This window comes from Nocardioides sp., assembly GCF_044226305.1.
Taxonomy (GTDB): domain Bacteria; phylum Actinomycetota; class Actinomycetes; order Propionibacteriales; family Nocardioidaceae; genus Nocardioides.
Window position 1 is genome coordinate 1 of sequence record NZ_JBGAHF010000007.1, and the last position, 41,616, is coordinate 41,616.

At 71.8% G+C, this 41,616-nt stretch carries 38 protein-coding genes and 1 tRNA gene; 32 read left to right on the forward strand and 7 right to left on the reverse strand.

From position 1 onward, the window contains the following. The coding region (locus ACILQ5_RS08920) for an alpha/beta fold hydrolase (protein ID WP_395657638.1) at positions 1 to 300 on the reverse strand (300 nt) is incomplete at its 3' end. 205 nt (positions 301 to 505) lie between these two features. On the opposite strand from ACILQ5_RS08920, the gene ACILQ5_RS08925 reads away from it, so the two are divergent. Next, positions 506 to 1,087 carry an HAD-IA family hydrolase gene (locus ACILQ5_RS08925; RefSeq protein WP_395657639.1) on the forward strand — a complete coding sequence of 194 codons (582 nt, stop codon included), beginning with the start codon at positions 506 to 508 and terminating at the stop codon, positions 1,085 to 1,087. Between the two features lie 159 nt (positions 1,088 to 1,246). Here ACILQ5_RS08925 and ACILQ5_RS08930 read toward each other — a convergent pair whose 3' ends face one another. Beyond that, a complete protein-coding gene (locus tag ACILQ5_RS08930; RefSeq protein ID WP_395657640.1) occupies positions 1,247 to 1,891 on the reverse strand; it encodes an acetoacetate decarboxylase family protein in 645 nt (214 codons plus the stop codon). A 54-nt stretch (positions 1,892 to 1,945) separates the two neighbouring features. Between ACILQ5_RS08930 and ACILQ5_RS08935 the strand changes: the two genes are divergently transcribed. Both ACILQ5_RS08935 and ACILQ5_RS08940 read left to right on the forward strand, forming a co-directional pair. After that, positions 1,946 to 4,225: an arylsulfatase gene (locus ACILQ5_RS08935; protein ID WP_395657641.1), complete on the forward strand. Its 2,280-nt coding sequence runs from the start codon at positions 1,946 to 1,948 to the stop codon at positions 4,223 to 4,225. Next, entirely contained in the window at positions 4,218 to 4,793 is a 576-nt protein-coding gene (locus ACILQ5_RS08940; RefSeq protein ID WP_395657642.1) for a TetR family transcriptional regulator, read from the forward strand. The genes ACILQ5_RS08935 and ACILQ5_RS08940 overlap by 8 nt, the downstream gene beginning before the upstream one ends. A gap of 28 nt (positions 4,794 to 4,821) precedes the next feature. On the opposite strand, the gene ACILQ5_RS08945 is transcribed toward ACILQ5_RS08940, so the two are convergent. Beyond that, complete coding sequence (locus ACILQ5_RS08945; protein WP_284536227.1) at positions 4,822 to 4,998, reverse strand: DUF6104 family protein; 177 nt, start codon at positions 4,996 to 4,998, stop codon at positions 4,822 to 4,824. A gap of 1 nt (position 4,999) precedes the next feature. Further along, positions 5,000 to 8,776: a multifunctional oxoglutarate decarboxylase/oxoglutarate dehydrogenase thiamine pyrophosphate-binding subunit/dihydrolipoyllysine-residue succinyltransferase subunit gene (locus ACILQ5_RS08950; RefSeq protein WP_395657643.1), complete on the reverse strand. Its 3,777-nt coding sequence runs from the start codon at positions 8,774 to 8,776 to the stop codon at positions 5,000 to 5,002. Between the two features lie 175 nt (positions 8,777 to 8,951). Here ACILQ5_RS08950 and ACILQ5_RS08955 point away from each other — a divergent pair, with 175 nt between their 5' ends. Together ACILQ5_RS08955 and ACILQ5_RS08960 are read left to right on the forward strand one after the other, a co-directional pair. Next, a complete protein-coding gene (locus ACILQ5_RS08955; RefSeq protein ID WP_395657644.1) occupies positions 8,952 to 9,539 on the forward strand; it encodes a hypothetical protein in 588 nt (195 codons plus the stop codon). Further along, positions 9,539 to 10,438, forward strand: a complete 900-nt coding sequence (locus tag ACILQ5_RS08960) for an LCP family protein (RefSeq protein ID WP_395657645.1) — start codon at positions 9,539 to 9,541, stop codon at positions 10,436 to 10,438. The genes ACILQ5_RS08955 and ACILQ5_RS08960 overlap by 1 nt, the downstream gene beginning before the upstream one ends. 43 nt (positions 10,439 to 10,481) lie before the next feature. Here ACILQ5_RS08960 and ACILQ5_RS08965 read toward each other — a convergent pair whose 3' ends face one another. Beyond that, on the reverse strand, positions 10,482 to 11,888 hold the full coding sequence (locus tag ACILQ5_RS08965; protein ID WP_395657646.1) for a choice-of-anchor P family protein: 1,407 nt from the start codon (positions 11,886 to 11,888) through the stop codon (positions 10,482 to 10,484). Positions 11,889 to 12,152: 264 nt separating this feature from the next. On the opposite strand from ACILQ5_RS08965, the gene ACILQ5_RS08970 reads away from it, so the two are divergent. Beyond that, entirely contained in the window at positions 12,153 to 13,406 is a 1,254-nt protein-coding gene (locus ACILQ5_RS08970; protein WP_395657647.1) for a hypothetical protein, read from the forward strand. 21 nt (positions 13,407 to 13,427) lie between these two features. On the opposite strand, the gene ACILQ5_RS08975 is transcribed toward ACILQ5_RS08970, so the two are convergent. Continuing rightward, positions 13,428 to 13,500, reverse strand: a tRNA-Arg gene (locus tag ACILQ5_RS08975). 133 nt (positions 13,501 to 13,633) lie between these two features. Between ACILQ5_RS08975 and argS the strand changes: the two genes are divergently transcribed. The 25 genes from argS (at position 13,634) to ACILQ5_RS09100 (ending at position 39,158) form a co-directional block, all read left to right on the forward strand. Continuing rightward, positions 13,634 to 15,298, forward strand: a complete 1,665-nt coding sequence (argS, locus tag ACILQ5_RS08980; protein ID WP_395657648.1) for an arginine--tRNA ligase — start codon at positions 13,634 to 13,636, stop codon at positions 15,296 to 15,298. A gap of 12 nt (positions 15,299 to 15,310) precedes the next feature. Next, positions 15,311 to 16,714 carry a diaminopimelate decarboxylase gene (lysA, locus tag ACILQ5_RS08985; protein ID WP_395657649.1) on the forward strand — a complete coding sequence of 468 codons (1,404 nt, stop codon included), beginning with the start codon at positions 15,311 to 15,313 and terminating at the stop codon, positions 16,712 to 16,714. Next, entirely contained in the window at positions 16,714 to 18,024 is a 1,311-nt protein-coding gene (locus ACILQ5_RS08990) for a homoserine dehydrogenase (protein WP_395657650.1), read from the forward strand. The genes lysA and ACILQ5_RS08990 overlap by 1 nt, the downstream gene beginning before the upstream one ends. Beyond that, complete coding sequence (gene thrC / locus ACILQ5_RS08995) at positions 18,021 to 19,115, forward strand: threonine synthase (RefSeq protein ID WP_395657651.1); 1,095 nt, start codon at positions 18,021 to 18,023, stop codon at positions 19,113 to 19,115. The genes ACILQ5_RS08990 and thrC overlap by 4 nt, the downstream gene beginning before the upstream one ends. Positions 19,116 to 19,119: 4 nt before the next feature. Further along, positions 19,120 to 20,028 (forward strand): homoserine kinase, encoded by a 909-nt coding sequence (gene thrB, locus ACILQ5_RS09000; protein WP_395657652.1) that lies wholly within the window; start codon positions 19,120 to 19,122, stop codon positions 20,026 to 20,028. Between the two features lie 761 nt (positions 20,029 to 20,789). After that, positions 20,790 to 22,103 (forward strand): HNH endonuclease, encoded by a 1,314-nt coding sequence (locus ACILQ5_RS09005; RefSeq protein ID WP_395657653.1) that lies wholly within the window; start codon positions 20,790 to 20,792, stop codon positions 22,101 to 22,103. A gap of 346 nt (positions 22,104 to 22,449) precedes the next feature. Continuing rightward, entirely contained in the window at positions 22,450 to 24,297 is a 1,848-nt protein-coding gene (rho, locus tag ACILQ5_RS09010) for a transcription termination factor Rho (protein ID WP_395657838.1), read from the forward strand. A gap of 114 nt (positions 24,298 to 24,411) precedes the next feature. After that, positions 24,412 to 24,783 carry a response regulator transcription factor gene (locus ACILQ5_RS09015; protein ID WP_395657654.1) on the forward strand — a complete coding sequence of 124 codons (372 nt, stop codon included), beginning with the start codon at positions 24,412 to 24,414 and terminating at the stop codon, positions 24,781 to 24,783. A 70-nt stretch (positions 24,784 to 24,853) separates the two neighbouring features. Further along, the gene (locus tag ACILQ5_RS09020; RefSeq protein WP_395657655.1) at positions 24,854 to 26,485 is read left to right on the forward strand and encodes a sensor histidine kinase; all 1,632 of its coding nucleotides are present in this window, start codon (positions 24,854 to 24,856) and stop codon (positions 26,483 to 26,485) included. A gap of 132 nt (positions 26,486 to 26,617) precedes the next feature. Further along, positions 26,618 to 26,842: a 50S ribosomal protein L31 gene (gene rpmE / locus ACILQ5_RS09025; protein WP_395657656.1), complete on the forward strand. Its 225-nt coding sequence runs from the start codon at positions 26,618 to 26,620 to the stop codon at positions 26,840 to 26,842. Between the two features lie 95 nt (positions 26,843 to 26,937). After that, positions 26,938 to 28,011, forward strand: a complete 1,074-nt coding sequence (prfA, locus tag ACILQ5_RS09030; RefSeq protein WP_395657657.1) for a peptide chain release factor 1 — start codon at positions 26,938 to 26,940, stop codon at positions 28,009 to 28,011. Next, a complete protein-coding gene (gene prmC / locus ACILQ5_RS09035) occupies positions 28,008 to 28,844 on the forward strand; it encodes a peptide chain release factor N(5)-glutamine methyltransferase (RefSeq protein WP_395657658.1) in 837 nt (278 codons plus the stop codon). The genes prfA and prmC overlap by 4 nt, the downstream gene beginning before the upstream one ends. Before the next feature lie 4 nt (positions 28,845 to 28,848). Beyond that, entirely contained in the window at positions 28,849 to 29,508 is a 660-nt protein-coding gene (locus ACILQ5_RS09040) for an L-threonylcarbamoyladenylate synthase (RefSeq protein WP_395657659.1), read from the forward strand. 4 nt (positions 29,509 to 29,512) lie between these two features. Next, the gene (locus ACILQ5_RS09045; protein ID WP_395657660.1) at positions 29,513 to 30,655 is read left to right on the forward strand and encodes a glycosyltransferase family 4 protein; all 1,143 of its coding nucleotides are present in this window, start codon (positions 29,513 to 29,515) and stop codon (positions 30,653 to 30,655) included. A gap of 261 nt (positions 30,656 to 30,916) precedes the next feature. Continuing rightward, positions 30,917 to 31,147 carry an AtpZ/AtpI family protein gene (locus ACILQ5_RS09050; protein WP_395657661.1) on the forward strand — a complete coding sequence of 77 codons (231 nt, stop codon included), beginning with the start codon at positions 30,917 to 30,919 and terminating at the stop codon, positions 31,145 to 31,147. 6 nt (positions 31,148 to 31,153) lie between these two features. Next, positions 31,154 to 31,600: an ATP synthase subunit I gene (locus ACILQ5_RS09055; RefSeq protein ID WP_395657662.1), complete on the forward strand. Its 447-nt coding sequence runs from the start codon at positions 31,154 to 31,156 to the stop codon at positions 31,598 to 31,600. Continuing rightward, positions 31,597 to 32,427 (forward strand): F0F1 ATP synthase subunit A, encoded by an 831-nt coding sequence (atpB, locus tag ACILQ5_RS09060; protein ID WP_395657663.1) that lies wholly within the window; start codon positions 31,597 to 31,599, stop codon positions 32,425 to 32,427. The genes ACILQ5_RS09055 and atpB overlap by 4 nt, the downstream gene beginning before the upstream one ends. 76 nt (positions 32,428 to 32,503) lie before the next feature. Continuing rightward, positions 32,504 to 32,755 carry a F0F1 ATP synthase subunit C gene (locus ACILQ5_RS09065; RefSeq protein ID WP_395657664.1) on the forward strand — a complete coding sequence of 84 codons (252 nt, stop codon included), beginning with the start codon at positions 32,504 to 32,506 and terminating at the stop codon, positions 32,753 to 32,755. A gap of 71 nt (positions 32,756 to 32,826) precedes the next feature. Next, the gene (locus ACILQ5_RS09070; RefSeq protein ID WP_395657665.1) at positions 32,827 to 33,327 is read left to right on the forward strand and encodes a F0F1 ATP synthase subunit B; all 501 of its coding nucleotides are present in this window, start codon (positions 32,827 to 32,829) and stop codon (positions 33,325 to 33,327) included. Then, a complete protein-coding gene (locus tag ACILQ5_RS09075; RefSeq protein ID WP_395657666.1) occupies positions 33,327 to 34,136 on the forward strand; it encodes a F0F1 ATP synthase subunit delta in 810 nt (269 codons plus the stop codon). Before ACILQ5_RS09070 ends, ACILQ5_RS09075 begins: the two co-directional genes overlap by 1 nt. 66 nt (positions 34,137 to 34,202) lie before the next feature. Beyond that, positions 34,203 to 35,846 (forward strand): F0F1 ATP synthase subunit alpha, encoded by a 1,644-nt coding sequence (gene atpA / locus ACILQ5_RS09080; protein ID WP_395657667.1) that lies wholly within the window; start codon positions 34,203 to 34,205, stop codon positions 35,844 to 35,846. 2 nt (positions 35,847 to 35,848) lie between these two features. Then, positions 35,849 to 36,760 carry a F0F1 ATP synthase subunit gamma gene (locus ACILQ5_RS09085; protein WP_395657668.1) on the forward strand — a complete coding sequence of 304 codons (912 nt, stop codon included), beginning with the start codon at positions 35,849 to 35,851 and terminating at the stop codon, positions 36,758 to 36,760. A 3-nt stretch (positions 36,761 to 36,763) separates the two neighbouring features. Further along, positions 36,764 to 38,218 (forward strand): F0F1 ATP synthase subunit beta, encoded by a 1,455-nt coding sequence (gene atpD, locus ACILQ5_RS09090; RefSeq protein WP_395657669.1) that lies wholly within the window; start codon positions 36,764 to 36,766, stop codon positions 38,216 to 38,218. Next, on the forward strand, positions 38,218 to 38,613 hold the full coding sequence (locus ACILQ5_RS09095) for a F0F1 ATP synthase subunit epsilon (RefSeq protein ID WP_395657670.1): 396 nt from the start codon (positions 38,218 to 38,220) through the stop codon (positions 38,611 to 38,613). Before atpD ends, ACILQ5_RS09095 begins: the two co-directional genes overlap by 1 nt. Positions 38,614 to 38,699: 86 nt before the next feature. Beyond that, on the forward strand, positions 38,700 to 39,158 hold the full coding sequence (locus ACILQ5_RS09100) for a DUF2550 domain-containing protein (RefSeq protein ID WP_395657671.1): 459 nt from the start codon (positions 38,700 to 38,702) through the stop codon (positions 39,156 to 39,158). Between the two features lie 11 nt (positions 39,159 to 39,169). On the opposite strand, the gene ACILQ5_RS09105 is transcribed toward ACILQ5_RS09100, so the two are convergent. Continuing rightward, on the reverse strand, positions 39,170 to 40,588 hold the full coding sequence (locus ACILQ5_RS09105) for an FAD-binding oxidoreductase (RefSeq protein WP_395657672.1): 1,419 nt from the start codon (positions 40,586 to 40,588) through the stop codon (positions 39,170 to 39,172). A 133-nt stretch (positions 40,589 to 40,721) separates the two neighbouring features. Between ACILQ5_RS09105 and ACILQ5_RS09110 the strand changes: the two genes are divergently transcribed. Continuing rightward, positions 40,722 to 41,616: BTAD domain-containing putative transcriptional regulator (locus tag ACILQ5_RS09110; RefSeq protein WP_395657673.1), on the forward strand; the 895-nt coding region annotated here is incomplete at its 3' end.

Genomic DNA, 41,616 nt, shown 5'->3' on the forward strand with positions numbered 1-41,616 from the left:
GTGGAAGCGGTCCAGCCCGAGCTCGTCGAGCGCCGCGGCCGCCCACCGGCCGAGCCCGGCGAAGGTGTAGTCGAAGTCCTCGGGCCGCTCGGCCAGCCCGAGGCCCGGCAGGTCGAAGGCCACACCACGCAGACCCTGCGCGGCCAGGTGGTGGATCACCTTGCGGTAGAGGAAGGACGACGACGGCAACCCGTGCATCAGGACGACGGGATCGCCCGGGCCGCCCTCGCGCACGAAGCTCCCGACCCCCGCGGCACGGAACGGTCGGCCACGGCGCACCTCCTCGGCCACGTCGTCCACCACCGCATCGTGACAGCGACACCGACGCCAGGCCTAGGGGCGGCGAACGAGAACAAGCCGTCGCCCCCCGGGCGGCCAGGTTCGGCGAGCCACCGCGGGTTCGCCGGCAACCCGTCCGACTCTGCTGCGGTCGGGTCGGAAGCCCCCGGGTACGAATGTCCTTCAGCGTCCCTAGGATCGGGGCCCACTCGAAGGGGAGGTCCCGATGGCCGTCTGGGATGTTCGCGCGATCCTCTGGGATGCCGACGGGGTGCTGCAGGAGACTCCAGCAGGCACCTGGGACCTTGCCGTCGAGGTCGTGCATCAGTTCGAGGGAGCCCTCACCGGCGCCCACATCGACGAGAGGTCGATCCGCACCGCTGCGGTCGACCTGGGACTCGGTGACCGGGTCGAGGACATCTTGTCGGTGTGGTGGACCTTCGACGTCGTGGCCCCCACCCTCGAGGTGGTTGCGCGAGCTCGGGAGGCTGGTGTCGCCTGCTACCTCGCGACCAACCAGGACTCGTACCGAGCCACGTGCATGCGGGAGAAGGCTCCCTACGCCGAGGCCTTGGACGGGTCCTACTACTCCTGCGACGTCGGACACGCGAAGCCGTCGGCCGGGTTCTTCGAGCACATCCTCGACGACCTGGCGCTGGCGCCCGGACAGGTTCTCTTCATCGACGATCAACCCAAGAACGTCGAGGGAGCGAGGGCGGTCGGCCTCCGGGCCGAGCGCTGGACGCAGAGCGACGGAAGCCCGGCTCTGCGCCGGCTCCTGGCAGCACACGGGCTCCGACTCGACTGACCCACGCTGCGCACGGGTCTCCTCGCTCTCGGATCGCGGGGCCGCCAAGGCGTCCTACGGACCGAGCACCCGTCGGCTCCATCCGGATGACGTCCTGCGCCGGAGCTCGAGCATCCGCACCCATCCGGCCGCGATGCCCGCGAGCAGGGACGCACCCAGTCAGCCGAAGGACATCCGGAAGTCGGCCTGGCGGAACGACGCGAGCTGCCGTGCGCCCCGGAGCCAGCCGAGCGGGCCGTCGGCCGCGAAGTCCCAGCGGCCGCGGCACGGCAGCGCCTTGGACGAGCCGCGCAGCACGGCGGTGCGCTCCTCGCCGTCGGTGTCGTCGATCCCGGGCTGCCAGGTGCTGCCCTTGAACGGCACCCGCAGCATCGCCTTCGAGACGTCGGTGAACGTCGCCGACGCGATCGGCCGGCGACCGAACGACGCCGCCCAGTCGGTGGTCGAGAGCGGGCCGCGGCGCACGCTGTCGAGCTCGAAGTCGCACAGGCCCTTGGGGATCGCCCACAGCTCGCGCCCGCCGGCGACCGAGGCAGGGGAGTCGACCCAGATGTCGGTGATGCTCACCCGCCGTCCGCGTCCGTGCGGGACCGGGACGGGGCGGGCGACCAGCAGCTCGGAGTAGGTGAGGGGCGAGCCGGGCTCGTAGCTGACGAACGCGGCGCCGTACACGCCGGCGGGGCGCAGGTCGTCGACGGGCTCGGCGAGCTTGAACAGGGTCAGCCAGAGCTGGCCCACCATGTGCCAGGGCGCGGGCGGGTAGGCGGTCGCGGAGGTCTGCGGGTCCGTCGTCGGCTCGGTCATGGCGGCATCCTGCCGCACCCGGGACCGGGACAGAAGTGTCAGCCGAGTGACAAGATGACGCGTGTGCAGGCCCAACGCATCACCACCCGCGTCGACACCTCCGAGCCGCGCTTCGTGCCCTACCCGACGCCGGGCCCGGACGCGCCGAACGTCCTCCTGGTCGTCCTGGACGACGTGGGGTTCGCGCAGCTCGGCTGCTTCGGGGCCGGCTTCGCCACGCCGAACATCGACCGGGTCGCAGCCCAGGGCCTGCGCTACAACCGGTTCCACGTCACGGCCGTCTGCTCGGCCACCCGGGCGGCGCTGCTGACCGGCCGCAACCACCACGCCGTCGGCATGGGGGTGACCCAGGAGGCGGCGCTGGGGTTCCCCGGCTACACCGGCCGGATCCCGCGCAGCGCGGCGTCGCTGGCGCGGGTGCTGCGCGACCAGGGCTACAACACGATGGCGGTCGGGAAGTGGCACCTGACCCCGCAGGGGGAGTACTCCGCCGCCGGACCGTTCGAGCGGTGGCCGCTGGGTCTGGGGTTCGAGCGGTACTACGGCTTCCTCGGGGCCGAGACCAACCAGTGGGCACCCGAGCTGGTGCGGGACAACACCCAGGTCGAGCCGCCCCGGAGCCCGGAGGAGGGCTACCACCTCACCGAGGACCTGGTCGACCAGGCGATCCGGATGATCCAGGACCAGCAGCAGGCGGAGGCCCGCAAGCCGTTCTTCTGCTACCTCGCCACCGGAGCCGCCCACGCACCGCACCAGGTGGCGGAGGAGTGGGTCGCGCCGTACCGCGGCCAGTTCGACGACGGCTGGGAGGCCTGGCGGCAGCGGGCCTACGACCGCCAGGTCGCCGAGGGGGTGGTCCCGCCGGACACGGTGCTGACCGAGCGGCCGCCGTGGGTGCCGGCATGGGACGGGCTCTCGGCCGACGAGCGCCGGCTCTACGCGCGCTACATGGAGGTGTTCGCCGGGTTCGTGACGCACACCGACCACCACCTCGGCCGGCTCTTCGACCACCTCGACCAGCAGGGCATCGCCGACGACACGCTGGTGATGGTGCTGTCCGACAACGGCGCCAGCGCCGAGGGCGGTCCGACCGGCACCCTCAACGAGGCCGCCGGCTGGCTCGGGTTCACCGAGGACGTCGCGACCGCGCTCGAGCACATCGACGACATCGGCGGCCCGGACGCCAACAACCACTACCCGTGGGGGTGGGCGTGGGCCGGCAACGCGCCGCTGCGGCTGTGGAAGCGGTACGCCTGGCTCGGCGGGGTCCGGACGCCGCTGGTCGTCCGCTGGGGCGACCGGCTCGCCGGGGCCGGCGGCGTCCGACCCCAGTTCTGCCACGCCGTGGACGTCTACGCCACGATCCTGGACGCGGCCGGCATCGACCTCCCCGAGAGCGTCGACGGCGTCACCCAGCAGCCGGTCGACGGCACGTCGATGCTCGCGACCTTCGCCGACCCGGCCGCGGCCGAGCACCGCACGCTGCAGTACTTCGAGATGATGGGCTCCCGCGGGATCTACCACGACGGCTGGAAGGCCGTCACCGACCACGTCGCGAACCAGTTCGGCGAGCGGGACCACGTGCTCGGCAGCTACGACTTCGACACCGACCGCTGGTCGCTGTTCCGCCTGGAGGAGGACTTCTCGGAGTCGACCGACGTCGCCGACGAGCACCCCGAGGTGGTCCACCGGCTCGCAGGGCTCTGGTGGGCCGAGGCCGGCCGCAACCAGGTGCTGCCGCTCTTCGAGTTCCCGGGCTCGATGGCGCACATGCACCCCGGCGAGTTCCCGCCGCCCGAGACCGCGACCTACCGGCCCGGAGGTGCGCCCGTCCCGGTGCCGCAGCAGCCGGCGGCGCTGGGCGGGTTCGAGCTGACGGCGTACGTCGACGTGCCCGACGGCGGCGCCGAGGGGATCGTCACCGCGCTCGGTGACCGGCACGGCGGCTGGGCGTTCTACCTGCTCGGCGGCCGTCCGGTGGCGACGTTCGCCCTGCTCGACGGCCCGGTGCGGGTCGCCGCGGACGACCCGGTGCCGCCGGGGGAGCACCGGCTCGGCCTCCGGTACGAGCCGGGCGCCGGTGCCCGGGTGGTGCTGGCGGTCGACGGCCTCGACGTCGCCGAGGCGCCGCTGCCCGGCCTGGTCTTCTTCCCGAACCTCACCACCGCCGGGGCCGGGCTGCTCGTGGGCCGGGACCGCGGGATCGCCGTGAGCCACGACTACCGGCCGCCGTTCGCCTTCTCCGGCCGCCTCGACCGCGTCGAGGTCCGCAGCGGCCGGCCGCGGGCGCGGGACCGGGCGACCGAGGTGCAGGCGGCCGTGGCGAGTGACTGACGTCGCGGCGGCCACGCAGCCCGGGCGACGGGAGCGCCGTCGGGCCGACACCCGGCGGGCGCTGGAGGACGCCGCGCTGGAGCGCTTCGCGCGGGACGGGTACGACGCCACCTCGGTCGAGGCGGTGGCGGCCGACGCCGGTGTCTCGGCCCGCACCTTCTTCCGCTACTTCGCGACCAAGGACGCCGTGCTCGACATGGGCCGGGTCGAGCGGCAGCAGGCGCTGCGCCAGGCGGTCGCGGCCGCGGGCGGCGGCGGGCTGGAGGTCGTCGCGGCCGGGGTCGCCGTGCTGGCCGACGGGTTCTCCGGTGAGCGGGACCGGGTGGCGCTGCGGCAGCACGCGGTCGCGACGTCGCCCCTGCTGCGCGGCCGGCTCTTCGACACCTTCGTCTCGTGGGAGCACACCCTCGCCACCGCCCTGGCCGCCCGGGGCGAGGCGGACGCGGACACCCTGGCCGCTGCGGGCATCGCCGTCTTCCGGGTCGCCGTCACCGCCTGGATCCGCGACGGCGGCGACCTGCGCGAGCGGGTGCGGGCCGGCTTCGAGGTGCTGGGCGTCGTCGGCTGACAGCCCGCCGCGACGGCGGCCGGGTGGGTCAGTCGTCGGGGTCGTCGAGCCGCGCCAGCCAGGTCGCGAACCGCTCGACGGCGGTCTCGAACTCCGGGTGGGTGTCGGTGAACTCCTGCAGCCGTTCGGCCAGCCAGGCCAGGGTGACCTCCTCGTCACCCCGGCGCTTCTCGAGCTCCTCGATGCCGCGGTCGGTGAAGTACATGTCAGGCGAACGCCCGGGCGACCAGGTCCTTCTGCTCCTCGGTGTGGCGCTTGGCGGTGCCGACCGAGGGGGAGGAGGACTGGGCGCGGGAGACGAGCTCGACGTCGGCGTCCACGTCCGGCCACACGTTGAGCGCGTAGTGCGGCCACGGGCCGTTGTTGGCCGGCTCGTCCTGCACCCAGCGCACCGCCTTGAGCTTCGGGAACCGCGCGATCTCCGCGCGGATCTCGGCCTCCGGCCGCGGGTAGAGCTGCTCGACCCGGGCGATGGCGAACCGGCCGGCGTCCTCGCGCTTGGCGCGCTCGACCATCAGGTCCCAGGTGACGCGGCCCGAGCACAGCAGCAGCGTGTCGACCTGCTCCTGGTCGGCCGCGCGGTCGGCGATGAACGGCTCGAAGGTGCCCGAGGTGAAGTCCTCGGGCTTCGAGGCCGCCTCCTTGCGCTTGAGCATCGACTTGGGCGTGAAGACGATCAGCGGCCGGTGCTCCTCGCCCAGCGAGTGCTGGCGCAGCAGGTGGAAGTACGACGCCGGGGTCGACGGCTGCGCGACCGTGAACGCGTCGTCCGCGGCCATCGTCATGAACCGCTCGATCCGCGCCGAGGAGTGGTCCGGGCCCTGGCCCTCGTAGCCGTGCGGCAGCAGCAGCACGACGCCGGACTGCTGGCGCCACTTGGTCTCGCCGGAGGTGATGAACTCGTCGATCACCGTCTGCGCGCCGTTGACGAAGTCGCCGAACTGCGCCTCCCACAGCACCAGGGCCTCGGGCCGCGCCACCGAGTAGCCGTACTCGAACCCGAGCGCGGCGTACTCCGAGAGCAGGGAGTCGTAGACGTAGAACTTCGCCTGGTCCTCGGTGAGGTTGGACAGCGGGGTCCACTCGTCGGCGTTGACCCGGTCGATGATCGTCGCGAACCGGGACACGAACGTGCCGCGCCGCGAGTCCTGGCCGGCCAGCCGCACCGGGCGGCCCTCCATCAGCAGCGAGCCGAAGGCGAGGATCTCGCCGGTGCCCCAGTCGATCGGACCGTCGGCGATCGCCGCGGACCGGCGCTGCAGCTGCGGCATCACCTTGGGGTGGACGGTGAAGCCGTCCGGCGGCGTGACGTAGGCGTCGGCGATCCGCTTGAGCACCTCGAGCGAGACCGCGGTCCGGGTCTCACCGGTCGGCTTGTCGGGGTAGTCGGGCACCGTCGTCCACTCCGAGGGCTGGCTGCTCGCCTCGCGCACCTCGGTGAAGACCCGCTCCAGCTGCTGCTGGTAGTCGCGCAGCACCTGCTCGGCCTCCTCGATCGTGATGTCGCCACGACCGATGAGGGACTCGGTGTAGAGCTTGCGGACCGAGCGCTTCTGCTCGATCAGGTCGTACATGAGCGGCTGGGTGTACGACGGGTCGTCGCCCTCGTTGTGCCCGCGCCGGCGGTAGCAGACCAGGTCGATGACGACGTCCTTGTTGAACGCCTGGCGGTACTCGAACGCCAGCCGGGCGACCCGGATGCAGGCCTCGGGGTCGTCGCCGTTCACGTGGAAGATCGGCGCCTGGACCATCCGCGCGACGTCGGTGCAGTAGAGCGAGGAGCGCGAGGACCCCGGCGAGGTGGTGAAACCGACCTGGTTGTTGACGACCAGGTGGATCGTCCCGCCGGTGCGGTAGCCGCGCAGCTGGGAGAGGTTGAGCGTCTCCGCGACCACGCCCTGGCCGGCGAACGCGGCGTCGCCGTGCACGAGCAGCGGCAGGACCGGGAAGGCCGCGCCGCGGTTGAGCACGTCCTGCTTGGCGCGCGCGATGCCCTCGAGCACCGGGTCGACCGCCTCGAGGTGCGAGGGGTTCGCCGCGACCGACACCTTGATCTCGGCGCCGGAGCCGGCGACGAACTCGCCCTCCGCGCCCAGGTGGTACTTCACGTCGCCGGAGCCCTGCACCGTGCGCGGGTCGATGTTGCCCTCGAACTCGCGGAAGATCTGGCTGTACTTCTTGCCGACGATGTTCGCGAGCACGTTGAGCCGGCCCCGGTGCGCCATCCCGATCGTGACCTCGTCGAGCTCGGCCTCGGCGGCCGCCTCGCAGATCTCGTCGATCACGGGGACGGTCGTCTCGCCGCCCTCGAGGGAGAAGCGCTTCTGGCCGACGAACTTCGTCTGCAGGAACGTCTCGAACGCCTCGGCCTGGTTGAGCTTGAGCAGGATCCGCAGCTGCTCCTCGCGCGGGGGCTTGGTGTGCGGCTGCTCGACGCGCTCCTGGATCCACCGGCGCTGCTCGGGGTCCATGATGTGCATGTACTCGATGCCGGTGGTGCGGCAGTAGGAGTCGCGCAGGATCCCCAGGATCTGGCGCAGCTTCATGAACCGCCGGCCCTCGCCGCCGAACGAGCCGGTCGCGAACTCGCGGTCGAGGTCCCACAGGGTCAGCCCGTGCGACTCCACCTCGAGGTCGGGGTGGCTGCGCTGGCGGTACTCCAGCGGGTCGGTGTCGGCCATCATGTGGCCGCGCACGCGGTAGGCGTGGATCAGCTCGAGGATCCGGGCCTGCTTGCTGATCTCGTCGTCGTGGTTGGCCGAGATGTCGTGCGCCCAGCGGATCGGCTCGTAGGGGATCCGCAGGGACCGGAAGATCTCGTCGTAGAAGTCCTCCTGGCCGAGCAGCAGCTGGTGCACCCGCTTGAGGAACTCGCCGGACTGCGCGCCCTGGATGACCCGGTGGTCGTACGTCGAGGTGAGGGTCATCACCTTGCTGATCGCGTTGCGGGCGATGGCCTCCTCCGAGGCGCCCTGCCACTCCGGCGGGTACTCCATCGCGCCGACGCCGATGATGGCGCCCTGGCCCTTCATCAGCCGCGGGACGGAGTGGACGGTGCCGATGCCGCCCGGGTTGGTCAGCGAGATCGTGGTGCCCTGGAAGTCCTCGATCGCGAGCTTGTTGTCGCGGGTCTTGCGGACGATCTCCTCGTAGGCCGTCCAGAAGGCGGCGAAGTCCATCGTCTCGGCGGCCTTGATGCTCGGCACGAGCAGCTGCCGGCTGCCGTCGGGCTTCTTGACGTCGATCGCCAGGCCGAGGTTGATGTGGGCCGGCGTGATCAGGTTCGGCTTGCCGTCGACGACGTCGAAGCCGACGTTCATCTCCGGCATCGCGCGCAGCGCCTTGATCAGGGCGTAGCCGATCAGGTGCGTGAAGGACACCTTGCCGCCGCGCGCCCGGGCGAGGTGGTTGTTGATGACCGTGCGGTTGTCCCACAGCAGCTTGACCGGCACCGAGCGCACCGACGTGGCGGTCGGGACCGACAGCGACGCGTCCATGTTCTGGGCGGTGCGGGCCGGGGCACCGCGCAGCACGGTGTACGTCGGCTGGTCGCTCGCCGCCGCCGGCGCGGCCGGGCGCGACTCCTTCGGGACCGGGTTGGTCGTCCCCTTGGCGGGCTCGGCCGCCTTGGTCTCCGGACGCGGCTTCGCCTTCGGAGCCGGCGTCGGGGTCGGGTCGGTGTGCTCGGCCGGGCCCTTCGCCTCGGGCTTCGAGGCGGTCTGCTCCGGGGCCTTCTCGGCCGGCTTCTCGGGAGCCGGCCGGGCGGGAGCCTGCTTCGTGGCGGCCGCCGCCGCCGTCGTGCCGTTGCCGCCGTTCGTGGGGCTGCCGTTGGCCTGGAAGTACTTCACCCACGTCGGATCGACGCTCCCCGGGTCGCGCTGGTACTGGTCGTACATCTCCTCCACGAGCCACTCGTTGGCGCCGAAGTCGGCCCCCTCGAGACGGCTGGGGAGGTCGGACTGGCTGGCTGGGGACTGCGGCACGGGTTGATTCGCCTCTTCCGGTACGTGCGCGGGGTGTGTTTCCAGTGGTCAAGGCTAGTCCCCCGCACCACCAAATGCAGACTGCCGGGGTGGTATTTCGGCGTGGTGTGCCCCGAGCCACACCACGGTCGCCGACACTGCCGGACAGAAGTGGATCGAGAGGACGTCCGAGACCATGACCAGACCACCGCGGCGCGCCGTCGCGACCGCCGCCGCGACGCTCGCGCTGGGCCTCCTGGTGGGTGGGTGCAGCGGGAGCGACAGCGACGCCGGCGGCCCGTCCGCCGACCCCTCGGCGTCGGCGACCGAGCACCCGGTCGACACGCAGGTCAGCTGGGGGAGCGTCACCGGCAAGCTCCCCCCGGAGGCCCGTGCGCGGGTGGCGCAGCAGGTGACCGACGTCGTCGACGGCTGGACCACGGCGGCGTACCTCGGCGGTGACTACCCCCGTCGTGACTTCTCCGACGCCTGGCCCGGCTTCACGCCGGGCGCGCAGGAGGAGGCGCACGCGGACCGGGCCCTGATGAGCAACGAGGACATCGGTGCGCGCATCGACGGCGTCGAGCCCTACCGCAGCAAGGTCCGGATCGACGTGCTCGCGGTGCGGCAGCGCCCGGTCGGCATCACCGCGCACGTCCACCTCGCCTTCGGCACCACCGGGGACCTCGAGCGCACCGTGCGCGTCGCCGGGCAGCTGTTCCTCACCCCCACCGAGCACGGGTGGAAGGTCTTCGCCTACGACGTCTCGAAGGGCGGTGCGTGATGCTGCGGAGGATACTGCGGGTCGGCACGATCGGCCTGGTCCTGGCGGTCGCCGCCCTCGTCGTCCCCGACTCGGCGGTGAAGCCCACCGAGGTCACGCTGGTCAAGGTCGACCGGGCCAACGGCGTCGACCTCACCCCCGACGTCGTCTGGATCCTGGCCGTCGGGTCCGACGCCCGGCCGGGGGAGGACATGACCCACACACGGGGCGACGCGCTCCAGCTGATCGGGATGGACACCCGCACCGGCGCCGCGACCGCGATCGGGGTCCCGCGCGACTCGTGGGTCGACATCGCCGGGCACGGCTACGACAAGATCAACGCCTCGCTCTACTACGGCGGCCCGAAGCTGCTCGGGCAGACCGTCGGCAACCTGATCGGGATCCAGCCCGACTACGTGTTCGTGACCCGGTTCCCGTTCTTCGAGGCGATGGTGGGCGACATCGGCGGGATCGAGGTGGACAACCCGGTGGCCTTCAGCGACACCTACCTCAAGCCGAAGGGGTTCCCGGCCGGCCGCCTCCACCTCGGTGCGTACGACGCGCTGGCGTTCTCGCGGATCCGCCACGACCTGCTGCGTGGCGACTTCGACCGGTCGGCCAACCAGCAACGGGTGCTGCGCGGCATCCAGGCCAAGGTCCGGGCCGACGCCGACCGGCCGGGCTTCCTCGAGCGCGGTGTGCTCTCGGTGATGGCGCACCTCGACACGGACCTGTCGCCGGCCGAGCTCTTCCGCCTGGCCGAGGCGATGGCCCAGGTCGAGCCGAGCAGGATCACGAGCTGCGTCGTGCAGGGCGGGATCGGGGACATCGGCGGAGCCAGCGTCGTGCTGCCCTACGTCGACCAGGCCCGGCGGCTGGGCGACGAGGCCCGGGACGACGCGACGATCGAGCACTGCTGACCCCCGCCCCCCAGGCAGGGGCCAGCAGGGCCCGATCGGTCGGTCAGTTCGGCGACACGTGCGCGCCGGCCCAGGCGAGGTCGAGGACCGACCCGCCCGGGATCAGGCCGGGCAGGGTGAGGGTGAGCGCGCGGCTCTCCACCCCGGTCCAGTTGTTGCGGCTGAGCACCCGGTACTTGAGGAAGTTGCCGTCACCGAGGTCGACCACCTGGCCGGCCCGGGTCGGGACGGCGACCTCCTCGCCGTTCAGGGTGATCTTCGCCAGCCCGGTGTGGACGGTCCGCTGCACCTTCGTGGTCCCGGCCGGCTTGCGCAGGTCGACCCGAGAGCGGATGCCGTCGATCACGAGCCCGATGCTCGGCACCGACAACGAGCCGATGGTCGTCGACACGAAGCCGCGGGCGGCACCGGCCGGGCTCTGGTCGCCCATCAGCGCGTACTGGACGCCGGTCATGTTCACCAGGCCGCCGAGCACCCGGACGTCGGCGATGCTGTGCTTCTGCACCTTCCCCCCGGTGCCCGAGCAGGGCAGGGACTGCTCCTCGAGGCCGCCGAGGCTGAGCAGGTCGTTGCCGCCGAGCGGGGCCAGGCCCATCGCCCGGGACTGGAAGACGCCCGCGGGGACCGGCTCGTAGACCGCCGAGTGGGCGCGGCCGAGGGTGATCTCCGTCGGGTGCCCGGTCGCCGTCACCGTCAGTCGCAGCGCGTAGGTCTGCGAGGAGGCCATGTGGTCGGTCGCCCGGCCCGACTTCACCCCGGCGAGGCCGATGCTGCCCAGGCCGGGGATCTCGATGGTGTTCCCGGTGATGCTGCTCAGCAGGTCGATGACCTGGTTGACCAGGTCCGCCGAGCCCTGGCTGATGAGGTCGAGCAGGTCCTGGAGCTCCTGCGGGATCTGCTCGGGCAGGTTGCCGATGCTCAGGCCCTCGAACCCGAAGCTCTCGTCGTGCCCGAAGGTGCCGTCCGCCTTCTGGAACGCGTCGGCCACCGAGGTGAGGCCGGTGAGCTTGAGGGTCGGGGTCTGCTGGCCCTGGAATTCGCCGCCGAGCTCGAGGTCGCCGATGGTGCTGACGCCGCGCACGCCCCGGACGCCGTGCTCGCGGTAGGTCTGGGAGTAGCTCTCCGTGAGACCGCCGGCGACCAGCGGGATGCCGAGGTCGGTGATGTCGGCGCCCTTGGTGACCTCGCGGCCGACGTACCGGGTGCACCGCTGCTGGGCGAACGCCGTCTTGGCGTTGCGCACCTCGACGCCGTCGAGGAGCACCTTGGTGCCGTACACGACGGCCTTGTACCCGAGGTTGGTCCGCGCCGGGGCGGCGTGCCCGCGGTCGGTGTGCCCGCGGTCGGCGTGCCGGACGGCGTCGGCCGAGGGGGTGGAGACGAGGGTGCCGGCGAGCCCGGCGGCGCAGACCGCGACGGTCGCGACAGCCCTGCGGAGGGACGTGTTCACTGCGTTTCCTGCTTTCTTGCCGGAGCCGCTGCGTCCCTCCCCGTCAGCTGCGGCTGGTGTCCCATGTCGGTGTTCCCACCGAGAGGTTGGCGACGATTGTGAACACCGGAACCCCGGTCTGGGGAGTGCGAGCACGCAGAAACCCCAGGAGGTCAAGACCTCTCGGGGCCATTTCCGGGCCGGACGTAACCTCGGGCCGCCTGCGCCGTTTGCCCGGGAATCAGGGTCGGCCGCCAGGACCGCCCCGACGTGCTTCACTGGGGGATGCGATCCCGGGCACCGGTCCACCTGGCACTCCTCGTCGGCGTCGTCCTGGCGGTGACCGGGACGATGACCGCCCCGGCCTGGGCCGACGACCCCGGGGTCGTCGTCGTGCGCACGGTCGAGGTGGCCGATCCGGGCAACGCCTCGATCGGCGTGGTGCCGTTCACCGATGCGATCTACGCCTCCTGCGCCGAGGCCCCGACCTCCGGACCGGAGTGCCAGACGATCGGCGCGGTCGACCACCGGTACGGGATCGGTGAGCTCGAGGTCACCGTGGCCCAGTGGGTCACCTTCCTGAACACGGTCGACCCGCACGGGCGGAACGCCGATCGGCTCTGGACCCGGTCGCAGAGCCCGAGGGCGTGGCCCGAGTACGGCCAGGTGGATCGGCGTCTCGAGGCCCCGGTGGGCGAGCACTACCGGGTCGCGTCCCGAGCGTGGGCAGACAAGCCCTACGGCTTCGCCACCTTCCTGTCCGCCGCCCGGTTCGTGAACGCCCTGGACAACGGCGAGGTGCTGAGGAAGAAGGAGGCCGACCGGCACGGGTTCCACCGCGTGACCTACGTGGTCCGGCTCTCAGCACGGTCCGGTCGCGGCATGTACGACCTGCGCAAGCCGGCGGCGACCCGGTCCCACCACCGAGGCTTCGTCGTGCCCAGCCAGGACGAGTGGGTGAAGGCGGCGTACTTCGACCCCAGCGGCGGCGGCACGCTGTCGTACTGGAAGTACCCGACCAACCCCGGCGTCTTCGGGGACGGGAGCGCGACGGCTCCCCACCCGACCGCCCTCGGGTTCACGACCGGCGACGTCGTCAACAGCGGTGACCAGCCGCTCGCCGGGTTCCGTCCGAGCGACGGGCCGGCACCGAGCTGGTGCCCGGCGGCTGCGCAGCTCCCCGGCGGCTGCTCGACGACCAACCCCTTCGGGATGGGCGCGACGGCCTACGCGAAGGCGTTCGTCGGTGGCCTCGGCACCGTCGGCCAGGCCGGCACGCGCTCCCCCTGGGGCACCCTCGACCAGGGCGGCAACGCGGTCGAGTGGACCGACACCATCACCCCACCGCCCTCCGGCCGCGACCAGGGCCGGGTCTGGCGGCGCCTGCACGGCGGCGTCGCCAACGCACCCGCCTACCAGATGTGGCCGTCGGCGATCGGGCTCCAGCCGCAGGACAACGTCTTCTTCGCCCGGACCTACCCGTGGCTGGGGATCCGGGTCGGCGTGATCGGCGACGTGGAGGCCGCGCACGGCCGCTGAGCGTCGCCCGTGTCGATGGAGCGCCCCCGGCAGGATTCGAACCTGCGGCACCTGGTACCGGAAACCAGTGCTCTATCCCCTGAGCTACGGAGGCAACGTCGCGCGGCCTGGGCCACGGGACTGCGCGTCACACTACAACCGACCCGCGGACGACGTGCAATCGGCCTGCGCGTCCTCCAGCCGATATCGATGCGGGGCGGCGGTCCGCGCGCCGATACCCTGGGCCGGTGACTCCCGAGCAGCTCTCCACCGCGATCGTCGACGTGCTGACGACGCTGTCCGCCGAGGGTGCGATCACCCTGCCGGACGGCGTCCCGACGAGTGTGACGGTGGAGCGGCCGCGCCAGAAGGGGCACGGCGACTACGCCACCAACGTGGCCCTCCAGCTCGCCAAGAAGGCCGGCATGAACCCCCGCGACCTCGCGACGCTGCTCCAGGAGCGGCTCGAGCGGCTCGACGGGGTCGCCGGCGTCGACATCGCGGGGCCCGGCTTCCTCAACATCACCGTGGCCGCGGGCGCCCAGGGCATCGTGGCGGCGCAGATCGTGGACGCCGGTGCGTCGTACGGCCAGAGCGGGACGCTGGCGGGCGAGCGCATCGACGTCGAGTTCATCTCGGCGAACCCGACCGGCCCGCTGCACCTGGGGCACACCCGGTGGGCGGTCGTCGGCGACGCGATCGGCCGGGTCCTGAGCGCCGCCGGCGCAGAGGTGACGCGCGAATTCTACATCAACGACCGCGGCAACCAGATGAACCTGTTCGGCGCCTCGCTCGAGGCGGCCGCGCTGGGGGAACCGACCCCGGCGGACGGCTACCACGGCGGGTACGTCACCGACCTCGCCCGGCAGATCGTCGACGCCGACCCCGCGGTGGTCGACCTCCCGCCCGAGGAGCGGCTGGTCGAGTTCCGGGAGCGCGGCTACGCGCTGCAGCTCGCCCAGCAGCAGGAGCAGCTGGAGCAGTTCAACACCCACTTCGACGTCTGGTTCTCCGAGCGGAGCCTGCACGACTCCGCCGACGTGACGGCGCAGCTGGAGAAGCTGCGGTCGCAGGGGCACCTGTACGACGCCGACGGCGCGTTGTGGATGCGGACCTCCGACTTCGACGACGACAAGGACCGGGTGCTCATCCGGTCCAACGGGGAGCTCACCTACTTCGCGAGCGACACCGCCTACTACGTCAACAAGCGCGAGCGCGGCTTCGACCGCTGCATCTACCTGCTCGGCGCCGACCACCACGGCTACGTGAACCGGCTCCGGGCGATGGCGGCCTGCGCCGGCGACGACCCGGACCGCAACATCGAGGTGCTGATCGGCCAGCTCGTCAAGATCATGCAGGACGGCGAGGAGCTCAAGCTGTCGAAGCGGGCGGGCACCCTGGTCACGCTCGAGGAGCTCATCGAGCTGATCGGCGTCGACCCGCTGCGCTACACGCTGGCGCGCTACCCGGCCGACTCGCCGCTCACGCTCGACGCCGCGGAGATGACCCGCCAGTCGAGCGACAACCCCGTGTACTACGTCCAGTACGCCCACGCCCGGGTGTCCGGCATCCTGCGCAACGCCGGCGACCTGGGCATCGCGTGGTCGACGTCCGACTTCGACCCGAGCCTGCTCTCCCACGAGAAGGAGGGGGAGCTGCTCCGCTCCCTCGCGGAGTTCCCGCGGGTCGTGGCGTCGGCGGCAGAGCTGCGCGAGCCGCACCGGGTCGCGCGCTACCTCGAGGACATGGCCGGGGTCTACCACCGCTTCTACGACAACTGCCGGGTGCTCCCGATGGGCGACGAGGAGACCAACGACCTGCACCGGGCCCGGCTGGTCCTGGTCGCGGCCACGCGCACCGTGCTCGCCAACGGCCTGCAGCTGCTCGGGGTCTCCGCCCCCGAGCGGATGTGACGAGGCCCCCGCATGAGCACCACCCACGAGGCCGGCTGGGCGCACGCCTCCGGCGCCCTGCGCGGGCCGGCCTGGCTCCAGCCGCCGCGCGACCCGAACAGCCTGGTGCCCCACCTGTGGTCCCTGACCGCACGCAAGGAGGGCGGTGAGCTGCACGTCGGCGGGCTGGCCGTGCCCGAGCTGGTCGCGGACGTCAACACCCCGGCGTACGTGCTCGACGAGGCGGACTTCCGCTCCCGCGCGGCCGCGTTCCGGGACGCCTTCGCCGACTACGACGTGTTCTACGCCGGCAAGGCGTTCCTCTGCACCACGGTCGCCCGCTGGGTGCAGGAGGAGGGGCTCTGCCTCGACGTGTGCTCGGACGGCGAGCTGACCGTCGCGCTGCGTGCGGGGTTCGACCCCGCCCGGATCGGCTACCACGGGAACAACAAGACGCTGATCGAGCTGCGCCGCGCGGTCGCGGCGGGGGTCGGCCGGATCGTCGTGGACTCCTTCGACGAGATCGCGCGGCTGGCCTCGATCACCGCCGGCGGCGACCTCGCGACGCGGGTCATGGTCCGCGTCACCGCCGGTGTCGAGGCGCACACCCACGAGTACATCGCCACCGCGCACGAGGACCAGAAGTTCGGCTTCTCGATCACCAGCGGCGACGCCCTGGAGGCGGTGCGCCGGGTGCTGGCCGCCCCGGGCATCGAGCTGCTCGGCCTGCACTCGCACATCGGCAGCCAGATCTTCGACTCCTCGGGGTTCGAGGTGGCGGCGCGCCGGGTGCTCGCGCTGCAGGCGCAGATCTCGGAGGAGCTCGGCGTGACCCTGCCGGAGATGGACCTCGGCGGCGGCTTCGGCATCGCCTACACCACGCAGGACGACCCCACCGACGCCGCGCAGCTGGCGACGGAGATGACCAAGATCGTCGAGCACGAGTGCCGGGCACTCGGCATCCCGCAGCCGCGTCTGTCGATCGAGCCCGGGCGCGCCATCGTGGGCCCGGCGATGTGCACGGTCTACACCGTCGGCACGGTGAAGGCGGTCGAGCTCGACGGTGGCGCGGTGCGCACCTACGTCTCGGTCGACGGCGGGATGAGCGACAACATCCGCACCGCCCTGTACGACGCCGACTACTCCTGCACGCTGGCCTCCCGCGACTCCTCGGCGGTGCCGGTGCTGGCGCGGGTGGTCGGCAAGCACTGCGAGGCCGGCGACGTCGTCGTCAAGGACGAGTTCCTGCCGGGCGACATCGCCCCGGGCGACCTGCTGGCGGTGCCGGGCACCGGCGCCTACTGCCGCTCGATGGCCTCCAACTACAACCACGCACTGCGTCCTCCGGTGGTCGCTGTGCGGGACGGGGTCGCGCGCGTGGTCGTCCGACGGGAGACTGAGGCCGACCTGTTGGCGACGGACATGGGTGATCAGTAGTGGAGAGCGACAAGCGTGCCCCCGGAGCGGCACTGAGGGTGGCCGTGCTGGGCTGCGGCTCGGTGGGCTCCCAGGTGGTCCGGCTGCTCGACGAGCAGGCCGACGACCTCGCCGCCCGGGTCGGTGCGCCCGTGGAGCTGGTGGGCGTCGCCGTCCGCCGCCTCGACGCCCCGCGGGACGTGGTCGTGCCCGACGGGCTGCTGACCACGGACGCCACGGGCCTGGTCACCCGGGACGACGTCGACCTGGTCGTCGAGGTGATCGGCGGCATCGAGCCGGCCCGGTCGCTGATCCTCGCGGCCCTGGAGAGCGGCGCGTCCGTCGTGACCGCCAACAAGGCGCTGCTGGCCGAGGACGGCCCGACCCTCTTCGAGGCCGCCGAGAAGGCCGGTCGCGACCTCTACTACGAGGCGGCGGTCGCCGGCGCGATCCCGATCCTGCGCCCGCTGCGCGAGTCGCTGGCCGGCGACAAGGTCACCCGGGTCCTCGGCATCGTCAACGGCACCACGAACTTCATCCTCGACCGGATGGACAGCTCCGGCGCCGGGTTCGAGGAGGCCCTCGAGGAGGCGCAGGAGCTCGGGTACGCCGAGGCCGACCCGACCGCCGACGTCGAGGGCTTCGACGCGGCCGCCAAGGCGGCGATCCTCGCCTCGCTGGCGTTCCACTCGCGGGTCACCGCCTCCGACGTCCACCGCGAGGGCATCTCCGACGTCACCGCGGCGGACGTGCAGTCGGCCCGTGACATGAGCAGCGTGGTCAAGCTGCTCGCGATCTGCGAGCTCCGCGACGACGCGGTCTCGGTCCGCGTCCACCCCGCGATGATCCCGCGGTCGCACCCGCTGGCCTCGGTGCGCGAGGCCTACAACGCGGTCTTCGTGGAGTCCGAGGCCGCCGGCCAGCTGATGTTCTACGGCCCCGGCGCGGGTGGGTCCCCGACCGCGTCCGCCGTCCTCGGCGACCTGGTCACGGTCGCCCGCAACCGGCTCGCGGGCACCCGGGGCGCCGGCGAGTCGGCGTACGCCGACCGGGCCGTGCTGCCGATGGGGGAGACCGTCACCCGCTACCACGTGGCGATCGACGTCGACGACCGCGCGGGCGTGCTCGCCGCGGTCGCGACCGCGTTCGCCGAGCACGGGGTCTCGATCCAGACGGTGCGCCAGGAGGGCCGCGGCGCGGACGCCCAGCTGGTCGTGGTCTCCCACGAGTCGACCGACGCCGCCCTCAGCGCGACCGTCGGGCACCTGCGCGGCATGGACATCGTCCGCGAGGTCACCTCCGTCATGCGCGTCGAAGGAGCACCCGAGTGAGCCCCGCCATCACCAGGACCCACCAGTGGCGCGGGGTCATCGAGGAGTACCGCGACCTGCTCGCCATCCCCGAGGGGACCGCGGCCGTCACGCTGCGCGAGGGCGGCACCCCGCTGGTGTCCTCGGAGTGGCTCTCGGGGCTGACCGGCGCCGAGGTGTGGCTCAAGGTCGAGGGCGACAACCCGACCGGGTCGTTCAAGGACCGCGGCATGACCGCGGCCATCTCGGTCGCCAAGCACGAGGGCGCGGAGGCGGTCGTGTGCGCCTCGACGGGCAACACCTCCGCCTCGATGGCGGCGTACGCCGCGAAGGCCGGGCTGAAGCCGCTCGTGCTCGTCCCCGAGGGCAAGATCGCCGCCGGCAAGATGGCGCAGGCGATCCTGCACGGCGCGCAGGTGATCATGGTGCGCGGCAACTTCGACGACTGCCTGGCGATGGCCAAGGGCCTCGCGTGGGACTACCCGGTCGCGCTGGTGAACTCGGTCAACCCGGTCCGGCTCGAGGGCCAGAAGACCGCGGCGTTCGAGATCGTCGACTTCCTGGGCGACGCCCCCGACTACCACCTCCTGCCGGTGGGCAACGCCGGCAACATCTCGGCGTACTGGCTCGGCTACACCCAGTACGCCGACTGGGGCATGGCCACGCGGAAGCCGGTCATGCGGGGATTCCAGGCCGAGGGTGCCGCGCCGCTCGTCACCGGTGAGCCGTTCCCGGACCCGGAGACGCGGGCGACCGCGATCCGGATCGGCAACCCCGCCTCGTGGAAGCTCGCGGAGGCCGCCCGGGACGAGTCGGGCGGGCGCTTCGCGGCGGTCAGCGACGAGCAGATCCTCGCCGCCCAGCGCGAGCTGGCGTGCCGCGACGGCGTCTTCGTCGAGCCCGCGTCGGCGGCCGGGATCGCCGGGCTGCTCCAGGAGCTGGCCGGCGGTGAGTCCTACCGCGGCAGCACCGTCGTCGTCACCGTGACGGGTCACGGCCTCAAGGACACCGTCACCGCCCTCGAGGGGTTCACCGAGAGCGGCGGCAGCATCGTCGACACCGTCATCGACGCCGACGTCGCCGCAGCGGCGGCCGCGGCCGGGCTCGCCTGAACCCGTGGTCACCTTCGTCGAGGGCCCGGTCCGGGTCTCCGTCCCGGCGACGTCCGCCAACCTCGGCCCCGGCTTCGACTCGCTCGGCGTCGCCCTGTCGATGCGTGACGAGCTGGTCGCCGAGGTGACCGACGGCGGCCTCGAGGTCGTCGTCTCCGGCGCGGGGGAGGGCTCGCTCGCCCTGGACGAGTCGCACCTCGTCGTCCGGGCCATGCGGGCGGCCTTCGACCTCGCCGGCCGCCAGCCTCCCGGGCTCCGGCTGTCCTGCACGAACGTCGTCCCGCACGCGCGCGGCCTCGGCTCGTCCTCGGCGGCGATCGTGGCCGGGGTCGTCCTCGCCCGGGGCCTGGTCGCGGGCGGCACGCTGCTGCTCGAGGACGACGCGCTGTTCCGCCTCGCCGCCCGGATGGAGGGGCACCCCGACAACGTGGCGCCCGCCCTCCTCGGCGGCTTCGTGATCTCCGGCCGCGACGGGCGGTCGGACGGCGACTTCTACGCCGTGCGCTCCGGCGTCGACCCCCGGATCGAGGTCGTCGTGCTCGTGCCTCCGACCCCCGTGTCGACCGAGGTCGCCCGCGGACTGCTGCCGGCCGAGGTCCCGCACGCGGACGCCGCCGCCGACGCGGGGCGTGCCGCGCTGCTGGTCGCCGCGCTCGCCGGGCAGCCCGAGCACCTGCTGCGCGGGACCCGCGACTACCTGCACCAGGACCACCGCCGCCCGGCGATGCCGGACTCGCTCGCGCTCGTCGACGCCCTGCGCGCCGACGGGTTCCCGGCCGTCGTCTCCGGCGCCGGGCCCACGGTGCTGACCTTCACCGACGCCGCCGGCGCCCCGGACCTGCTCGCCCGCTGCCCCGACGGCTGGGCCGCCCACCACCTGACGGTCGACCCCGACGGGGCCCGGCTGGGCTGAGTGCGCCGGCCCGCGGTGGTCTCCCGCGAGCGCCAGCGAGCGTCGTCACCGGTGGTCTCTCCCGCGAGCGCCAGCGAGCGTCGTCGAGACCCCAGAAGGTGCGCAGGGCGGCGACTGTCGGCATCTCGCCGTGGTCTCGGGTTGCGACCGACAGGCAGCAACGACGGGGTGGCGGGCGGCTGGTTGCGGCGGCCATCCGGCTCGCGGGTGCTGGCACCGGTGGTCTCTCCCGCGAGCGCCAGCGAGCGTCGTCGCCGGTGGTCGAGCCCGCGAGCGCCAGCGAGCGTCGTCGAGACCCCAGAAGATGCGCAGGGCGGTGACCGTCGGCATCTCGCCGTCCGCTCCGGTTACGACCGACAAGCAGCAACGACGGGTACGGCGGGCGTCGGGTCACGGTCGCCTCCCGACTCACGGTCGCCGCCCCGGTGGTTGAGGTGCGAGGAGCGCCAGCGACGTCGCCGGTGGTCGAGCAGCGAGCGCCAGCGAGCGTCGTCGAGACCCCGGAAGGCAAGGCAGGGCGGGGACCACTGCGCGCCGGCTTCGGGTTTGCTCGGGTTGCGACCGACAGGCAGCAACGCGGGTACGGCGGGTGCCGGGTCGCGGTTGCTTCCCAGCTCGCGGTCCGCGGGAGACGGTCCGGTGAGATGGTCCCGACGACGGGATCGGATGATGCCGAATCGTTACCTTCGGAGTCCTCAGATCCCTGTGGATACAGGGGATTCTCGCACCTGACTGTCGGTGGTCGGTGCTTGAGTAGACCCATGACCAGCACCGCCGCCGAGCTTGGCACCGAGACCCGCGACCGCCGGGTCGAGTCTGCCGAGTCGGTGCTGACCGCGGCGGCGGCGACCCGGGAGGCGATCGCCGACCTCGAGGTCCAGCAGCTGATCCAGGCCACCGACTGGGTCGCCCTGCACCCCGGCGAGGAGGTCGACACCTCGATCGAGTTCGGGATGCGGGACCTCCAGATCGCCGGCGACGGCGCCCCCACCATCGACGAGGCCGCGGTCGCGGAGTTCGCACTCGCGGTCGGCCGGACAACCGACGCCGGCCGGCTCTACCTCGGCGACGCGGTCGAGCTCCGCCACCGGCTCCCGCGGCTGTGGACTCGCGTGGTGGCCGGTGAGGTGGCGGTGTGGAAGGCCCGCAAGGTCGCCCAGGCCACCACGTCCCTGCCTGCGGATGCTGCGGCGGTCGTGGACCAGCGGCTCGCGTGGTGCGCGCACCGCTGCTCCTTCGCCGAGATCGAGCGGCAGGTCGAGAAGGCCCGCGCCGAGCACGACCCCGACGCCGCCGAGGAGCGGCGGGTGGCCGCGTTGGAGAGGCGCCGGTTCGACATCGACCTCGACCACGCCACCCCCGACGGACTGGTCCACGTCGAGGGCGAGCTGGACGTGGCCGACGCCCTCGCCCTGGAGGAGCAGATCCGGGCGAAGGCCGCGACCTTGGACCTCGACCTGCCGCTGGACGTGCGCCGGTCGATGGCCGCGGGCCTCCTCGGCACGACGGACAGTGAAGGCTCCCGTGAGGTGGTGGTCTACGCCCACGTCCGTCCCGGCCAGGCGAGTGTCGACGTCGACAACACCCGGTCCTCCATTACCCCCGAGCACCTGAAGGACTGGTGCCAGCAGGCCGGCACCAAGGTCACGGTCCGGCCGGTGATCGACCTGAACGCGGAGCTGTCGACGGAGTGTTACCGGCCGACCGAGGTGATGAAGGAACAGATCGGCCTGCGGGACCGGCAGTGCTGCTTCCCCGGCTGCACCAGGCCCGCCCGCACCAGGCCCGCCCGCACCGGCCGCGCCCGCACGACCGATGCCGAGCACCAGGTGCCCTGGCCCGAGGGCCCCACCGCGTCGTCCAACCTGGCGCCCGCCTGTCGGACCCACCACCGGCTCAAGACCTTCACCGGCTGGGACTACCAGCGCGTTCCTGGGGTCGGGTTCGTGTGGACGACCCCGATGGGCCGCACCTACGTCAGCCCCTTCGTCACCGACACCCCCGCCGATGACCTGGCAGACATCGCTGAGCAGACCGACGTACCTGACGAGCTGTTCCTGCGACATACCCACTGACCCAGACCCCGCCGGCCACGGCCGACGGGGTCACACCCATGTCTTCGGAGCGCCTCCGACACACGTGGCCGATGCCACACCGTCGGCGGCCGCGGTGTATCTTGGCGGTGCGCCCGAGCTCTCGGAGCGCCTTTCCCCTCTTCCACGCGCGGCCGCTGTCGCGCACCCTGGCTGCCCTCTTCTGTGGAGCCCGGCGGGGGAGGGGGCAAAGAACCCCAAGCCGCCGGCCCGAGGCCGGCTCGGCACTGATACGTGGGAAGGACCTCACGTGACCGAAACCATCGAATCCACCACCGCTCCCGCGGCTGAGAAGCCGGCGAAGAAGCGCGGTGGAGGGCTCAACTCCATGCTGCTGGCCGACCTCAAGTCGATGGCCGCAGGACTGGGGATCCCGGGTGCGGGATCGATGAAGAAGGCCCAGCTGGTCGAGGCGATCAAGGCCCACCAGTCGGGAGGCGGCCGGCCGGCCGCCGAGCAGGAGACGGAGCGTCCGGCGGAGAAGACGTCCGCGCCGAAGCGGGACCGGAAGCCGGAGCCGAAGCAGCAGGACGAGAAGTCCGAGCCGAAGCAGCAGGACGAGAAGTCCGAGCCGAAGCAGCAGGAGCAGAAGCGCGACCGCAACCAGGACCGGCAGGCCCAGGACCGGCAGGGCCAGGACCGCCAGCAGGACCGCCAGCAGGACCGCCAGCAGGGCCAGGACCGCCAGCAGCAGGGCCAGGACCGCCAGCAGCAGGGCCAGGACCGCCAGCAGCAGAACCGGCAGGGCCAGGACCGCCAGAAGCAGCAGGACCGGAACCAGGACCGGAACCAGGACCGCAACCAGGACCGGCAGGCCCAGGACCGCCAGGGCCAGGACCGGCAGGGCCAGGACCGGCGTCAGCAGGACCAGGACCGTCAGAACCAGCAGAACCAGCAGGGCCAGCAGCAGGCCGTCGACCAGGACGACGAGCAGCGCGAGGGCAGCCGACGCAACCGACGCCGGCGCGGCCGCGACCGCGACGTGCCGCGGGCCGGCGGGCGGGAGCCCGACACCACGATCCTCGAGGACGACGTGCTGGTGCCGGCGGCCGGCATCCTCGACGTGCTCGACAACTACGCGTTCGTGCGCACCAGCGGCTACCTGCCCGGGCCCGACGACGTCTACGTCTCGCTGTCGATGGTCCGCAAGTACGGCCTGCGGCGCGGTGACGCGCTCGTCGGCCAGGTGCGCCAGCCGCGCGAGGGTGAGCGTCGGGAGAAGTTCAACCCGATGGTGCGCATCGACAGCGTCAACGGTGCCGACCCCGAGGCCGCCAAGAGCCGCGTGGACTTCTCGAAGCTGGTACCGCTCTACCCCACCGAGCGGCTCCGCCTGGAGACGACGCCGGACAACCTGATCGGCCGGGTCATCGACATCGCGGCGCCGGTCGGGAAGGGACAGCGCGGCCTGATCGTGTCGCCGGCGAAGGCCGGCAAGACGATCATCATGCAGTCGATCGCCAACTCGATCACGACCAACAACCCCGAGGTGCACCTGATGGTCGTCCTCGTGGACGAGCGTCCGGAGGAGGTCACCGACTTCCAGCGCTCGGTCAAGGGCGAGGTCATCTCCTCGACCTTCGACCGCCCCGCCTCGGACCACACGATGGTCGCCGAGCTCGCGATCGAGCGCGCCAAGCGCCTCGTCGAGCTCGGTCACGACGTCGTCGTGCTGCTCGACGGCATCACCCGACTCGGACGCGCCTACAACCTCGCGACGCCTGCGAGCGGCCGGATCCTGTCCGGCGGCGTCGACTCCGCAGCGCTCTACCCGCCCAAGAAGTTCTTCGGCGCCGCCCGCAACATCGAGAACGGCGGCTCGCTGACCATCCTCGCCACGGCGCTCATCGAGAGCGGCTCGAAGATGGACGAGGTGATCTTCGAGGAGTTCAAGGGCACCGGCAACATGGAGATCCGGTTGCGCCGGGACTTCGCCGACAAGCGGCTGTTCCCGGCGATCGACGCCGTGCAGTCCGGCACCCGCCGCGAGGAGCTCCTGATGAGCAAGGAGGAGCTGGCGATCGTCTGGAAGCTGCGCCGGGTGCTCTCCAGCCTCGACGGCCAGCAGGCGCTGGAGCTGCTCATCGAGCGGCTCAAGAAGTCCCCGACGAACATCGAGTTCCTGCTGCAGGTCCAGAAGACCACGCCGACCCCGAACGGCGGGCGCGAGGACTGAGCCTCGAGGTGGGGGGAGACCGGCCCGGCCATCTCCCTCCACCCCAGCCCGAGGAGGGCTAGGCTGCACTGCACGCTGCTTCACCGATGCTGGTGGGACCGAAAGGGGACGTGAGTGGCTCGGATCCTCGTCGCGGATGACGATGTCGACATCCGCGAGCTCGTGGAGTTCAAGCTCTCCACGCTCGGGCACGACGTGGTGGCGGTCTCCGACGGGGCCGCCGCGATCGACGCGTGCCAGGCCGAGCGACCCGACCTCGCGGTGCTGGACGTGATGATGCCCGGCGTCTCGGGCCTCGACGCGATCCGGGCGATCCGGGCGGACCCCTCGCTGGCCGACCTCCCGGTCATCCTGCTCACCGCCCGCGCCCAGGAGTCGGACGTGGAGACCGGGTTCGACTCCGGCGCGGACGACTACATCACCAAGCCCTTCAGCCCGCGCGAGCTCGCCTCCCGGGTGCAGGCCCTGCTGACCCGATCCAGCTGATTCCCGGACTCCCGGGGCCGCCCGCTGTACCCTCCTGAACAGGGTGTGGGGGCACCCTGGGGGGTGAGGCATGAGTTCTGGGCGTCCGGTTGCGCGCCTGGTGTCGCCGATCATCGTCCGCCTGGGCGTGATGGCGGCGCTGATGGCTGCCATCGCCGTGCTCGGCGTCGTCCTGTCGACGGCGGCGGTCAACTACCTGACCGACGACCTGCAGCCCGCGGCGGCCGCGAACCAGAACATCTACCAGGACCTCACCGACATGTCCGCGGCGGTCGAGGCGTGGTCGAGCACCGGCTCCGTGGCCGCCGAGGACGACTACCAGCAGGCCCTGCTCCGGCTGCCGGCCGACCAGCAGCGGGTGCGGCAGTTCGCGGCCGGCGACAACGAGCTCGAGCTGCTCGTCCTGCGCCAGGAGCGCGCCGCCCGCGACTGGATCACGAACTACGCGGCGCCCCGGATGCAGACCAAGGGTGGCGTGCCCGCGACCCCCCAGCAGGTGCGCTCGGGCTCGCAGCTCTTCAACTCCATCCGGAGCGCGCACCAGAGCACGACCGCGGCCTTCGACAGCCGGGTGCGGCAGGCGAGCACCGACGCGTCGTTCCGGCTGAAGGGCACGATCCTCGCAGTGGTGCTCCTGGCGCTCGGTGCGTGGTGGGTGCTGTCGCGCTCGCGCCGGCGTCTCACCGCCGAGCTCACCCAGCCGCTGCTCGACCTCGAGACCGTCGTCCAGCGGATGGCCCGCCAGGAGAACGACGTCCGCGCCCAGCTCACCGGCCCGCGGGAGGTCCGGGCCGTCGCGTCCGCCCTCAACGACTTCGCCGACGGCCAGGCCCGCGCGCACGCGGTGGAGGGCCGGATCCACAACGAGCTGCGGACCCTCGACACCGCCAAGGACGACTTCGTCTCGAACGTCTCCCACGAGCTGCGGACGCCGCTGACCACGATCGCCGGCTACCTCGAGATGGTCGCCGAGGAGTTCGACGGCCGGATGCAGCCGCGCCACGAGAAGATGCTCGAGGCGACCCGGCGCAACGTCACCCGGCTCAAGCTGCTCATCGACGACCTGCTCGCCCTGTCGCGCGCCGAGGGACGCGGGACGGAGATGGAGCCGGTCGACCTGGCGCTCCTGCTGCGCGAGGCGGCCACCGACGTCCGGATCACCGCCGCCCGGCGCGGCATCCACGTCCGCGTCGACACCCCCGACACCGTCGTCCCGGTGCTTGCGGACCGGGCGATGCTGCACCGGGCCTTCTGCAACGTGCTCACCAACGCGGTGAAGTTCAGCCACCAGGGCGGCAGCGTCGAGGTCGTGCTGCGGACGACCGGGACGGTCGCCGAGGTCGCGGTCACCGACCACGGCATCGGCATCCCGGCTGCCGAGATCGACCGGCTCGGGACGCGGTTCTTCCGGGCCTCGAACGCGGTCCGCAACGAGATCGCCGGCACCGGCCTCGGGCTGCGGATCATGCAGACGATCATCGACAAGCACGACGGCGACGTCGTGATCGACTCGGTCGAGGGCGAGGGCACGACGGTCACCGTGCACCTGACCCTCCAGCCCGACCGGGTGCCGGCGCCGACGCTCAGCGAGCTGGTGGCGGCCGAGACCGAGAGCCGTCAGGCCGGCGCGGAGGACGGGGTCCCCGAGGACGTCGACCCGTCGCTGCCGAGGATCGTCCCGGCGTTCCCGCGCCGCTCCTGACCAGGCGGCCCGACGCCGGGAACACCATCGATTACCGCGGTGTTGGTACCCATGACACAATCGTGTGCTGGCTCCGGTTCACGTCCGCCCACTGGGGGCGCGGCGACCCGGCGGCCCTGTGAAAGGACAGCCATGAAGAAGGACATCCACCCGGAGTACGTCGAGACCCAGGTGACCTGCACCTGCGGCAGCTCGTTCACCACCCGCAGCACCGCGACCTCCGGCACGATCCACGCCGACGTGTGCTCGCAGTGCCACCCGTTCTACACCGGCAAGCAGAAGATCCTCGACACCGGCGGCCGCGTCGCCCGCTTCGAGGCCCGCTACGCCAAGAAGGCCGCTGACGCCAAGAAGTAGCTGCCACCGAGCGCCGGTCCCCGCCACCCGCGGGGACCGGCGCTCGTGATTTGTCACGGGCCACATCACGGTCGACGACCAACGGGAGGCACCAGATGTTCGAGGCGGTCGAGAGCCTGCTCGCCGAGCACGCCGAGCTGGAGAAGCAGCTCGCCGCGCCGGAGACGCACGCCGACGCGCGTCTGGCCAAGCGGCTCAACCAGCGCTATGCGGCGCTGTCGTCGATCATCGGCGCCTGGCGGGACCTGACCGCCCTGGTCGACGACGTCGAGGCCGCCCGCGAGCTCGCCGCCGAGGACCCGACCTTCGCCGACGAGGTCGAGGCGCTCGAGCTGCGCCGGCACGAGGCGGAGGAGCGGCTGCGGCGGCTGCTCGTCCCGCGCGACCCGGCCGACGACAAGGACGCCATCCTCGAGGTCAAGTCCGGCGAGGGTGGCGAGGAGTCGGCGCTCTTCGCCGGCGACCTGCTGCGCATGTACACCCGCTACGCCGAGCGCCGCGGCTGGAAGGTCGAGGTGCTCGACGCCGCCGAGTCCGACCTCGGCGGCTACAAGTCCGTGACGGTGGCGGTGAAGGCCAAGGGCACCCCGGAGCCCGGCGAGGCGCCGTACGCGCTGCTGAAGTTCGAGGGCGGCGTGCACCGCGTGCAGCGGGTCCCGGTCACCGAGTCGCAGGGCCGCGTGCACACCAGCGCCGCCGGCGTCCTGGTGCTGCCCGAGGCCGAGCCGGTCGACGTCCAGCTCGACGAGAACGACCTGCGAATCGACGTGTTCCGCTCCAGCGGTCCGGGCGGGCAGAGCGTCAACACGACCGACTCCGCGGTCCGGATCACCCACGTCCCGACGGGGATCGTGGTCAGCTGCCAGAACGAGAAGAGCCAGCTCCAGAACAAGGAGCAGGCCCTGCGGATCCTGCGCTCCCGCCTGCTCCAGGCCGCGCAGGACGCCGCGGACGCCGAGGCCGGCGAGGCGCGCCGGAGCCAGGTGCGCACCGTTGACCGCTCCGAGCGGATCCGCACCTACAACTACCCGGAGAACCGCATCTCCGACCACCGCACCGGCTACAAGTCCTACAACCTGGACCAGGTGCTCGACGGCGACCTCCAGCCGGTGCTCGACTCCTGCATCGACGCCGACCTCGCCGCGCGGCTCGAGGCCCTCGAGCAGTGACCACCCGCGGTAAGCTCCTGCGCGACGCGACGGCACGGCTGCGCGACGCGGGAGTCGCGAGCCCCGAGCACGACGCGGCCGAGCTGCTGGCGCACGTGCTGGGCACCACCCGGTCGCAGCTGCCCCTCGTGGAGGTGGTCGCGCCGTCCGCCGTCGCGGAGTACGACGCCCTGCTCGACCGCCGCGCGGCCCGTGAGCCGCTGCAGCACCTGACCGGGACCGCCTGGTTCCGCCACGTCGAGCTCGCCGTGGGGCCCGGTGTCTTCGTGCCCCGGCCCGAGACCGAGCTCCTCGCCGGGTGGGCGGTCGAGCACGCGGGCGACGGCAGCGTGGTCGTCGACCTCTGCACCGGGTCCGGAGCGGTCGCCAAGGCCGTCAAGGACGAGGTGCCCGGCGCCGAGGTCCACGCGGTCGAGCTCGACGAGGCCGCCCACACCTGGGCCGAGCGCAACCTCGAGGGCACCGGTGTCGACCTCCGCCACGGCGACATGGCCACCGCCTTCGAGGACCTCGCGGGCGCCGTCGACGTGCTCACCTGCAACCCGCCCTACATCCCCCTGGAGGCCTGGGAGTCGGTGGCACCGGAGGCGCGCGACCACGACCCGCACCTGGCCCTCTTCTCCGGCGCCGACGGCCTGGACGCGATCCGCGTCCTCGAGCGTCGGGCCGCCCACCTGCTGCGGCCCGGGGGAGTGGTGGGCTTCGAGCACGCCGACGTGCAGGGGGAGTCGGCGCCGGCGGTGTTCGCGGCGACGGGTCGCTGGACCGACGTGCGCGACCACCTCGACCTGGCAGGTCGGCCGCGCTACACGACCGCGCGACTGGCACGATGACCCTGTGAGTGACCGGTACCCGACGAGCACGGCCGAGGAGCGCGAGGAGGCCGTCGAGGCGGCGAGCCTCGCGGTGCAGCGCGGCGACCTCGTCGTGATCCCGACCGACACCGTGTACGGCGTGGGCGCGGACGCCTTCGACCCGGCGGCCGTGCGCGGGCTGCTCGCCGCCAAGGGGCGCGGGCGCGAGATGCCGCCGCCGGTGCTGGTCAGTGCCACGACCACGCTGGACGCGCTCGCCACCCGGGTCCCCGCCTGGGCCCGGGCGCTGGTCGAGGAGTTCTGGCCCGGGCCGCTGACCCTGGTGTGCCACCAGCAGACCTCCCTCCAGTGGGACCTGGGTGACACCCGCGGAACGGTCGCCGTCCGGATGCCCGACCACGACGTCGCCCTCGAGGTCCTCGAGCGCACGGGGCCGCTCGCGGTGAGCTCGGCCAACAAGACCGGGATGCCGGCCGCCACCGACGCCGACCAGGCCGAGGAGATGCTCGGCGACGCGGTCGCCGTCGTGGTGGACGCCGGGGAGTCACCCGGCGGCGAGGCCTCGACGATCATCGACTGCACCGCCACCCCGGGCCGGGTGCTGCGGCGCGGGGCGCTGTCCCTCGACCGGCTCAACGAGGTCCTCGAGCCGCTCGGGGCCACGATCACGGACGAGGGCTGACCCCTTGCGGGAGTACCTCCTCGTCTTCCTCGTCGCCGCGGCGGCGACCTACCTGCTGACCGTGATCGCGCGGGAGATCGCGCTGCGGACCGGGGCGGTGGCGAAGGTGCGCGACCGCGACGTGCACGCGGTGCCCATCCCCTACCTCGGAGGCCTGGCGATGCTGGGCGGGCTGGTGACGGCGTACGTGGTGGCGCGGCAGCTGCCCTTCCTGTCCCAGAGCGGGCCGTTCGTCTTCCGCGACGCCGGCATCGTGCTGATCGCCGGAGCCCTGATCTGCGCGGTCGGGGTGCTCGACGACCTCTTCGAGCTCGACGCGCTCACCAAGCTCGGCGGCCAGGTGCTCGCCGCGGGGTTCCTCATCGCCTTCGGGATCCAGTACGTCTACGTGACCGGACGGGACGGGACGCAGTACCCCCTCGACCCCGCGCAAGGGGCACTGCTGACCGGCTTCATCGTGGTGGCGACCGTCAACGCCGTGAACTTCGTCGACGGCCTGGACGGCCTGGCCGCCGGCGTGGTCGGCATCGGGGCGATCGCCTTCTTCGTCTTCTGCTACCAGCTCGCCAACATCAACAAGGTGTCGCTCGCCACCACCGGTGCCCTGCTCAGCGTCTCGCTGGCGGGGGCCTGCGCAGGCTTCCTGCCGCACAACTTCCACCAGGCGCGGCTGTTCATGGGCGACAGCGGCTCCATGCTGATCGGCCTGGTGCTCTCGGCCAGCGCGGTGACGCTGACCGGCCAGTTCAGCCCCGACCAGCTCAGCGCGGGCGGCTCCGGGTCGACCGCCAGCCTGCTGCCGACGCTGCTCCCGCTGCTGCTGCCCATCTCGCTGCTGGTGATCCCGATGCTGGACCTGCTGCTGGCCGTCGTGCGCCGCACCCGGGCCGGCCGGTCGCCGTTCGCGCCGGACAAGCAGCACCTGCACCACCGGCTGCTCGAGATCGGCCACTCCCACCGGCGGGCGGTGCTGATCATGTGGCTCTGGGCTGCCCTGGTCGCCTTCGGCACGGTCCTGATGAGCCTGTACAGCGACGACGCGTGGATGTGGGCCTCGCTCGCCGTGGGCGTGGTCGTCACGGTCGGCCTCACCTTCGTGCTGCCCAAGCTGCACCGCCCGCGCGTGGTGCTCGCCGACGAGGGCTGAGCGCCGTCGGGAGACCCGGTTTCCGCCCTCCGAAACGCTTGTGCTAGTTTTCACAAGCACCCGAGAACCGACGACAGAACGGCCGCCGACCATGACGACCGCGACCATCCGGACGACGAGAACGCCGCTGGCGGACGGTCCGTCGGCCTGTGGTAGTTTCGCCCGGTCGCTGGGTGTCGAGGGCAGGGCCGTTTCTCGTGCTCGCCTACCCGGCGGCTTCCTGCCTGCCGATGCCGGTGCCGACGAATGGGACTTGGGTGGATGGTCGATGAGCGCTCCGACGCTGGCCCCGACGCCGGGCTGCGTGGCCGTGACCTCATCGGCCTCGGAGGCCTCCTCGCGGGTGCCGTCGTCGCCGGCCTCGTCATCGGCTACCTCGTGGACGACGCCCTCGGCACGGAGCCGGTCGGCGTCCTGGTCGGGATCGCTCTCGGCATCCTCGGCGGCTGCGTCGGCTTCGTCGTCAAGGTCCGTGCCGCCCTCCGGGGGTGAGCCCCGGTGACCAGCACCGAGATGAGCAACGCGATGACCGAGCCCGCCCCGCCCGTCCCCGAGAAGGCGTCGCTGTGGCGCGTGGTCCGCGACCAGCGCAAGATCGAGCTGGTCGGCCTCGGGATGGTCGTCGCCAGCTTCTGGATCATCGGCCAGCTCGGCGAGTGGCGCCTGGCCGGCTGCATCGCCGCCGGCGTGCTGCTGGGCCTGGCCAACCACCTCGCCACGGAGTACTGGCTGCTGAAGACGATCTCGTCGGGTGAGCAGCCGACCCGCAACCAGATGATCACCTCCACGCTCGTCCGGCTGACGGTCCTGACGGTGGTGGCCGTCGGTGTCGCCGTGGTCTTCTGGCCCGACGGCATCGGGCTGCTGCTCGGCCTCGCCATCTTCCGGCTCATCGCCCTGGTGATGACCACGATCCCGCTGCTGAAGGAGCTGAAGAACCCATGACCGGCCTCATGCCGCTCGAGTCCGACATCACGATCGGCGAGCACAAGACCGTCACGTGGCACGGCATGACGTTCAACGTCGACACGATCCTCTCGACGATCGTGGCCGGCGTCATCGTCCTCCTGCTCGGCTTCTGGGTGGTCCGCTCGATGGCCAAGGACACCGGAGACCACGTCCCCACGAAGATCCAGATCCTGTGGGAGACGATCGTCGGGCAGGTGAACAAGCAGGTCGAGGACAACCTCGGCAAGGTGCACCCGTTCGTCGCGCCGCTCGCGATCGCCCTGTTCTTCTTCATCCTGATCGCCAACTGGCTCGAGCTGATCCCCACGGAGTTCTCGCACGGCAACCACGTGCTCTCGGCCCCGACGGCGGACACCAACCTGACCTACGCCCTGGCCACGGTCACGATGGTCAGCGTCTGGACCTACGGGATCCGGCAGAAGGGCACCCGCGGCTACTTCAAGCACTTCACCGAGCCGTTCCCGATCCTGCTGCCGCTCAACATCCTCGAGGAGCTGATCAAGCCGATCACCCTCGCCCTGCGACTCTTCGGCAACATCTTCGCGGGCGGCATCATGCTCGCCCTGATCGGACTCATCCCGATCTACGCCTTCTGGGCGCCGAACCTCCTGTGGAAGGCGTTCGACATGGTGATCGGCGCCATCCAGGCCTTCATCTTCGCGCTGCTGACCGTCCTCTACTTCGCGATGGCCGGTGCCGGTCACGAGGAGCACGAGCGGCACGAGGAATTCCTGGAGGAGGAACGGCGCAAGAAGGCCGAGACCGCACACGCGGACGAGGCCGAACCCGTACCAGCGCACTGACCCGCCCGGGTCGGTCGTCGACAGAGGTAAACACCAGCGCCACTCCCCGGCGCGACAACAAGGAGAGAAGATCACAATGGCAGTAACTGACTCCGCCATCACCACCGCGGGCGCGTTCGTCGGCGGCGGCATCGCCCTCGCCGGTGGCGCGATCGGTGCCGGCATCGGTGACGGTCTGGCCGGTTCGTCCTACATCGAGGGTGTCGCCCGCCAGCCCGAGGCACAGGGCCGCCTGCAGACCATCTTCTTCCTGACGGTGGGTCTGGTCGAGGCGATGTTCTTCATCAACCTCGCGTTCATGGCGCTCTTCGTCTTCGTCCTCGGCTGACCTGGGGCTCCTGCCCCTTCCGTCAGAAGCAAGCAAAGGAACCCACGATGGCAAGCGTTGCGATCACTCCCATGGAGAGCAACTTCCTCGTTCCGAACGCCACCTACTTCGTCGAGCTGGCGGCGTTCCTCCTGCTCCTGTTCCTGCTGGGCAAGTACGTCATCCCGCCGATCAACCGCGCGATGACCGCTCGCCAGGACGCGATCCGGGCGGAGTTCGCCGAGCTGGACGAGGCCAAGTCCGGAGCCCAGGCGGCCGAGGAGGAGTTCAAGTCCCAGATCGCCGACGCTCGCCACGAGGCGGCGCGGATCCGCGAGGAGGCCCGTGAGCAGGGCGCCCAGATCATCGCGGAGATGCGGGAGCAGGCGAACGTCGAGGCGGCCCGGATCGTCGAGCACGCCCACGCGCAGATCGAGGCCGACCGCAAGGCCGCGATGGCGCAGCTGCGCGGCGAGGTCGGCACGCTCGCCACGACCTTGGCCGGCCGGATCGTCGGGGAGTCCCTCGACGACGACGCCCGCCAGAGCCGCGTGGTCGACCGGTTCCTCGCCGACCTGGAAAGCGCCAGCTGATGGATCTTCGTGGAGCCTCGGCCGACTCCCTCGCGGAGCTGACCACGGAGCTGCGCGACGCCGTGCGTGCCGGCTCGCACGCCGAGCGGGTGGCCTCGGAGCTGTTCACGGTCTCCTCGCTGCTGCGGGCCGAGCCCGCACTGCGGCGGGTGACCACCGACGCCTCCCTGCCCGTCGAGGCGCGGCAGGGCCTGGCCCGGCAGGTGCTCGAGGGCAAGGCCGACGAGGTCACCCTCGCGCTCGTGGTGAGCGCGGTGGGTCGTCGGTGGACCAGCAGCCGGGACCTCCCGGACGCGCTCGAGCGGCTCGGTGAGATCGCCGTCGTGCGGTCGGTCGGGTCCGACGCCGACCAGCTGGCCGACGAGATCTTCGCGCTCAGCCGGATGGTGACCGCCAACCCCGACCTCCGCGACGCGCTCGCCAACCCGGCCCGCACGGACGAGGACAAGGCGGCACTGCTCGACTCGCTGCTGGGCGGCAAGACGCTGCCGGCGACGGTCGTGCTCGCCAAGCAGGCGCTGGTCGGCACCTACCGCACGATCACCGCGGCGCTGGAGACCTACCGGCGCGTGGCGGCCGAGGCGCAGGACGAGTACGTCGCCACGGTCCGGGTCGTGTCGCCGCTCAGCGACGACGAGCGGGAGCGCCTCGTCCGGGCGCTCAGCGCGCAGTACGGCCGCCAGATCCACGTCAACGAGATCGTCGACACCCACGTGCTCGGCGGGATCCGGGTCGAGATCGGTGACGACGTCATCGACGGGACCGTGTCCAGCCGGCTCGACGACGCCCGGCGCAAGCTGGTCGGCTGACGCCGGCCTCGACCCGCTCCACCACCGAATTCAGACTTCAGAAGAGACAAGAGAGTAGGGACAACGATGACGGAGCTTTCGATCCGTCCGGAGGAGATCCGCGACGCGCTCCAGAAGTACGTCGCGGACTACCAGCCCGAGGCGGCGAGCAAGGAAGAGGTCGGCACTGTTGCCCAGGCAGGCGACGGCATCGCGCGCGTCAGCGGCCTGCCCTCGGCCATGGCCAACGAGCTGCTCGAGTTCGAGGACGGCACCCGCGGCCTGGCGCTGAACCTGGACACCCGCGAGATCGGTGTCGTCATCCTCGGTGACTTCGAGGGCATCGAGGAGGGCCAGACGGTCCGCCGGACCGGCGAGATCCTCTCGGTCCCCGTCGGCGACAACTTCCTCGGCCGCGTCATCGACCCGCTCGGCACCCCGATCGACGGCCTCGGCGAGATCGAGGCGGACACCCGCCGCGCCCTCGAGCTCCAGGCCCCGACGGTGATGCAGCGCAAGTCGGTGCACGAGCCGCTCGCGACCGGCATCAAGGCGATCGACTCGATGACCCCGATCGGTCGTGGTCAGCGCCAGCTGATCATCGGCGACCGCGCGACCGGCAAGACCACGATCGCGATCGACACGATCATCAACCAGAAGCAGAACTGGGACTCGGGCGACCCGACCAAGCAGGTCCGCTGCATCTACGTCGCCATCGGCCAGAAGGGCTCGACCATCGCTTCGGTGCGCGGCGCCCTCGAGGAGGCCGGCGCGCTGGAGTACACCACGATCGTCGCCTCCCCGGCGTCGGACAGCGCGGGCTTCAAGTACCTCGCGCCCTACACCGGCTCCGCCATCGGCCAGCACTGGATGTACGACGGCAAGCACGTCCTCATCGTGTTCGACGACCTGACCAAGCAGGCCGAGGCCTACCGCGCCGTGTCGCTGCTGCTGCGTCGCCCGCCGGGCCGTGAGGCCTACCCCGGTGACGTCTTCTACCTGCACAGCCGGCTCCTCGAGCGCTGCGCGAAGCTCTCCGACGACATGGGCGCGGGCTCGATGACCGGCCTGCCGATCATCGAGACCAAGGCCAACGACGTCTCGGCCTACATCCCGACGAACGTCATCTCGATCACCGACGGCCAGATCTTCCTGCAGTCCGACCTCTTCGCGGCCAACCAGCGCCCGGCGATCGACGTCGGTGTGTCGGTCTCCCGCGTGGGTGGCTCGGCGATGACCAAGGCGATGAAGGCGGTCACCGGCTCGCTCAAGGTCGACCTCGCGCAGTTCCGCGCGATGGAGGCGTTCGCGATGTTCGCCTCGGACCTCGACGCGGCGTCGCGGCAGCAGCTCGACCGTGGTCAGCGGCTGATGGCGCTCCTCAAGCAGCCGGCCTACTCGCCGTACCCGCTGGAGGAGATGACGGTCTCGCTGTGGATCGGCACCACCGGTCGCCTCGACCGGGTGCCGACCGAGGACGTGCTGCGCTTCGAGCGCGAGTTCCTCGACTTCCTGCGCCGCTCGCACGACGGCGTCCTCTCGACCATCCGCGAGACGCAGAAGTTCGAGGACGACACCGCGAGCTCGCTCGAGGACGCCTACAACTCCTTCCTCGACCAGTTCGAGACCTCCGAGGGCGGCTCGATCAAGGTCGGCCACGAGCCGCAGGCCGAGGCGCTGGAGGACGAGGACGTCGAGCAGGAGCAGATCGTCAAGCAGAAGCGGGGCTGACGATGGCTCTCTCGGTGCGCGAGTACCGTGCGCGGATCAAGTCGACGGAGTCTATGAAGAAGATCACCCGCGCCATGGAGCTCATCGCCGCGTCCCGGATCATCAAGGCCCAGCAGCGTGCCCAGTCGGCTGCGCCCTACGCCCGTGAGCTGACCCGTGCCGTGTCGGCGGTGGCGACGTACTCCAACGTCGACCACCCGCTGACGCGCGAGCCGGAGGACCCCAAGCGGGCCGCCGTGCTCATCGTGACCAGCGACCGCGGCCTGGCCGGTGCGTACTCCTCGAGCGTGCTCAAGGAGGCCGAGCGGCTCGCCGAGCGGCTCCGCGGTGAGGGCAAGGAGATCCACACCTACATCTGCGGCCGCAAGGGCGAGGCGTACTACAAGTTCCGTGGTCGCCCGGTCGCGCAGACGTGGACCGGCTTCTCCGACCAGCCGTCGTACGAGGCGGCGCACGAGATCGGCCGCACGCTGATCGACGCGTTCCTCGAGGAGGAGGGGGAGAGCGCCGTGGACGAGGTCCACGTGGTGTTCACCCGCTTCCGCTCGATGCTCGTGCAGGAGCCGACCGACGTGCGGCTGCTGCCGCTGGAGGTCGTCGAGGGCGAGGAGAAGCCCGACGCGGGTGAGGTGCTGCCGCTCTACGAGTTCGAGCCGTCGCCGGAGGAGGTGCTCGACGGGCTGCTGCCGCAGTACGTCCAGAGCCGGATCTTCTTCGCGCTGCTGCAGGCCGCGGCCTCCGAGCTCGCGGCCCGTCAGAAGGCGATGAAGTCCGCCACGGACAACGCCGACGAGCTCATCAAGAAGTACACACGAATCGCCAACCAGGCCCGCCAGGCCGGCATTACCCAGGAAATCAGCGAGATCGTCGGTGGCGTGAACGCGCTGGCCGACGCCCAAGCCGGGAGTGAGTGAAGAATGACTGCAACGATCGAAGAGACCCAGTCGACCGGGTCGGCCGGCGTCGGCCGCATCGCTCGAGTGATCGGCCCGGTCGTCGACGTCGAGTTCCCGGTGGACTCGATGCCCGAGATCTACAACAAGCTGGAGTGCGAGCTCGAGCTCGCCGGCGAGAAGCGCATCCTCTCGATGGAGGTCGCGCAGCACATCGGTGACGGTGTGGTCCGGGCGATCTCGCTCCAGCCGACCGACGGCCTGGTGCGCGGCGCCCAGGTGACCGACACCGGTGGCCCGATCACGGTCCCGGTGGGCGACGCCACGCTCGGCAAGGTGTTCAACACCCTCGGTGAGGTCCTCAACCTCGAGGAGGGCGAGAAGTTCGAGCCCGCCGAGCGCTGGGGCATCCACCGCAAGGCGCCGGCCTTCGACCAGCTGGAGTCGAAGACCCAGATGTTCGAGACCGGCATCAAGGTCATCGACCTGCTCACTCCGTACGTCCAGGGCGGCAAGATCGGCCTGTTCGGCGGCGCGGGCGTGGGCAAGACCGTGCTGATCCAGGAGATGATCGCCCGGGTCGCGAAGGACCACGGTGGTGTGTCGGTGTTCGCCGGTGTCGGCGAGCGCACCCGTGAGGGCAACGACCTGATCGTCGAGATGGAGGAGGCCGGCGTCATCGGCCAGACCGCCCTGGTCTTCGGCCAGATGGACGAGCCGCCGGGCACCCGCCTGCGGGTCGCGCTGTCCGCGCTGACGATGGCGGAGTACTTCCGCGACGTGCAGAACCAGGATGTGCTGCTCTTCATCGACAACATCTTCCGGTTCACCCAGGCCGGGTCCGAGGTCTCGACCCTGCTGGGCCGGATGCCGTCCGCCGTGGGCTACCAGCCCAACCTCGCCGACGAGATGGGCACGCTCCAGGAGCGGATCACCTCGACGCGTGGCCACTCGATCACCTCGCTGCAGGCGATCTACGTGCCGGCCGACGACTACACCGACCCGGCTCCGGCGACCACGTTCGCCCACCTGGACGCGACCACCGAGCTCTCGCGCGAGATCGCGTCGCTGGGTATCTACCCGGCCGTGGACCCGCTGACCTCGACCTCGCGGATCCTGGACCCGCAGTACATCGGGCAGGCCCACTACGACTGCGCGATCCGCATCAAGCAGATCCTGCAGCGCAACAAGGAGCTGCAGGACATCATCGCGATCCTCGGTGTCGACGAGCTCTCCGAGGAGGACAAGATCATCGTCTCCCGGGCTCGCCGCATCCAGCGGTTCCTGTCGCAGAACACCTACGTGGCCAAGCAGTTCACCGGCATCGAGGGCTCCACGGTCCCGGTGTCGGAGACCGTCGAGGCGTTCAACAAGATCGCCGACGGCGAGTACGACCACGTGGCCGAGCAGGCCTTCTTCATGTGCGGCGGTCTGGACGACGTCGAGCGGAAGTGGGCCGAGATCCAGAAGAACCTCTGATGGCCGACGGCGACCAGCTCCAGGTGGAGCTCGTGGCGGCCGACCGGACCGTGTGGTCCGGTCCGGCCTCCATGGTCGTGGCCAAGACCGCGGAGGGTGACATCGGCATCCTGCGCGGCCACATGCCGGTGCTGTCCCTGCTGGTCGACGGCGTCGTGGAGATCACGCCGCTCGACGGCGAGAAGGTGTTCGGGGCGGTCGACGGCGGGTTCCTCTCGGTCGCGAACGACCGGGTGTCGATCCTGTCGCAGTTCGCCCTGCTCGCCGACGAGATCGACGTCGACGCAGCGCGCTCCGAGCTGGAGGCGGCGCAGTCGGACTCCGACGCCGCCGACGCCGAGGAGCGCGTCCGCCGTGCCGAGGTGCGCCTGCGCGCAGCCGAGCGCGCGTCCTGATCCGGGCCTGACCCAGACATCGCACCCCCAGGGTCGCCCGCTAGGGTGAAGTCCTCTGGGGGTGCGAGTCGGGTGGAGGGCGTCGGATGCCGGTGTGGCAGTGGCTGCTCGACGCAGCCGGCGTGCTGCTCCTGGTCATCGTCCTCGTCGGCGTCGGCCTGATCCTGCGCCGCCGCCTCCTCTCGCGCCACGGCGGCACCTTCGAGCTCAGCTACCGCGTCCGGTCCACCAGGGCCGGGCGCGGTTGGCTTCTCGGCCTCGGCCGCTACTCCGGGGAGACCCTGGAGTGGTTCCGCTACTTCTCCCTCTGGCCCCGGCCGAAGCGCACCCTGCTCCGCTCCCAGCTCACCTTCGTCGGCTGGCGGGACCCCGAGGGGCCCGAGCAGCTCTCGCTCTACCCCGACCACCTGGTGATCTCGTGCACGACGCCCTCCGGGGACGTCGAGCTGGCCATGTCCTCGGCCTCGCTCACCGGCTTCCAGTCGTGGCTCGAGGCCGGACCGCCCGGGACCGACTGGACCCGGGCCGCCCGGCCTCGAGACTGACGCAGGACCGCTCAGGCCTGCGACCGGCCGTCCTCGTGGAGCCGCGGGATGCGGTGGTTCGCCACGAACACGCCGTGCGGGTCCACGGCGCTCCGGATGCCGGTCACCTGCCGCCACCGGTCCGCCCCGAAGAGCGAGCGGGCGTCGACGGTGTTCTCGGCGAAGTTGGAGTACTGCCGGCCGTTGGCGAACGGCGCGAGCGCGCTCGTGAGCCGGACGGCGTCGGCGTGGGCCTGGGCGCCCATCTCGGGGGTCATCGCCATCCCGCCGCCGAAGCTGACGAACTGCGCGTCGAGCCGGTCGAGCACGCCGCCGCCCTCGTGCGGACGGCCGAGCGCGCCGCCGAGCTGGCGCAGCTCGGCCATGAGCAGCGAGCTCTGCGCGTCCGGGCCGGCCTCGGCGACGAACGCGTCGACGGCGGCGCCCGGGAACGAGGCCAGCATGGCGGAGTCCGAGGCGAACGGAGCGCCGCCCTCGGGGTCCATGTGCAGGCGGACCAGCGACTTGGCCGGCACCCGACCGAAGGTGTCCATCCACGGGCGCAGCGCACGGAGACCACGGAGCAGGTCCTCGCCGCGCTCGTCGGAGCCCAGCACGGCGCCGTTGACGACGACGAGCTCCTTGCCGCGGATGAAGTCGGGCAGGTCGGGCAGGTCGGGGAGGCGCATGGCGCGGAACGACGTGGTGACCTCGTCCGGAGCGCTCGGCGCCCAGGCGGACCACTCACGCAGCACCGGCTCGATGTCGCGGAGGTCCCAGATCATCATGCCGGCGTACGCCGTGGGAATGTCGTACATGGCGAACTCCAGCGCGGTGACGACGCCGAAGTTGCCGCCGCCGCCGCGGATCGCCCAGAACAGCTCGGCGTTCGTGGTGGCGTCGGCGCGGACCAGGCTGCCGTCGGCGACGACGACCTCGACCGCGGTGAGGCTGTTCGTGGCGAGGCCGTGCTTGCGGGCGTACCACCCGATGCCGCCGCCGAGGGAGTAGCCGGCGATGCCGACGTCGGGGGAGGAGCCGTGCAGCACGGCCTTGCCGTGGGCGGCGGCCGCGTCGACGGCGGGCTCCCAGACGGTGCCGCCCTCGACCCGGACGATGCCGCGGGTCGGGTCGGCGACGGCGGACGACATCTCGTTGAGGCGGACGACGACGACGTCGTCGAGGCCCTGGGCGGCGAGCGGCCCGGCGTTGTGGCCGGTGCTCTGCGGGGCGACGCGGAGGCCCGACTCGGCGGCGAGGCGGACCACGGTGGAGACCTCGGCGACGGTGCGGGGGAAGGCCACGGCGGCCGGCCGCTGGTCGACGGCGAAGTTCCACGGGACGCGGGCGGCGTCGTAGCCGGGGTCGCCGGGGAGGTGGACCCGGCCTCCGAGCAGGCCGTGGAGGGCGTGGGCGGCGGGGATGCTCGGGGTGTCGAGCTCGATGGTCATGGTGCTGACTCCTGTGTCGGTGATCGGTGGGAACACCGTGCCGCGGGGCACTTGGAGACCACTTCGAAGCGACTTGGAGCGACTTGGGGCCGGTTCTCGCCCGCGCGGGGCCGCGGGTGCCTAGCCTGTGCCCGTGCAGGTCTCGGTCCTCGGCCCGGTCGAGGTGGTGCTGGACGGAGCGCCCGTCGACCTCGGTACGCCGAAGCAGCGGGCGCTGGTCGCCGCGCTCGCGCTCTCGCGGGGCTGGCCGGTCTCCGTCGACGCGATCGTCGACCTGCTCTGGGGCGACGCGTCGCCCCCCGGGGTCACCGCGACCCTCCAGGCCTACGTCTCGCAGCTGCGCCGGGTCATCGAGCCTGACCGGCAGCGCCGGGCGCCGGCCACGGTCCTGGTGACGGTGGCGCCCGGCTACGCGCTGCGGGTGCCGGACGAGAGCGTCGACGTGCACCGGTTCGAGCAGGTGGTCGCCGCCACGCACCGGCGGCTGCAGCCGGTCGGCTGGGGACGCTCGCCGCTGGACGCCGGCGTGCTGGCCGCCGAGGTCGCGGCCCTGGACGAGGCGCTCGCGCTGTGGCGGGGCACGCCGTACGCCGAGCTCGGCGACGCGGACCCGGCCGTGGCCGAGCGGGCGCGCCTCGAGGAGCTGCGCCTCGTGGCGCTGGAGGACCGGGCCGTGGCCGGGCTGGCGCTCGGTCACCACGCGACGGTCGCCGCCGAGCTGGAGGCCCTCACCGCGGCGTACCCGCTGCGCGAGCGGCTGTGGGCCCTGCGGGCGCTCGCGCTGACCCGGTCGGGACGCCAGGCGGACGCGCTGGAGGTGCTGCGCCGGGTGCGCGAGGTGCTCGACGAGGAGCTGGGGCTGGAGCCCTCCGCCGAGCTGCGGGACCTGCAGACCGCCGTGCTGCGGCAGGACCCCGACCTGGAGTGGGTGGCGCCCGAGGCCGGGCCGGCTCCGGCGCCGGAGCCCGGGCCGGCGCCCCCGGACCCCGCGCCAGCGCCGCCCGCTACGCCGGCACCGCCGGCGCCCG

What these genes read in the sequence shown, in the direction of transcription:
- rho (WP_395657838.1), top strand. Translation starts at nt 22,450, where the DNA reads ATGCTGCTGGCCGACCTCAAGTCGATGGCCGCAGGACTGGGGATCCCG.
- ACILQ5_RS08960 (WP_395657645.1), top strand. Translation starts at nt 9,539, where the DNA reads ATGCTGCGGAGGATACTGCGGGTCGGCACGATCGGCCTGGTCCTGGCG.
- atpD (WP_395657669.1), top strand. Translation starts at nt 36,764, where the DNA reads ATGACTGCAACGATCGAAGAGACCCAGTCGACCGGGTCGGCCGGCGTC.
- prfA (WP_395657657.1), top strand. Translation starts at nt 26,938, where the DNA reads ATGTTCGAGGCGGTCGAGAGCCTGCTCGCCGAGCACGCCGAGCTGGAG.
- ACILQ5_RS08925 (WP_395657639.1), top strand. Translation starts at nt 506, where the DNA reads ATGGCCGTCTGGGATGTTCGCGCGATCCTCTGGGATGCCGACGGGGTG.
- lysA (WP_395657649.1), top strand. Translation starts at nt 15,311, where the DNA reads ATGAGCACCACCCACGAGGCCGGCTGGGCGCACGCCTCCGGCGCCCTG.
- atpB (WP_395657663.1), top strand. Translation starts at nt 31,597, where the DNA reads ATGACCGGCCTCATGCCGCTCGAGTCCGACATCACGATCGGCGAGCAC.
- ACILQ5_RS08935 (WP_395657641.1), top strand. Translation starts at nt 1,946, where the DNA reads ATGACGCGTGTGCAGGCCCAACGCATCACCACCCGCGTCGACACCTCC.
- ACILQ5_RS09095 (WP_395657670.1), top strand. Translation starts at nt 38,218, where the DNA reads ATGGCCGACGGCGACCAGCTCCAGGTGGAGCTCGTGGCGGCCGACCGG.
- ACILQ5_RS09100 (WP_395657671.1), top strand. Translation starts at nt 38,700, where the DNA reads ATGCCGGTGTGGCAGTGGCTGCTCGACGCAGCCGGCGTGCTGCTCCTG.
- ACILQ5_RS08945 (WP_284536227.1), bottom strand. Translation starts at nt 4,998, where the DNA reads ATGTACTTCACCGACCGCGGCATCGAGGAGCTCGAGAAGCGCCGGGGT.
- ACILQ5_RS08955 (WP_395657644.1), top strand. Translation starts at nt 8,952, where the DNA reads ATGACCAGACCACCGCGGCGCGCCGTCGCGACCGCCGCCGCGACGCTC.
- ACILQ5_RS09075 (WP_395657666.1), top strand. Translation starts at nt 33,327, where the DNA reads ATGGATCTTCGTGGAGCCTCGGCCGACTCCCTCGCGGAGCTGACCACG.
- rpmE (WP_395657656.1), top strand. Translation starts at nt 26,618, where the DNA reads ATGAAGAAGGACATCCACCCGGAGTACGTCGAGACCCAGGTGACCTGC.
- ACILQ5_RS08930 (WP_395657640.1), bottom strand. Translation starts at nt 1,891, where the DNA reads ATGACCGAGCCGACGACGGACCCGCAGACCTCCGCGACCGCCTACCCG.
- ACILQ5_RS09005 (WP_395657653.1), top strand. Translation starts at nt 20,790, where the DNA reads ATGACCAGCACCGCCGCCGAGCTTGGCACCGAGACCCGCGACCGCCGG.
- ACILQ5_RS08970 (WP_395657647.1), top strand. Translation starts at nt 12,153, where the DNA reads ATGCGATCCCGGGCACCGGTCCACCTGGCACTCCTCGTCGGCGTCGTC.
- ACILQ5_RS09085 (WP_395657668.1), top strand. Translation starts at nt 35,849, where the DNA reads ATGGCTCTCTCGGTGCGCGAGTACCGTGCGCGGATCAAGTCGACGGAG.
- ACILQ5_RS09065 (WP_395657664.1), top strand. Translation starts at nt 32,504, where the DNA reads ATGGCAGTAACTGACTCCGCCATCACCACCGCGGGCGCGTTCGTCGGC.
- ACILQ5_RS09105 (WP_395657672.1), bottom strand. Translation starts at nt 40,588, where the DNA reads ATGACCATCGAGCTCGACACCCCGAGCATCCCCGCCGCCCACGCCCTC.
- atpA (WP_395657667.1), top strand. Translation starts at nt 34,203, where the DNA reads ATGACGGAGCTTTCGATCCGTCCGGAGGAGATCCGCGACGCGCTCCAG.
- ACILQ5_RS09050 (WP_395657661.1), top strand. Translation starts at nt 30,917, where the DNA reads ATGGTCGATGAGCGCTCCGACGCTGGCCCCGACGCCGGGCTGCGTGGC.
- ACILQ5_RS09070 (WP_395657665.1), top strand. Translation starts at nt 32,827, where the DNA reads ATGGAGAGCAACTTCCTCGTTCCGAACGCCACCTACTTCGTCGAGCTG.
- ACILQ5_RS09020 (WP_395657655.1), top strand. Translation starts at nt 24,854, where the DNA reads ATGAGTTCTGGGCGTCCGGTTGCGCGCCTGGTGTCGCCGATCATCGTC.